Annotated in this window: 54 protein-coding genes and 3 tRNA genes; 24 read left to right on the forward strand and 33 right to left on the reverse strand. The window is 74.1% G+C overall.

Features of this window, described 5'->3' with window-relative positions; translation table 11 throughout:
- Positions 1–139: 139 nt before the first annotated feature.
- The 4 genes from AWH51_RS12830 to AWH51_RS12845 all read left to right on the forward strand — a co-directional run bounded on the left by AWH51_RS12830 (position 140) and on the right by AWH51_RS12845 (position 2,325).
- The gene (locus tag AWH51_RS12830; RefSeq protein WP_063072460.1) at positions 140–1,057 is read left to right on the forward strand and encodes a cation diffusion facilitator family transporter; all 918 of its coding nucleotides are present in this window, start codon (positions 140–142) and stop codon (positions 1,055–1,057) included.
- A 174-nt stretch (positions 1,058–1,231) separates the two neighbouring features.
- Positions 1,232–1,465: a hypothetical protein gene (locus tag AWH51_RS12835; RefSeq protein ID WP_063072461.1), complete on the forward strand. Its 234-nt coding sequence runs from the start codon at positions 1,232–1,234 to the stop codon at positions 1,463–1,465.
- 141 nt (positions 1,466–1,606) lie between these two features.
- Positions 1,607–1,867, forward strand: a complete 261-nt coding sequence (locus AWH51_RS12840; protein ID WP_063072462.1) for a hypothetical protein — start codon at positions 1,607–1,609, stop codon at positions 1,865–1,867.
- Positions 1,868–2,076: 209 nt separating this feature from the next.
- On the forward strand, positions 2,077–2,325 hold the full coding sequence (locus AWH51_RS12845; protein WP_063072463.1) for a hypothetical protein: 249 nt from the start codon (positions 2,077–2,079) through the stop codon (positions 2,323–2,325).
- A gap of 25 nt (positions 2,326–2,350) precedes the next feature.
- Here the strand turns inward: AWH51_RS12845 and tadA are convergent, their stop codons facing one another.
- Entirely contained in the window at positions 2,351–2,791 is a 441-nt protein-coding gene (tadA, locus tag AWH51_RS12850) for a tRNA adenosine(34) deaminase TadA (protein WP_175345528.1), read from the reverse strand.
- 68 nt (positions 2,792–2,859) lie between these two features.
- Between tadA and upp the strand changes: the two genes are divergently transcribed.
- From upp to AWH51_RS12865, 3 genes are all read left to right on the forward strand, one after another.
- The gene (upp, locus tag AWH51_RS12855; protein WP_041464689.1) at positions 2,860–3,498 is read left to right on the forward strand and encodes a uracil phosphoribosyltransferase; all 639 of its coding nucleotides are present in this window, start codon (positions 2,860–2,862) and stop codon (positions 3,496–3,498) included.
- A 390-nt stretch (positions 3,499–3,888) separates the two neighbouring features.
- The gene (locus tag AWH51_RS12860; RefSeq protein WP_063072465.1) at positions 3,889–4,680 is read left to right on the forward strand and encodes a winged helix family transcriptional regulator; all 792 of its coding nucleotides are present in this window, start codon (positions 3,889–3,891) and stop codon (positions 4,678–4,680) included.
- Positions 4,681–5,001: 321 nt separating this feature from the next.
- Positions 5,002–5,445: a MarR family winged helix-turn-helix transcriptional regulator gene (locus AWH51_RS12865; protein WP_254654579.1), complete on the forward strand. Its 444-nt coding sequence runs from the start codon at positions 5,002–5,004 to the stop codon at positions 5,443–5,445.
- On the opposite strand, the gene AWH51_RS12870 is transcribed toward AWH51_RS12865, so the two are convergent.
- The gene (locus AWH51_RS12870) at positions 5,442–6,836 is read right to left on the reverse strand and encodes a glycosyltransferase family A protein (RefSeq protein ID WP_063072466.1); all 1,395 of its coding nucleotides are present in this window, start codon (positions 6,834–6,836) and stop codon (positions 5,442–5,444) included. The genes AWH51_RS12865 and AWH51_RS12870 overlap by 4 nt on opposite strands.
- A 146-nt stretch (positions 6,837–6,982) precedes the next feature.
- Between AWH51_RS12870 and AWH51_RS12875 the strand changes: the two genes are divergently transcribed.
- Positions 6,983–8,509, forward strand: a complete 1,527-nt coding sequence (locus AWH51_RS12875; RefSeq protein ID WP_063072467.1) for a cryptochrome/photolyase family protein — start codon at positions 6,983–6,985, stop codon at positions 8,507–8,509.
- A 54-nt stretch (positions 8,510–8,563) separates the two neighbouring features.
- On the opposite strand, the gene AWH51_RS12880 is transcribed toward AWH51_RS12875, so the two are convergent.
- Positions 8,564–9,646 carry a YihY/virulence factor BrkB family protein gene (locus tag AWH51_RS12880; RefSeq protein WP_063072468.1) on the reverse strand — a complete coding sequence of 361 codons (1,083 nt, stop codon included), beginning with the start codon at positions 9,644–9,646 and terminating at the stop codon, positions 8,564–8,566.
- Between the two features lie 229 nt (positions 9,647–9,875).
- Between AWH51_RS12880 and panD the strand changes: the two genes are divergently transcribed.
- A complete protein-coding gene (gene panD, locus AWH51_RS12885; RefSeq protein WP_063072469.1) occupies positions 9,876–10,292 on the forward strand; it encodes an aspartate 1-decarboxylase in 417 nt (138 codons plus the stop codon).
- A 303-nt stretch (positions 10,293–10,595) separates the two neighbouring features.
- On the opposite strand, the gene AWH51_RS12890 is transcribed toward panD, so the two are convergent.
- The 4 genes from AWH51_RS12890 to AWH51_RS12905 form a co-directional block, all read right to left on the reverse strand.
- A complete protein-coding gene (locus AWH51_RS12890) occupies positions 10,596–11,369 on the reverse strand; it encodes a lysophospholipid acyltransferase family protein (protein WP_063072470.1) in 774 nt (257 codons plus the stop codon).
- 97 nt (positions 11,370–11,466) lie between these two features.
- Positions 11,467–12,501, reverse strand: a complete 1,035-nt coding sequence (locus AWH51_RS12895; RefSeq protein ID WP_063072506.1) for an aldo/keto reductase — start codon at positions 12,499–12,501, stop codon at positions 11,467–11,469.
- Between the two features lie 24 nt (positions 12,502–12,525).
- The gene (locus AWH51_RS12900) at positions 12,526–13,044 is read right to left on the reverse strand and encodes a hypothetical protein (protein WP_063072471.1); all 519 of its coding nucleotides are present in this window, start codon (positions 13,042–13,044) and stop codon (positions 12,526–12,528) included.
- A 125-nt stretch (positions 13,045–13,169) separates the two neighbouring features.
- Entirely contained in the window at positions 13,170–14,033 is an 864-nt protein-coding gene (locus AWH51_RS12905) for a hypothetical protein (protein ID WP_063072472.1), read from the reverse strand.
- A 126-nt stretch (positions 14,034–14,159) separates the two neighbouring features.
- On the opposite strand from AWH51_RS12905, the gene AWH51_RS12910 reads away from it, so the two are divergent.
- On the forward strand, positions 14,160–14,348 hold the full coding sequence (locus tag AWH51_RS12910; RefSeq protein WP_063072473.1) for a response regulator transcription factor: 189 nt from the start codon (positions 14,160–14,162) through the stop codon (positions 14,346–14,348).
- Between the two features lie 100 nt (positions 14,349–14,448).
- On the opposite strand, the gene AWH51_RS12915 is transcribed toward AWH51_RS12910, so the two are convergent.
- Positions 14,449–14,521: transfer RNA gene (locus AWH51_RS12915), tRNA-Arg, on the reverse strand.
- 188 nt (positions 14,522–14,709) lie between these two features.
- Between AWH51_RS12915 and AWH51_RS12920 the strand changes: the two genes are divergently transcribed.
- Positions 14,710–16,053, forward strand: coding sequence for an alpha-amylase family protein (locus tag AWH51_RS12920; RefSeq protein WP_063072474.1), 1,344 nt, complete (start codon positions 14,710–14,712; stop codon positions 16,051–16,053).
- A gap of 126 nt (positions 16,054–16,179) precedes the next feature.
- Here AWH51_RS12920 and AWH51_RS12925 read toward each other — a convergent pair whose 3' ends face one another.
- From AWH51_RS12925 to pheA, 11 genes are all read right to left on the reverse strand, one after another.
- Positions 16,180–16,539 (reverse strand): hypothetical protein, encoded by a 360-nt coding sequence (locus AWH51_RS12925; RefSeq protein WP_063072475.1) that lies wholly within the window; start codon positions 16,537–16,539, stop codon positions 16,180–16,182.
- Between the two features lie 91 nt (positions 16,540–16,630).
- The gene (locus AWH51_RS12930; RefSeq protein ID WP_063072507.1) at positions 16,631–17,707 is read right to left on the reverse strand and encodes a Gfo/Idh/MocA family protein; all 1,077 of its coding nucleotides are present in this window, start codon (positions 17,705–17,707) and stop codon (positions 16,631–16,633) included.
- Between the two features lie 17 nt (positions 17,708–17,724).
- On the reverse strand, positions 17,725–18,423 hold the full coding sequence (locus tag AWH51_RS12935; RefSeq protein WP_063072476.1) for a ThuA domain-containing protein: 699 nt from the start codon (positions 18,421–18,423) through the stop codon (positions 17,725–17,727).
- A gap of 167 nt (positions 18,424–18,590) precedes the next feature.
- Positions 18,591–19,676: a LacI family DNA-binding transcriptional regulator gene (locus AWH51_RS12940; RefSeq protein WP_063072477.1), complete on the reverse strand. Its 1,086-nt coding sequence runs from the start codon at positions 19,674–19,676 to the stop codon at positions 18,591–18,593.
- Positions 19,677–19,740: 64 nt separating this feature from the next.
- On the reverse strand, positions 19,741–20,286 hold the full coding sequence (locus AWH51_RS12945) for a hypothetical protein (RefSeq protein WP_063072478.1): 546 nt from the start codon (positions 20,284–20,286) through the stop codon (positions 19,741–19,743).
- A gap of 79 nt (positions 20,287–20,365) precedes the next feature.
- Positions 20,366–20,457 (reverse strand) — tRNA-Ser (locus AWH51_RS12950).
- 97 nt (positions 20,458–20,554) lie between these two features.
- Positions 20,555–21,817 carry an LCP family protein gene (locus AWH51_RS12955; protein ID WP_063072479.1) on the reverse strand — a complete coding sequence of 421 codons (1,263 nt, stop codon included), beginning with the start codon at positions 21,815–21,817 and terminating at the stop codon, positions 20,555–20,557.
- A gap of 16 nt (positions 21,818–21,833) precedes the next feature.
- Positions 21,834–21,918, reverse strand: a tRNA-Ser gene (locus AWH51_RS12960).
- Between the two features lie 170 nt (positions 21,919–22,088).
- Positions 22,089–22,910: an HAD family hydrolase gene (locus AWH51_RS12965; RefSeq protein WP_063072480.1), complete on the reverse strand. Its 822-nt coding sequence runs from the start codon at positions 22,908–22,910 to the stop codon at positions 22,089–22,091.
- On the reverse strand, positions 22,907–24,187 hold the full coding sequence (serS, locus tag AWH51_RS12970) for a serine--tRNA ligase (protein ID WP_063072481.1): 1,281 nt from the start codon (positions 24,185–24,187) through the stop codon (positions 22,907–22,909). The genes AWH51_RS12965 and serS overlap by 4 nt, the downstream gene beginning before the upstream one ends.
- A 49-nt stretch (positions 24,188–24,236) precedes the next feature.
- Positions 24,237–25,193 (reverse strand): prephenate dehydratase, encoded by a 957-nt coding sequence (gene pheA, locus AWH51_RS12975; protein ID WP_063072482.1) that lies wholly within the window; start codon positions 25,191–25,193, stop codon positions 24,237–24,239.
- Between the two features lie 49 nt (positions 25,194–25,242).
- Between pheA and pgm the strand changes: the two genes are divergently transcribed.
- Together pgm and AWH51_RS12985 are read left to right on the forward strand one after the other, a co-directional pair.
- The gene (pgm, locus tag AWH51_RS12980; RefSeq protein WP_063072483.1) at positions 25,243–26,883 is read left to right on the forward strand and encodes a phosphoglucomutase (alpha-D-glucose-1,6-bisphosphate-dependent); all 1,641 of its coding nucleotides are present in this window, start codon (positions 25,243–25,245) and stop codon (positions 26,881–26,883) included.
- 80 nt (positions 26,884–26,963) lie between these two features.
- On the forward strand, positions 26,964–27,461 hold the full coding sequence (locus AWH51_RS12985) for a DUF2809 domain-containing protein (protein ID WP_063072484.1): 498 nt from the start codon (positions 26,964–26,966) through the stop codon (positions 27,459–27,461).
- Here AWH51_RS12985 and AWH51_RS12990 read toward each other — a convergent pair.
- Both AWH51_RS12990 and AWH51_RS16090 read right to left on the reverse strand, forming a co-directional pair.
- Positions 27,458–28,348 carry an amidase domain-containing protein gene (locus AWH51_RS12990; protein WP_063072485.1) on the reverse strand — a complete coding sequence of 297 codons (891 nt, stop codon included), beginning with the start codon at positions 28,346–28,348 and terminating at the stop codon, positions 27,458–27,460. The two genes, AWH51_RS12985 and AWH51_RS12990, sit on opposite strands and share 4 nt — an antisense overlap.
- A 277-nt stretch (positions 28,349–28,625) precedes the next feature.
- The gene (locus AWH51_RS16090) at positions 28,626–29,048 is read right to left on the reverse strand and encodes a hypothetical protein (RefSeq protein WP_131798140.1); all 423 of its coding nucleotides are present in this window, start codon (positions 29,046–29,048) and stop codon (positions 28,626–28,628) included.
- Between the two features lie 10 nt (positions 29,049–29,058).
- On the opposite strand from AWH51_RS16090, the gene AWH51_RS16585 reads away from it, so the two are divergent.
- A complete protein-coding gene (locus AWH51_RS16585; protein ID WP_302621246.1) occupies positions 29,059–29,187 on the forward strand; it encodes a hypothetical protein in 129 nt (42 codons plus the stop codon).
- Positions 29,188–29,250: 63 nt separating this feature from the next.
- Positions 29,251–29,535: a GNAT family N-acetyltransferase gene (locus AWH51_RS13000; RefSeq protein WP_063072487.1), complete on the forward strand. Its 285-nt coding sequence runs from the start codon at positions 29,251–29,253 to the stop codon at positions 29,533–29,535.
- 277 nt (positions 29,536–29,812) lie between these two features.
- On the opposite strand, the gene AWH51_RS13005 is transcribed toward AWH51_RS13000, so the two are convergent.
- Positions 29,813–30,862, reverse strand: coding sequence for a lipoate--protein ligase family protein (locus tag AWH51_RS13005; RefSeq protein ID WP_063072488.1), 1,050 nt, complete (start codon positions 30,860–30,862; stop codon positions 29,813–29,815).
- Between the two features lie 77 nt (positions 30,863–30,939).
- On the opposite strand from AWH51_RS13005, the gene AWH51_RS13010 reads away from it, so the two are divergent.
- The 3 genes from AWH51_RS13010 (at position 30,940) to AWH51_RS13020 (ending at position 34,790) form a co-directional block, all read left to right on the forward strand.
- On the forward strand, positions 30,940–31,620 hold the full coding sequence (locus AWH51_RS13010; RefSeq protein ID WP_063072489.1) for a Pr6Pr family membrane protein: 681 nt from the start codon (positions 30,940–30,942) through the stop codon (positions 31,618–31,620).
- A 63-nt stretch (positions 31,621–31,683) separates the two neighbouring features.
- Positions 31,684–32,316, forward strand: a complete 633-nt coding sequence (locus AWH51_RS13015) for an alpha-ketoglutarate-dependent dioxygenase AlkB (RefSeq protein ID WP_063072490.1) — start codon at positions 31,684–31,686, stop codon at positions 32,314–32,316.
- Positions 32,317–32,612: 296 nt separating this feature from the next.
- Positions 32,613–34,790 (forward strand): phosphocholine-specific phospholipase C, encoded by a 2,178-nt coding sequence (locus AWH51_RS13020; protein ID WP_063072491.1) that lies wholly within the window; start codon positions 32,613–32,615, stop codon positions 34,788–34,790.
- A 65-nt stretch (positions 34,791–34,855) separates the two neighbouring features.
- On the opposite strand, the gene AWH51_RS13025 is transcribed toward AWH51_RS13020, so the two are convergent.
- Positions 34,856–35,584, reverse strand: a complete 729-nt coding sequence (locus AWH51_RS13025) for a helix-turn-helix domain-containing protein (protein ID WP_063072492.1) — start codon at positions 35,582–35,584, stop codon at positions 34,856–34,858.
- 211 nt (positions 35,585–35,795) lie between these two features.
- On the opposite strand from AWH51_RS13025, the gene AWH51_RS13030 reads away from it, so the two are divergent.
- From AWH51_RS13030 to AWH51_RS13040, 3 genes are all read left to right on the forward strand, one after another.
- Entirely contained in the window at positions 35,796–37,805 is a 2,010-nt protein-coding gene (locus AWH51_RS13030) for a S53 family peptidase (RefSeq protein WP_254654580.1), read from the forward strand.
- Positions 37,802–40,594: a hypothetical protein gene (locus tag AWH51_RS13035; protein ID WP_063072493.1), complete on the forward strand. Its 2,793-nt coding sequence runs from the start codon at positions 37,802–37,804 to the stop codon at positions 40,592–40,594. Before AWH51_RS13030 ends, AWH51_RS13035 begins: the two co-directional genes overlap by 4 nt.
- Before the next feature lie 342 nt (positions 40,595–40,936).
- Positions 40,937–41,743 carry a hypothetical protein gene (locus tag AWH51_RS13040; RefSeq protein ID WP_063072494.1) on the forward strand — a complete coding sequence of 269 codons (807 nt, stop codon included), beginning with the start codon at positions 40,937–40,939 and terminating at the stop codon, positions 41,741–41,743.
- Positions 41,744–41,908: 165 nt separating this feature from the next.
- Here the strand turns inward: AWH51_RS13040 and AWH51_RS13045 are convergent, their stop codons facing one another.
- A complete protein-coding gene (locus tag AWH51_RS13045) occupies positions 41,909–42,610 on the reverse strand; it encodes a TetR/AcrR family transcriptional regulator (RefSeq protein WP_081235121.1) in 702 nt (233 codons plus the stop codon).
- 348 nt (positions 42,611–42,958) lie between these two features.
- Here AWH51_RS13045 and AWH51_RS13050 point away from each other — a divergent pair, with 348 nt between their 5' ends.
- Positions 42,959–43,570, forward strand: coding sequence for a hypothetical protein (locus tag AWH51_RS13050; protein WP_063072496.1), 612 nt, complete (start codon positions 42,959–42,961; stop codon positions 43,568–43,570).
- Positions 43,571–43,664: 94 nt separating this feature from the next.
- Here AWH51_RS13050 and AWH51_RS13055 read toward each other — a convergent pair whose 3' ends face one another.
- The 8 genes from AWH51_RS13055 to AWH51_RS13085 all read right to left on the reverse strand — a co-directional run bounded on the left by AWH51_RS13055 (position 43,665) and on the right by AWH51_RS13085 (position 52,524).
- On the reverse strand, positions 43,665–44,159 hold the full coding sequence (locus AWH51_RS13055) for a GNAT family N-acetyltransferase (RefSeq protein WP_063072497.1): 495 nt from the start codon (positions 44,157–44,159) through the stop codon (positions 43,665–43,667).
- Positions 44,156–45,052, reverse strand: coding sequence for an alpha/beta fold hydrolase (locus AWH51_RS13060; RefSeq protein ID WP_063072498.1), 897 nt, complete (start codon positions 45,050–45,052; stop codon positions 44,156–44,158). The genes AWH51_RS13055 and AWH51_RS13060 overlap by 4 nt, the downstream gene beginning before the upstream one ends.
- Positions 45,053–45,090: 38 nt before the next feature.
- The gene (locus AWH51_RS13065) at positions 45,091–45,936 is read right to left on the reverse strand and encodes a transglutaminase family protein (protein WP_063072499.1); all 846 of its coding nucleotides are present in this window, start codon (positions 45,934–45,936) and stop codon (positions 45,091–45,093) included.
- A complete protein-coding gene (locus tag AWH51_RS13070) occupies positions 45,933–46,862 on the reverse strand; it encodes an alpha-E domain-containing protein (protein ID WP_063072509.1) in 930 nt (309 codons plus the stop codon). The genes AWH51_RS13065 and AWH51_RS13070 overlap by 4 nt, the downstream gene beginning before the upstream one ends.
- A 5-nt stretch (positions 46,863–46,867) precedes the next feature.
- Positions 46,868–48,601: a circularly permuted type 2 ATP-grasp protein gene (locus AWH51_RS13075; protein WP_063072500.1), complete on the reverse strand. Its 1,734-nt coding sequence runs from the start codon at positions 48,599–48,601 to the stop codon at positions 46,868–46,870.
- 84 nt (positions 48,602–48,685) lie between these two features.
- Positions 48,686–48,859, reverse strand: coding sequence for a hypothetical protein (locus AWH51_RS16335; RefSeq protein ID WP_175345527.1), 174 nt, complete (start codon positions 48,857–48,859; stop codon positions 48,686–48,688).
- A 117-nt stretch (positions 48,860–48,976) separates the two neighbouring features.
- A complete protein-coding gene (locus AWH51_RS13080) occupies positions 48,977–50,302 on the reverse strand; it encodes a nucleotide disphospho-sugar-binding domain-containing protein (protein WP_063072501.1) in 1,326 nt (441 codons plus the stop codon).
- Positions 50,299–52,524 (reverse strand): glycosyltransferase, encoded by a 2,226-nt coding sequence (locus AWH51_RS13085; RefSeq protein WP_063072502.1) that lies wholly within the window; start codon positions 52,522–52,524, stop codon positions 50,299–50,301. Before AWH51_RS13085 ends, AWH51_RS13080 begins: the two co-directional genes overlap by 4 nt.
- 167 nt (positions 52,525–52,691) lie before the next feature.
- Here AWH51_RS13085 and AWH51_RS13090 point away from each other — a divergent pair, with 167 nt between their 5' ends.
- A complete protein-coding gene (locus tag AWH51_RS13090; RefSeq protein WP_063072503.1) occupies positions 52,692–53,786 on the forward strand; it encodes a Gfo/Idh/MocA family oxidoreductase in 1,095 nt (364 codons plus the stop codon).
- Between the two features lie 35 nt (positions 53,787–53,821).
- Positions 53,822–54,616 carry an SDR family NAD(P)-dependent oxidoreductase gene (locus tag AWH51_RS13095; RefSeq protein ID WP_063072504.1) on the forward strand — a complete coding sequence of 265 codons (795 nt, stop codon included), beginning with the start codon at positions 53,822–53,824 and terminating at the stop codon, positions 54,614–54,616.
- A 39-nt stretch (positions 54,617–54,655) separates the two neighbouring features.
- Here AWH51_RS13095 and AWH51_RS13100 read toward each other — a convergent pair whose 3' ends face one another.
- Entirely contained in the window at positions 54,656–55,858 is a 1,203-nt protein-coding gene (locus tag AWH51_RS13100) for a kynureninase (RefSeq protein ID WP_063072510.1), read from the reverse strand.
- Positions 55,859–55,910: the final 52 nt, after the last annotated feature.

Genomic DNA, 55,910 nt, shown 5'->3' on the forward strand with positions numbered 1-55,910 from the left:
TCGGGCATGCCCCGATCCTAGGGACCGGGCGTCGCCCGATCGGGTGGTCGACCGCCCCCGCCGCGTGGCTAGGCTGAGGCGACCGGGGCACGCGCGCCCGGGCGGCCCGAGCCGCCTCGCCGGTCGAGGAGGTCCCGCCTTGAGCGAATCGCACGGCAGCAAGGCGATCCTCGCCGCCCTCGCGGCCAACGTCGGCATCGCGATCACGAAGTTCATCGCGGCGTTCTTCTCCGGATCCTCGTCGATGCTCGCGGAGGGCGTCCACTCGCTCGCCGACTCCGGCAACCAGATCCTGTTGCTCATCGGCGGCAAGCGCGCCAAGCGCGTCGCGGACGAGGAGCACCCGTTCGGCTACGGGCGCGTGCGCTACGTCTACGCGTTCATCGTCTCGATCATCCTGTTCTCGGTCGGCGGCGTGTACTCGCTGTACGAGGGCATCCACAAGATCGAGCACCCGGAGCCGCTCGACGTGCCGTGGCTGCCGATCGTGGTGCTCGTCATCGCGATCGCCCTGGAGTCGTTCTCGCTGCGCACCGCGATCAAGGAGTCGAACCCGCTGCGCGGGAACCAGACGTGGGTGCAGTTCGTGCGCCGCGCCAAGAGCCCCGAGCTCCCCGTGCTGCTGCTCGAGGACACGGCCGCGCTCTCCGGCCTCGTGTTCGCGCTCCTCGGCGTCGTCGCGTCGATCGTCACCGGGAACGGCATCTACGACGGCATCGGCACCCTCCTCATCGGCGTGCTGCTCGTGGCGGTCGCCGTGGTCCTCGGCGTCGAGATGAGCAGCCTGCTCGTCGGCGAGGGCGCGTCGAAGCCGGACCTCGCGGCCATCCGCGCCGCCATCACGGCCGGACACGAGGCCGAGTCGATCATCCACATGAAGACGCTCTACCTCGGCCCGGACGAGCTGCTCGTCGCGGCGAAGATCGCGATGCCGGCCACCAGCTCGCTGGGCGACGTGGCCGCCGGGATCGACGCGATCGAGCGCCGCGTGCGCGAGGCCGTCCCGGTCGCCCGGGTCATCTACCTCGAGCCCGACGTGCGGGTCGCGACGCGCTGATCCGCCGCTCCCGCGCCCGGCAGGCAACACGATCCCTGATGTGCAGAGCCCGCCCCTCGCGCCCTCGGGCGCCGGCCACCATGGCGGCCGGCGGGTCAGGGGACCCGCGGGTCGCGAGCGCTCGGGCCCGACGCACGAGGCGCGACGGATCCCCGGAGACCGAGGAGAACGACCATGACACGTGCCATCACGACCGCCGCCACCGCCGCCCTCGCCCTGGCGCTCGGCCTCGCCGCGACCAGCGCCGCCCACGCGGACACGCGCTACGCGCCGACCATCACCGGTGATCCGGCCCAGTCGCAGTCGATCGCCTGGGGTTCCGGGGACACCCCGCCTCCGCTCCCAGGGCACCACCACCGCCCCGCCGCGACGCACACCACCCCCGGGCAGGCGCACCGCCACGGATGACACGGGCTCCGGCCGGTGCACAACCCGGTCCCCATCCGACCCCGCGCTGCGACCATGTCGCCCGGACGGTCGTCGCGATGCGTCCACGGCAGATGCTCGAGCGCAGCGCTCCGATCACGCCGCCACCGGAGGAGACCAGCGATGACGCACGCCACGAAGGCCGCAGCAGCGGCCGCCCTCGCCCTGGGGCTGGTCCTCACGGCGACCACCGCCGCCCAGGCCGAGGCCGCACACTCGCCGACGACCACCACCGCCACGGCTCGGATCGCCGCGTTCGGCGGCGACTACCTGCCCACGCGAGCCCACCGGTTCCGCGGCATCCCGCCGCGCCACGGCTCCCACCTCAATGACGACCCGACGCACGCCGGGCTGGCTCCCATCTGCCGCCACTGCGCCAGCTGAAGCCGTGGACGGGGCCGCATGTCCGCCCGACGCGGGGCCCGCGCGATGCCCGCCACGACATCTCGCGACCACGCGGCCGCGAGATGTGCACAGGCCGCACGACGCACGCCCCTCGCTGCGACCATGACGGCCGGACCGGCATCGCGCCCTGTCCGCAACCGATGCCGAGCACACCGCTCCGATCACGCCGCCACACGAGGAGACCCCCGATGACCCACGCCACGAAGACCGCGGCAGCGGCAGCCCTCGCCCTGGGGCTGGTCCTCACGGCGACCACGGCCGCCCAGGCCGAGGCCGCTCACGCACCGACGACCACCACCGCGCGGACCGCCTCGGCGGCCACCGGCGGGGACGTCGCGACGCTGCTGGGATTCGACTACGGGGGATACGGTTATCACTCGCACCGCAACATCAAGCCCCACCCGAAGTCGCCTGCCCCCGAGTGCCCGCGCTGCTGATCCCGGGCCGGCTCCGGACGCCGGATCAGGCGTCGGTGCGGCGCTCCGCGAAGAAGCCGTCCAGCAGGCGCGCGCACTCCTCGGCCGCGACGCCGGCGAACACCTCCGCACGATGCGGCAGGCGACGGTCGCGGAGCACGTCGTAGAGGGATCCCGCCGCGCCGGCCTTCTCGTCCCACGCGCCGAAGACGACGCGGGGCACGCGGGCCGCGAGGATCGCCCCGGCGCACATCACGCACGGCTCGAGCGTGACGACCAGAGTCGTGCCCACGAGATGCCGATCGCCGGTCGTCGCGGCGGCCTCGCGCAGCGCCTCCACCTCGGCGTGCGCCGTGGGATCCTGGCGCGCCTCGCGGAGGTTGCGGCCGCGTCCGACGACGGCGCCGGACGCATCCACCACGACCGCGCCCACGGGCACGTCCCCGGTGGCCGCGCAGGCCCGGGCCTCGTCGAGCGCCACGGCCATCCAGCGGTCGAAGTCGCCGGGCACGTGGAGGTCCAATCGCGTTCCCCCTTGCTGATTGAATGGAGCCTATGCGAGTCCACGTAGCCGACCACCCGCTCATCACGCACAAGCTGACGGCGCTGCGGGACCGCACCACACCCTCCCCCGTGTTCCGGAGCCTCGCCGACGAGCTCGTCACCCTCCTCGCGTACGAGGCCACCCGCGACGTGCGCGTCGAGACCATCACGGTGCAGACCCCGGTCGCACCCGCCGAGGGCCTCACGCTCAGCGACCCGAAGCCGCTCGTGGTCCCCATCCTCCGCGCGGGCCTCGGCATGCTCGACGGCCTGATGCGCCTCATGCCGAGCGCCGAGGTCGGCTTCCTCGGCATGGTCCGCAACGAGGAGACGCTGCAGCCGGACATCTACGCCGAGCGCCTCCCCACCGACCTCTCGAACCGCCAGTGCTTCGTCGTCGACCCGATGCTCGCCACGGGTGGCTCCCTCATCGCGGCGATCGAGTACCTCTTCGACCGCGGCGCCGTCGACGTCACGTGCATCTGCCTCATCGCCGCTCCCGAGGGACTGAAGGCCGTCGAGGAGGCCACCGCGGGCCGCGAGGTCACCATCGTGCTGGGCGCGCTCGACGAGAAGCTCGACGAGGTCGGCTACATCATCCCCGGGCTCGGCGACGCGGGCGACCGCCTGTACGGCACCGCCGCGCACTGACCCGCATCACGCGTGCGACGGCGCCCGCCCCCTCGGGGACGGGCGCCGTCGCGCGTCCACGCACGATTCCTGCGCGTCCCGCACGATTCCGGCCACCGCTGTTGACACGGGCGCACGGATCCGTGCATGCTCTCCCCATGACTCTGAACGCGCACGTCCTGACCTCCTCCGAGGCCTCGGGAGTCGCCGGCATGATGATGCCCGGCCGTGTCGCGATGTCCTGTCGAATGTCGGCCTGACCCGCCCCCTTCGCCTGAGCGGTCCTGCGACGAGTCCGTCGCCGACCCTCCCCGCCGTCACCGGCGCATCCGCCCCCTGAGGCGTCTCGCACTCCCCGAGGTCCCGCGCACCCCTGCTGCGCCGCACCCGCATCATCACAAGGACACCGCCATGTCGCTCGCGACCATCGACCCCGCCCGCACCCTCCTCCGCTCCGCTCCCACCGCACCCGTCCTCCGGGCGGCCGCCCCGCTGGCGCCGTCCGTCCGGCGTCCGCAGCCGGCGCCGGCTCCCGCGGCTCCCACCGCCGTGCCGACGGCCGCCCCCGCCGCCCGTCCGGCCCGCCTCCGCGCCGTGCCCGAGGGCACCGAGGCCCGCGGCTTCGCCCTCTACGTCGGCCTCGACGAACTGAAGGCGGCATCCGCGGGCACCGACCTCGGCACCGTCGTCGCCGCGCTCAAGCGCCTCGCCGCGGAGCTGGCCCCCGGCATCGAGACGCACGCCGCTGTCGCCCTCGCCCCCGAGGGTGCCGGAGGCCGCGACCTCGACGTGGTGCGCCTCGCCCTGCAGGATCCCGCGGCCGTCGCCCAGCACCGGGAGCAGCCGGACGAGGAGGAGCGCGCCACGAGCGGCGTGGTCGTCGACCTCTCCCGCAAGCGCGTCGTCCTGGACGAGGAGGTCGCGCCCCTCACCTACAAGGAGTTCGAGCTGCTGCAGTACCTCGTCCTCCGCGAGGGCCGCACCATCGAGCGGTCGGAGCTCATCGCGTCGCTGTGGTCGACCGGCGACGAGGACGACGTGCCGAACGAGCGCACCATCGACGTCCACATCCGCCGCCTCCGCTCGAAGCTCGGCCGCTACGAGGAGATCGTCCGCACCGTGCGCGGCGCGGGGTACCGTTTCGACCGCCACGCGGACGTCGCCGTGCACCACACGAGCACCGCGTCGCCCGACCTCTTCTGACGCGGAGCCGCCCCGCCCAGGCCCTCCTTGCGGAGCTGTCGGCGGACTCCCAGCGCGCAGGGCCCCCATCGGGTAGCGCAGCGTTACGGGATCGTTATACAGTCTTCTCGTCCCCACCGTTTGCTGTGGCGGTGGAGACGGAATGTGATCGCAGGACACTCCTGGTGCAAGGGAGAGGGCCGGCCCCATGCCTCTGGGGTCGGCCCTCAGTCATGTCCGGGGCGAGTCGCCGCCGGGCATCACGCCATCTCGCCCTCACTAGACTTCCGATCGAGAGCGCTCCCCGGTCGTCACGCGGGCGCGCACCGACGAGGAGGCCTGGTGGGCGAGACCGCGGACGCCGTGCGGGCCTGGGAGTCGCTCTTCCGCGCCCAGGTCAGCGTGATGCGCCGCCTCTCGGCCGAGTTCCCCAGCCGCGACCTCTCGTTCAACGAGTACGACGTGCTCTTCAACATCTCGCGCCAGCCGGAGGGCCGCCTGCGGCTGCGCGACCTCAACCAGCACGTGCTCCTCACGCAGCCGAGCGTCAGCCGCCTCATCGACCGGCTCGTGTCGCGCGGCCTCGTCGTCAAGTGCGGCGACGAGAGCGACGGGCGCGCCACCATCGTGCGGCTCACGGACGCCGGGGACGCCGCGTTCCGGGCGGTCGCGCGCGTGCACATGGAGTCGATCGCCGCGACGGTCGGCGGAGCGCTCAGCGCCGACGAGCTCGAGACGCTGCGGACCCTCACCGACAAGCTCCGCGGCGGCGTCGCCGAGTTCTAGCGCGCCGACCGGCCGCGGCCGACCGCGTCGTCGGACCGCGCGAAGGGGCCGCCCCGGGCGACGAGGAGGCGCAGGAGCGCCATCGCCGTGTCGACGGACGTGACGACCACCGCGGCCCAGCCGACCAGGGTCGTCGCGGCGTCCCCCGCGGGCCCGTCCATCGCGGCGAGAGCCAGGACGACCACGACGAGCGCGGCGACCACGATCGCGGCGACGGCGTCGACGGCACCCCACGGCGTCGCGACGGAGCCGGGCGTCGGCCGCCGTCCGCCGCGCGGCGTCAGGCGGCGGAGCCCGTCCCGGATCCGGGAGACGCCGTACGCGGACTCGCCCAGCTCCAGCGGGACGTAGGTGGCACCGAACACGACGTCCGCGAGGGTCCGCTCGCGGATCTTGCGGAGGGTCCGGATGTGCAGGGGCAGCCGCACGAGGAGGGGCAGCGCCCACCACCAGGCCGGCTGCAGGGTGCCCTCGAGCGACGCCGCGGCCAGGTAGAGCAGCGCCAGGCCGTAGGACAGGACGCGCAGGACGGGCCCGACGCCGATGCGGAGCACGGCGAGGCGCGCCCGGCGGCGATCCCCCGCATCGATGCCGGCGGCGGAGCGCGTGAGGCGTCCGACGCTCGCGCTCCACCTGTCGCGCCGGACCCGGAGCGTGGCCCAGCTCACGGCCGTGTCCACGCGGGCCGTCGCCCCGGGCACCAGGATCGTGCGGTCCGCGCCCGCGAGGAGCGCGGTGACGATGCCGTCGGCCGAGGGGCGCGGATCCGTCGCGGCCGCGTCGCCGGCGGGGAGCCGCAGGAGCGTGGCGGGCGCGAGCGGCACGGGACCCGCGAGGCCGAGGTCGGTGCCCGTCTCGACCGCGCCCATCGCCCAGTGGCGCTGCAGGAGCCGGAGGCCGGCCGCGAGGGGGCCGCCGCGCCCGGTCGGACGCGGATCGAGTCGGGCGGATGCGGTCGTCGCCCGCGGCTCGCGGTCGAGGGCGGCGGCGAGGAGCTCGAGCACGCGCGGATCCAGCTCGGCGTCGGGCGACACGAGGAGGACGGACGCGTCATCGCCGACGAGCCGCAGGGCGAAGTCGTAGGCGGAGCGGAGGGAGTCCTCGCGCGGGCCGCGATCGATCACCGTCACGGTCGTGCTCGACGGTCCCGGGCCCGGGACCCGGTGCGCGTGGCGCCCGTTGAACGTGCGCGCCACCGCGAACGTGTCGTCCCGGCTGCCCGCGACCACGACGAAGACGCGCTCGGGCGGGACGCTCTGGGCGAGGATCGAGGCGAGCGAGCGCGCGATGGTGGCGCCGGCGTCGCCTGCGACCATGACCGCCGAGACCGGCGCGGTGCGGCCGATCCGGGGCTGTGCGGGCGGGGGCAGGGCGGTGCTGTCGTTGTCCATGGGCCTCTCCACGACGATGGATCCGTGTCGGCGGTCGGACCCGGACGGACGCGCACTGCCGTGTGCAATGTTACGTGCCGCCCGGCCCGGTCCGCGCAGCGACGTCGCCCGGGTCGCGCGCCGCGACACCGTCCTAGGCTCGACGCATGAGCGACGACGACGCCCCCGACCGCGGATCCGACGCCCGGGAGGACGCCGCCGGAGCCCCCGGACCGACCGTCGTGTGGCTGCGCGACGACCTGCGCGTGGCCGACAACCCCGCGCTCCACGCGGCCGTCGAGCGCGGCGAGCCGATCGTGGTGCTGTACGTGCTCGACGAGGAGAGCGACGGGATCCGCCCGCTCGGCGGTGCCGCCCGCTGGTGGCTGCACATGAGCCTGTCGCGCCTCGGGGAGTCGCTGCGGGAGCTCGGATCGCCGCTCGTGCTGCGGCGCGGCGCGGCCTCGGGGATCCTCGACGACCTCGTGGAGGAGCTCGGCGCGGGTGCGGTGCTGTGGAACCGGCGCTACGGCGGAGCGGAGATCGCCCTCGACACGGCGATCAAGAAGCGCCTCGGCGACCGCGGGCTCGACGTGCGCAGCTTCCAGGGGTCGCTGCTCGTGGAGCCGTGGACGATCGCGAACAAGCAGGGCGAGCCGTTCCGCGTCTACTCGCCGTTCTGGAAGACCGTGCAGGAGCGGGAGGAGCCGCGGAGGCCGTTCCCCGCGCCACACGAGCTCGACGCGCCGCGGAAGGCGCCCCGCTCGGACGGCCTCGACGACTGGGAGTTGCTGCCCACGAAGCCGGACTGGGCCGCCGGCCTCCGGGAGGCGTGCGACCCGGGCGAGGCCGCCGGTCTCCAGCGCCTCGAGGACTTCGTGCACCACGAGCTGGAGGACTACGCCGCCCAGCGCGACGAGCCCGCCGCGATGACGACCTCGCGGCTCTCCGCGTACCTGCGCTGGGGCGAGGTGAGCCCGTTCCAGGTGTGGCACCGGATCCAGCTGACGCGCGGGAAGAAGGTCGGCGGCGACGAGGTCAACGCGACCAAGTTCCTCTCCGAGCTCGGCTGGCGGGAGTTCAGCTACCACCTGCTGTACCACCAGCCCGACCTCGCGACCCGGAACTTCACGCCGCGCTTCGACGCGTTCCCGTGGGCCGAGCCGAGCGACGACACCCTCGGCGCGTGGCAGCGCGGCGAGACGGGCGTGCCGCTGGTGGACGCCGGCATGCGCGCGCTCTGGAAGGACGGGCACCTGCACAACCGGGTGCGGATGGTCGTCGCCTCGTTCCTCATCAAGAACCTGCTGATCGACTGGCGCCACGGCGAGCAGTGGTTCTGGGACACGCTCGTCGACGCGGACTCCGCGAACAACGCGGCGAGCTGGCAGTGGGTGGCGGGATCCGGTGCGGACGCCGCGCCCTACTTCCGCGTGTTCAACCCGGTGCTGCAGGGGCAGAAGTTCGACCCGTCGGGCGAGTACATCCGCTCCTACGTGCCGGAGCTGGCGCACGCGCCGCGCGACGTCGTGCACGAGCCGTGGAAGGCGATGGGCGACCTGGTCGCGAGCGCGGAGGACGACGCCGACGCGAGCGTCGAGGGCGGGCTCGCGGCCTACCCGTCGCCCATCGTCGACCTGAAGGAGTCGCGGCGCCGCGCGCTGGCGGCCTACGACGAGGTCAAGGACCGCTGACGCCACGGGCCCGCGCGGCGATCGTTCCACGCGGGCCCGGCCGGGCGCATCCGCTCAGGCGTCGTCACCCTCGCGGTGCCCGAGGCGCTCCTCGCGCTCGTGCCGCTCGCGGATCCCGCGGCCCCGCTTCACGTCCTCGCGCTCGGCTGCCGCCTTCTTGTCGCTGACCTTCGTGTCGCGCGGCGGCAGCTGGATGGTCTCCTCGGCCGCGATCCCGGCCTGGAGCTGGCGGCCCCGCTCGAGCTCCGCGTCGAACTCGGCGCCGAACAGCAGCGCGAGGTTCGCGATCCAGAGCCAGAGCAGGAAGACGACGACACCGGCGAGCGCGCCGTAGTTCTTCGCGTAGCTGGAGAAGTTCGTGACGTAGAACGCGAAGCCGACGCTCGCGAGCACCAGGACGACGAGCGCGATGGCCGCGCCCATGCTCATCCAGCGGAACCTCGGCTGCTTCGCGTTCGGGGTGGCGTAGTAGAGGATCGCGATGAGCAGCACGATCGCGAACGCGAGCACCGGCCACTTGGCGATGGACCACACGATCTGCACGGTCGGGCCGAGGCCGAGCGCCGCGCCGATGGCCTCGGTGACGGGGCCGGAGATCGCGATGATGAGGGCGCACACCAGCAGGATCACGATGCCGATGACCGTGACGGCGAGCTGGGTGGGCTTGAGCGTGAGGAACGGTCGGCCCTCGGGGATCTCATAGATGCGGTTCATCGCCCGGCTGAACGCGCCGACGTAGCCGGAGGCCGACCAGACGGCGAGCACGATGCCGGAGACGAGGGCGAAGCCGGCGGCCGGCGAGTCGACGAAGCCCTGGATGATGGGCGCGAGCAGCTCCACCGCGCTCGGCGCGATGGGCTGGATCACGTCGGTGACGGCGTCGACGGTCTGCTGCCCCTGCCCGAACACCCCGAGCAGCGAGATGATCGCGATGAGCGCCGGGAACAGCGAGAGCACCGCGTAGTAGGTCAGCGACGCCGCGATGTCGGTGCACTGGTCGGATCCGAACTCGCGCATGGTCTTGCGGAGCACGTACTTCCAGGACGGCTTCTCGATCTCCGTCGGGGAGTCGGGCTTGCGCGCGTCCTCCTCGTCGGGCCGGTCGTCGATCGTGCCGGCGGTGTCGTGTCGTGCCACTGGTGCCTCCGTGTGGTGTGCGGGTCGGGTCCCCTGTCCCAGAGTGGCCCGCCGGGACGGGAGCGCATAGCCCGCCGGGGTCTCGTACACTCACCCGGGGGAGTCGCGCTCCGGGATCCGGCACCCGCCGGAACATCCGCCGGACGCCGCGCGTTGCCCCTCGTGATCGCCTCGTGCGATCACCGTGCTCCGCCTCCGCGCGCACGGAACCGCCCGCCGAGGAGCACGCATGCTGCGCACCATGATGACCGCGAAGATCCACCGCGCCACGGTGACGCACGCCGACCTCCACTACGTGGGCTCCGTCACGGTCGACCGCGACCTGCTCGACGCCGCCGACATCCTCGTGGGCGAGCGCGTCAGCATCGTCGACGTCACCAACGGCGCCCGCCTCGACACGTACACGATCGCCGGCGAGCGCGGGAGCGGCGTGCTCGGCATCAACGGCGCGGCCGCGCACCTCGTGGACGTGGGCGACGTCGTGATCCTCATCGCGTACGGCCAGATGGACACCGTCGAGGCGCGCGCCCTCGAGCCGCGCGTGGTGCACGTGGACGCGGCGAACCGCATCCGGCTGGTGGACGCGGACCCCACCGCGCCTCCCGCGCCGGACCTCGAGCGGTCCCCGCTGGCCGAGCCGGTGTGACCCGGGCCGATCGATCGGGTCACGCACTGTATCGGGTCCCCCAAACGACGGACACAGGTCGTGACCCCCAGTCCGGGGCACATTCCCGCATACCCGGGGGTGATCCCAGGATGCCGGGCTACCGTGTAGGCATCCGGTACGGCTCTTCGGGTGAGCGGTACCGCACCAGCCGGTTCGTCTGCGGGTAACAGACGTCCTCGTGCGCAGACCGGCCCGGGCCTCGAAGGTCCGGGCCGGTCTCATCTCTCCCGCCGGGATGGACGCATGCGCGTCCCCGGGCCCTCAGCCGTGCCGCCGCTCCGCTCAGCGCCCTTCGGCGCGCCGTCGCCGCCGCTCGTCGCGCTCCGCGTCGGCCGCCGCCGCCTCCTCGGGTGTCGGCGCCGCCCCGCCCCGGTGCCGCGGCTGCCACCAGGCGCCGCGCCCGTCGACGGGATACGCGTCCTGCAGCGCGTCGACCAGCGACTGGAGCTCGACGCGGAGGGCGTCGGTGACCTGGCGCGGATCCGCGTCGGGCGCCACGGCGATCGGCTCCCCCACGCGCACGTGGACGGGGACGCCGACGCGGTCGCGCAGCCGGATGCGCCGGTTCTTGGTCAGCAGCCGGTGCCCGCCCCAGACGGCGACGGGGATCACCGGCACGCCGGCCTCCGCGGCGAGGCGCGCGGCCCCGGTCTTCAGCTCCCGCACGCGGAAGGACGCGCTGACCCCCGCCTCGGGGAAGACGCCGACGAGCTCGCCCGAGCGCAGGGCCCGGACGGCGTCCGCGTAGGCGGCGGCGCCCGCGCCCATGTCGACGCTGATGTGGCGCATCCGCCGCAGGACCCAGCCGACCCCGGGCTGGTCGAACGCGCCCTTCTTCGCCAGGAAGCGGATCCGCCGGCGGTGGTGCAGCCAGGTCGCCCACTCGACGAGGGCGAACTCGAGGTAGCCGAAGTGGGTCATCGCGATGACGGCGCCGCCGGTGTCCGGGATGCTCTCGCGGCCCTCGGCGACCAGGCGGAGACGGAGGGATCCGAAGAGCGCGCGGCCCAGGATCACAGCGGTCCCGTAGACGGGCTCGCGGGGGAGGCGGCTCATGCGTCGACCCTACGGGGACGGGATCGACGGATGCCGGGCGCCGACGGTCGGCGGATCGTCCGTCGGCGCCCGACGCGCGCCCGATCGGCGCCCGCCGTCAGCGGCGGCGCTTGGCGGGATCCAGCCAGTAGTTGGAGAAGCCGGTGTCGGCCGGGTTCACGTTCTGCCCGGGCGGGACGATCTCGTCGATGCGGTCCAGCGTCGCCGCGTCGAGCTCCAGGTTCGCCGCGTCGAGCTGCGACTCGAGCTGCTCCAGGGTGCGCGGGCCGATGATCGCGCTGGAGACCGCCGGGTGCCGCAGCACGAACGCGAGCGCGAGGTGCACGAGCGGCACGCCGAGCTCGTCGGCGAGGGCGCCCAGCTGGTCGGCGGCGGCGAACTTCGGGTCGGACGGGTCGTAGCGCGACGGGTCGCGGTCGTTGCGGTGCGTCTTCGGGATGTCCTGGCCCTTCCGGTACTTGCCGGAGAGCCAGCCGCCGGCGAGCGGCGACCAGACGAGCGTGCCCATGCCGTGGCGCTGGGTGGTGGGGAGGAGGTCCGCCTCGATGCCGCGGGTGAGGAGCGAGTACGGCGGCTGCTCCGTGACGAAGCGCGCGGTGCCGCGCTCGCGCGCGACCCACTGGGCCTCCACGACCTGGCTGGGCTGGAACGTGGAGGAGCCGATGTAGCGCACCTTGCCCTGCGTGACGAGGTCGGTGAGGGCGCCGAGGGTCTCCTCGATGTCCGTGTGCTCGTCCGGCCGGTGCATCTGGTACAGGTCGATGTGGTCCGTGCCGAGGCGGCGCAGGGAGTCCTCGACAGCGCGCATGATCCAGCGGCGCGAGCCGCCGCGGAAGTTCGCCTCGGGCTTCATGCCGTTGAAGAACTTGGTGGCGAGGATGAGGTCGTCGCGGCGGCCGGACTGCGCGATGGCCTTGCCGACGACCTCCTCCGACTCGCCGTACGCGTAGATGTCGGCGGTGTCGATGAAGGTGATGCCGGCGTCGATGGCGCGGTGGATCACGCGGATGGACTTCTCGTGGTCGGTCTCGCCCCAGGCGCCGAACATCATGGTGCCGAGGCAGAGGCGCGAGACCTCCACGCCGGTGCGTCCGAGGTGGGTGGTGGGCTGCTCCGTGGACTGCTCTGTCATGAGCGCCACGCTACGCGCGAGGCGTCAGGGGCGGCCGTCCGGGGCGGGGGCGACATCGGACTCCGTGGAGGCGCCGGGCTCGACCGTGGCCTCGGCCTCGTCGTCCATGGTCTCCAACGTGATGTCGGCCTCGGGGGCCTCCTGCCCGTCGGCGTCGAGCGGCACGATGTAGTCGCCGAGGCGACGGCGGGCCGCCTCCTCGCGCTGCACGCGGATCCGCTCGAGCTTCTCCTCGCGGAGGCGCAGGCGCTCGGTGTCGACCTCGACGCGGCGGACGGTGACGCCGCGCGTGGGGCCGGCGGCCTTGGCCGGCGTGGTCTTGCGGCTGGGCTCGCGCTTGGCGGCCTCGCTCGCGGGCTTGCGCGACGGGGCGGTGCCCGACTTCGCGGCCGCCGAGGCGGGCTTGGTCGAGACGGCCGGCGGCTTGCCGGAGCCCGGGCAGCGCTCGTGGTTGCGACCGTGGTCGAGGATGTTGCCCGTGGCCATGCCGACGGGGTTCGCCTTGCCGCAGACCGAGCACTTCGTCGCGGGGGTTGCTGCCACGTTCGATACCGCTTTCCATCACCGCGCCGTCGCCGGACCGAGGATGCCGGTCGGCCGGACGGCGCCTGTCAACGGTACCCGACACGGGAGGTGCGGGGATACCGCAGCACCCCGACCCGTGCGCGTCAGGCCGGGACGCAGGTGGTGCGCATCCGCACGACGACCGCGCCGTCGGCCTCCTCGGCCTCCAGGTCGACCGTGACGGAGGCGAGCGCGGCGAGGCCGTCGAGGTGCGTGCCGCCGCACGGGATGCGCGCGGTGCCGTCCGGCAGCTCGCACACCCAGGAGCGGCGGGAGGTGAGCAGGTCGCCCTCGCGCTCGATCCGCGCGGGTGCGCCGGACGCGACCCAGGCCGCGAGCGTGGCGTCGACCCGCTCCCGCACCTCGTCGAGGTGCTCGACGAGCGCGGCCGTCGGGAACCCCTTCTTCCGCAGCGACTTCCCGAGGCGGTAGGTGTCGACCGACGACCACCGGCCGATGCGGGACGTGTCGATCGCGAGCGCGTCGAAGCCGGGCGCGCCCAGCGCGTCCGTCGGGACCTCCTTGGTCCAGGCGTCGGCGAGCGCGCGGTCGAGGGCGAGGGAGGCGAGGTGGCAGCCCGTGTGGCCGGCGCTGAGCGCCCGGCGGTGCTCGGGATCCACCGCGACCTCGGCCGCGTCGCCCTCCCGGACGTCGGCGTCGCCCGGGACGAGGTGCACCGCGACGAAGGACCAGCCGTCGGCGCCCTTCTTGACGGGCACCTCGGCGCCGACGTGCAGCGTCGCATCGCCCGCGGGATCCGTGGATGCCGCGCCCACGACGCAGTCGAGCACCTCGATCCCGGCGCCCCGCACGCGGAGCACGGCGCGGTCGGCGGGCTGGTCGGGCCAGGCGGAGTCGACCGGGTGGCACGCGGTCGCGTCGAGCACGACGGCGAGCGTGCCGTCAGCGCGGCGGTCGACGCGGAGGACGGTGCCCGTGGAGGAGGTGGATCCCGCCGGGTACGTCACGCGCGTCGGCGGCGGGCGCGGCGGCGCTGTCGGAGGTGGAGGTCATGGGGCTCCCGGGTCGGTGTCCCCCGATCCTCGCAGAGCCCGCGACCACGGACACGCCCGTGCGCGGCACTCCGAGGTGCCGTGCACAGCACCCTCATGGAGCGCGGCCTCTCGAACGCCGAGATCGCGGGCCGGCTGTTCCTCGCGCCGACGACGGTGAAGACGCACGTGAGCCCCACGCTGGACGAGCTCCACGTGCGCGACCGCCAGCACGCCACGATCCGGGCGTACGAGAACCGCGTGGTGGAGCCGCTCGGGTCGACCCGCTGAGCTGCGGGACCGGGGCGAGGCACCCGGGAGACGAGAACGGCCCGCACGAGGCGGGCCGTTCCATTCTGTCTCAACCAGAGATGCGCACCCGGAGGTGCTGTGCGCCCGGAGGGATTCGAACCCCCAACCTTCTGATCCGTAGTCAGATGCTCTATCCGTTGAGCTACGGGCGCAGTCGTACGGCGATGATCCCCGCGAGCGGCGATCAGGCCGGGAGACAGACTACATGCTCGCGGGCCGCCCCGCGAATCGGGCGGCCCGACGCGGTCCGCGGCGAGCCGATGTCCGGCCCCGGCCCTCCGGCGGTCGCCCCGGCGCCCGCTGATTAGGCTGGATCGACCCGAACCGCGAGGAGCGACCCTTGGCATCCTGGACCGATCACGTCGTGTGGTGGCACGTCTACCCGCTCGGCTTCACGGGCGCGCCGCAGACCCGCGACGACCTCGCCGACGGCGTCGACGCCGCACCCGCGCACCGCCTCGAGCGCCTCCGAGCCTGGCTCCCCTACCTCGTCGACCTCGGCGCCAACGGCCTGCTGCTCGGTCCGGTGTTCGACTCCGAGACGCACGGATACGACACGCGCGATCACCTGCGGGTCGACACGCGCCTCGGCGACGACGCCGACCTCGACGCGCTGCTCGCCGACGCCTCGGAGCGCGGCGTGCGCGTGCTCCTCGACGGCGTCTTCAACCACGTGGGCCGCAGCCACCCGCGCTTCGTGCAGGCGCTGGCCGACGGGCCCGGATCCGAGGCGGCGTCCTGGTTCCGCTGGGACGAGGCCGGCGAGCCCGTCGGCTTCGAGGGCCACGGCGCCCTCGTCACGCTCGACCACGGCTCCGAGGCCGTGCGCGCGCACGTCGCCGAGGTGATGGTCCACTGGCTCGACCGCGGCATCGCCGGCTGGCGGCTCGACGCCGCGTACGCCGTGCCCGCCTCGTTCTGGGCGGCGGTGCTGCCGCGCGTGCGCGAACGCCACCCGGACGCCTGGTTCGTCGGCGAGATGATCCACGGCGACTACGCCGGGTACGCCGCCGAGTCGACCATCGACTCCATCACGGCCTACGAGCTCTGGAAGTCCATCCGCAGCTCCATCGCCGAGCGGAACCTCTTCGAGCTCGACTGGACCCTGACGCGGCACTCCGAGCTGCTGCCGTCCTTCACGCCGCAGACCTTCGTCGGCAACCACGACGTCACGCGCATCGCCTCGGCGGTGGATCCGCGCCACCTGGGCCACGCGATCGCCCTCCTGCTCCTCCTCCCCGGCATCCCGTCGATCTACGCGGGCGACGAGCGCGGACTGACGGGCGTGAAGGAGGACCGCGCGGGCGGCGACGACGCCGTGCGACCCGCGTACCCGGCGGCACCCGACGAGCTGCCGGCCGATGCGGACGATCCGGACGCCGCCCGGATCCGCAGCCTGCACCAGCGGCTCGTCGGCCTCCGTCGCCGGCACGCCTGGCTCGTGGACGCGGGCCTCCGGACCTCCGACCTGACCAACACCGCGCTCACCGTCACGCTGCGGCCGTCGCTCTCCGGCGCGGCGGGCGGCGTCGCTCCGGGAGCACCCGACGCCCTGCGCCTCGTGCTCAACCTCGGCGACGAGCCGATCGCCGTCCCGGGCGGGACCGCCGCGGTCGAGGCGGGCGAGGTGGACGGCGACGGCCGCGTGCCCCCGCACGCGTGGGCGGTGCTGGCGGGCGCCTGACGCGCCGGGACGTCCCGGGCACGCGACGCCGCCCCCTCGCAGGCGGGGGCCGGTCCGGCCAGCTCAGCGGACCGGCCGGACAGCCGAACCGGCCAGACGGCCGGACCGCTCAGACAGCCGGACCGCTCAGACGGCCCGGTGCGGCCAGCCGTAGACCTCGGCGAGGAGGGCGGCCCGCGCGGCGTAGGCCGCGGCCTCCTCGACGGCCTCGGCGTCCGGATCCTCGTCCGCCGCCGCGAAGTGCCCGTCGGCGATCTCGGGCTCGTCGTCGTCGTCGAACGGGCGGTGCGTGAGCGGCCACTCCACGGCCGTCAGCGGAGGCCACGCCTCCGGGGACGTGGCGTCGGTCGCCGGCGACTCCTCGGACGCGCCGCCGGTGCCGACGGTGGGGTGCAGCGCCTCGTCGACCTCGTGCTCGTCCACGGCGCGCAGACCCTGTCCATCGCCGTACGGCGCGAAGAGGAACTGCGAGAAGTGGCGGGTCACGGCGTCAGGCTAGTAGCCCCGGGCTCCCAGGAACGGTCCGATCCGAGGGTTGTGGAAGGCTGCCCACTACCTGTTCGCGCACGACCCCGGATCAGGCCCCCGAGCGCCCCGGCTGGCCCAGCGGGACGGCCTCCGGACGCTCCACGGTGCTGCGGATCTCGCCCGTCGCGGCGGGGTCGAGGATCGCGTCCATGACCTCCAGCACGTGGAACGCGAGCTCCCCCGACGCCCGATGCGGGACGCCCCGACGGATGGCGTCGGCCATCTCCGCGAGGCCGCATCCCCGGCCCGCGTCGACGAAGCCCGCGCTCGGCTCGACGTCCGTCCACTCCCGGTCCGCGGACGTGGCGACCTGCACCCTCCCGGAGAAGTGGTTCGGGTCCGGCACCGAGAGCGTGCCGGCGGTGCCGTACACCTCGATGTTCGGGATCCGCGTGGCCCAGATGTCGAAGCTCATGGTGACCGTGGAGACGGCACCCGACGCGTGCGTGAGCACGGCGCTCACGTGGGTGTCGACGGTGACGGGGATCGCGCGCGCCTCCGGGTCGGACGCGGCGGACCGCACCCGGTCGGAGCGGAGCGACGCGCCCTGCACGCGGACGACGGGCCCGAGCAGCGTCACGAGCGCCGTGAGGTAGTACGGCCCCATGTCGAAGAGCGGCCCGGCGCCCGGCTGGTAGTAGAAGGCGGGGGCAGGGTGCCAGAGCTCGTGGCCGGGCGCGCCCCAGAAGGCGTTGGCGGCGACGGGCTTCCCGATGGTGCCGGCGTCGAGCACCTGGCGGGCCGTCTGGATCCCGGTGCCGAGCACGGTGTCGGGGGCGGATCCGACGCGCAGGCCCTTCTCCGCGGCGAGCCGCAGGATCGGCTCGGCCTCGGCGGGGCTCAGCGCGAGCGGCTTCTCGCCGTAGACGTGCTTGCCCGCCTCGAGCACGCGGAGGTCGACCTCGGCGTGCGCGGCGGGGATCGTGAGGTTGAGCACGGCCTGGATCCGCGGGTCGGCGATGAGGTCGTCGACGCTCAACGCGTCCACGCCCTGCGCCTCGGCGACCGTGCGCGCCCGCTCGAGGTCGAGGTCGGCGACGGCGACCAGGCGCACGCCCGGCAGGGATTCGAACGCCGCGAAGTACTGCTCGCTGATCTTCCCGACGCCGATGATCCCGAGGGTCATCGCGTCGTCGTCGTGGTTCAGCGTGCCGCCCACAGGAGGCCCCTCTCGATGATGGTGCGGACGTTCGGGTCCTCGACGACCTCGATGCGGTGGCCGGGCGCCGAGACGAAGATGCGGCCCTCGCCCCACTGGCGGGTCCAGATCGCGGGTGCGGTCACCGGCCGGTGCCACGGATCCCACGGCCGCACGGTCTGCGTGGTGGTCGCGAGCACGTCGTTGTACTCGTCGCTCAGCACCCAGTACTGCTCGGTCACGAGATCGAAGTCGGCGATCCCCTGGGTGATCTCGTGCGTGCGCCCCAGCTCGGTCATCTCGACCGTGTACGGGATGTAGTTGTCGGACTGCTCGCCCGTGCGCTCGGCCGGGTCCTTGCCCGCGTGATGGGCGAACTGGCCGCCGATCATGTGCAGGTAGTCGGCGGTGTTCCGGTACGAGTCGGCGATGCCGCCGTGCCAGCCGGCCATGCCGGTGCCCGCGATGACGGCGGCGCGGAGGCCGGCCATCTCCTCGGGCTCGATCGTGGTCATGGTGTTGGCCTGCACGATGAGGTCGGTCGCGGCCATGACATCGGCGTCGGCGTAGACGGCCGAGCCCTCCTCGACGCGGACCTCGAAGCCGCTCTCCTCGAGGAACGGGATGAACAGGCCCGTGGTCTCCACGGGCATGTGGCCGTCCCAGCCGCCGCGGACGACGAGCGCCTTCCGGGCGACGGTCACGAGCGGGCCGTCCCGGTCGGGCGACCCGGATGCGGGCGGACGGACGTGCGGGGGATCTGCATCTGCGACTCCTTCGTCGGGCGCGGCCGGGCGACTGCCGGCGCCCCTCGAACGCTACGCACCGGCGGTCAGGGCCGGCAAGCAGCGCGCGGGGGATCCGAAACGTTTCACTCGCGGGGCGACACCGCGGCGCCCGCGATCGCGCTCCCGCCCGCGGGCGCCGCGGTGCTGGCGCGCACCACGAGCGCGGTCGCGAGGTCGAGCCGGGTGGGCTCGTCGCTCCGGCCCTCGCGGATCCGCAGCACCATGCGCGCCGCCGCCTCCGCCATCTCGCGCACCGGCTGGCGCACCGTGCTGAGCGCGGGCGAGACGATGCGGGCGAACGGGAGGTCGTCGTAGCCGAGCACGGAGAGGTCGTCGGGGATCCGGATCCCGCGCTCCCGCGCCGCCTCGTACAGCCCGAGCGCCTGCTCGTCGTTGCCCGCGAAGATCGCGGTGGGACGGTCGGCGGCGTCGAGCAGCTCGCCGCCCGCGCGGTGCCCGGCGGTGCGCCCGAAGTCGCCCTCGACCTCCACGAGCGAGACCCCGGATCCGGCCGCCTCGAGCGCGCTGCGGAAGCCGGACATGCGGGCGCGGGAGTAGAGCCGGTGCGGCGGGCCGCTGATCGCGCCGATCCGCCGGTGCCCGAGCCCCAGCAGGTGCTCCCCCGCGGCGTGGCCGCCCTCCCAGTTGGTGGATCCGACGGCCGGCACGTCCGCGGCCGGCGACCCCGCGGGATCCACCACCACGAACGGGATGCCGCGGCTCCGCAGCTGCCGCTTCTGCGCGGGCGCGAGGTCGGAGAACACGAGAACGAGACCCATCGGGCGGCGCTGCATCACTCCCGCCATCCAGTCGCCGTCGAGGGCGGTGTCGCGCCCGTGCTCCGTGACGATGACGCTCAGCGCGTGCTCGCGCGCGACGGCGGAGACGCCGCGCAGCAGGTCGACCGAGAAGCCCGTGTCGACGACCTCGAGCACGATCTCGATCAGCGCGCCGTGCGGCCGCTCGGCCCCGCGGCGGCTGTAGCCGTGCCGCTCCATGAGCTCCTCGACGCGCGCCCGGGTCGCGGGCGAGATCCCCTTGCGCCCGTTGAGCACCTTGCTGACCGTGCCGATGGACACGTTCGCCTCGCGCGCGATGAGGCCGAGGGTGGTGCCGGAGCCGTGATCGGGGTCCGGCGCCCGCGTCGCATCGGGAAACGTGTCGCTCATGGGGGTGATGCTAGGCCGACCGGCCCTCGACGACGAGGCCGCGACCGGCCGGGTCCTCGCGAGGCTAGGCGGTGAGGCCCGGCACCGGCACGGCCGGGTCCTCGGCCGACGGGCGCTTCGGCGGGACGTTCGCCGGATGCACCTCGACATCGGCCAGCACCTCGATGCCGACGACCCGGGGAGCGAACCGATCGCCGTCCACCACGATCCAGTTGCCGACGAGCAGGAACGCGTCGTCGCCCGCGGTGAGCGGACCCGTGACCTGGAACGCGCCGTAGGCGGGCTCGTCGAACGTCACGCGGACCGCGGTCCCGTGGGCGAGGCCCGACACCGACGAGGGCAGGGCCGGCGCGCTCGCGCTCGCGTCCTCGGCCCTCACGGAGATGCCCTGGATCTCGCCCGCGGCGCCGAGCGCGGTGTCCGCGACGGACATCTGACCGTTCGCCCCGGTGCGCACCTCGCCGTCGACGACGTAGAGGCCGTACCGAGGCGAGCGGATGACGACGCGGACGAGGTCCCCGGGAGACAGCGCGGAGAGCGCGTCGCGGATGGCCTGCACGTCGCGCCGAGAACGGCCCGTCGTCAGCTGGTCGAGCGTCTGGCGGTCCATCCGAGGATGGTATCGGTTCCGGATGCGCCCGACCCCCGGGGCGCATGGCGCACGAGGCCGAGACGGGGAGGGAGAGAAGTGGCGGAGACGGTGGGATTTGAACCCACGGTACCCATACGGGTACTCCACCTTAGCAGGGTGGTGCACTAGGCCGAACTATGCGACGTCTCCAGACGTACCCGTCCACTGTACCGGACGCGGGGCCGTGCTCACATCCCGCGTCCCGGGCGGTCGGCGGGATCCGTCGACCTCCGCGCGCGCGTCGGGGTCACCTGGACGCCTTCGAGCACGTGACCGTGCCTGCGTCGGTGCCCGTGATCGCCTCGGGCAGCACGGTGGGGCCGGAGGGCGCGGGCGCGGATCCGCCGCCTGCAGCGGGCGCGCTCGCCGACGGGGCCGGTGCCGGTGTCGATGCCGCGGGCTGCTCCGCGACCGCGCCGAGCCCCGTGTTGCCCGCCTTGACCTGGAACGGCGCGTCCGTCCTGAGGAGCTGCATGAGCTCGTCGCCGTCCGTCTTCAGCGGCTGGACCTTGCCGGCGTAGACGCCCGTGCCCGAGGTCGTGCCCGGGTACTGCACGAAGTGCACCTGGTCGAGCGGGATGTCCTTGAGGGCCAGCGCCATGGACGCCATCGTCTGGTAGTCGAGCGACGTGGAGCGCTGCATGTTGTCGACCGCCGCCTTGGCGAGGCCGTAGACGCGCGTGGGATCCGAGAGCGTGCTGGACTGCCGCATCGTGCGCACGAGCGACGACAGGAACACCTGCTGGTTGCTGATGCGGGCGAGGTCGCTCTGGTCGCCCACCGCGTGGCGCGTGCGGAGGAACTGGAGCGCCTCCTTGCCCTTCAGCGGGGTCACGCCGGCCGGGAGGTCGAGGTCGGTCCGCTTGTCCTTGAGCGGGCTCGCCAAGCAGACGGGCACGCCGCCCACGGCGTTGGACATCTCGATGACGCCGTTGAACTCGATGAGCGCCGCGTACGGGATGTCGAGACCCGTGAACTGCGCGACGGTCTTTGCGACGCACGGCAGGCCGCCGTCGGAGAGCGCGGAGTTGAGGGGCGCGGCGGACAGGGGCGAGGTGGTGCCGGATCCGTCGCTGCGCTGGCATGCGGGGATGGGCACGATCAGGTCGCGCGGGAGGCTGACGACGGTGGCCTGCGAGTGGTCCGCGGAGACGTGCAGCACCATGTTCACGTCGTTGAGCGCGCCGTCGGTCTTGCCGTAGCCGTCGCCCTGGCCCTGGCGGGTGTCGGATCCGGCGAGCAGCATGTTGAAGCCGCCGTCGAGGGCGCCGACGCCCACCGTGGTCTGCTCGGTGCCGTCGCTGATGTCGACGGTGTTGGCCTGCACGGACTTGTCGAGCTCCCAGAGGGCGATGGTGGCGACCGAGAGTCCGCTCGCGACCAGCACCACGAGCGTCATGGCCGTGCCGATCAGCAGCGTCCGCGCCGCCGAGGACTTGCGCAGCCGGCCGTGGCGGGCGATGACCGGCGGCGTCTCGGATCGACGGGGGCGCAGGGGCGCGTCGCTCATGCGGGTCCTCTCCGGGCGGAGGGCGTGGGATTCGAACCCACGAGACATCTCTGCCCACCAGTTTTCAAGACTGGCTCCATCGGCCGCTCGGACAGCCCTCCCGATGCGCGCCCTCCCGCGGGGCGGATGGGGCGATCGTGAAGGATCCTACCGGTGGCCGGTCGGCCCGCGGGGTGCGGCCGGGTGACCGCGCGGGATGCGTCACTCTCGCACGTCGCGGATCCGAGCGGGCTGAATCCTCCCCAGGTGGGGAATCTCGCGGCGACCGGAGTCAGAGACGGGCGAGGACCACCGCCGCGCCGTTCTCGGCGATGGGGCCGGTGACCTCGGTGGCCACCGCGATGACCTCGGCGGGCGCCTGGCCCATCGCGACCCCGCGGCCGTGCGCTCCCGCCCACTCCAGCATCTCGATGTCGTTCCGGCCGTCGCCCATCGCGAGGACGTGCGTGCGCGCGATGCCGTGCAGCTCGCGCACGCGCTCCATGGCCGTGGCCTTGTTCACGCCGTCGGGCGCGATGTCGAGCCAGGCGGTCCAGCCGATCGAGTAGCTCACGCGGTGCAGGCCCATGCGCTCGACGACGCCCTGGAAGTCCTCCACGTCGTGCCCGGGCGAGATGACGACGACGCGCGTCGCGGGCACGTGGAGCAGCTCCTCGAACTCGACGTGACGGCCGTTGGCCTCGAGCACGCCGGCCGGGAAGTCGCCGCCGGAGTAGAGGTACACGCCCTCCTCGTCCTCGACGGCGTAGCGGCCGCTCGCGAGGTGGGGGCGGATCCGCTGCAGCACGTCGGCGGGGTCGAACGTCTCGACGAAGCGTCGGCTGTACCCGGTGGGGACGTCGGCGTCGCGCTCGAGGGTGATCGCGCCGTTGGAGCAGACCATGTACTCCGGCCGGATGCCGAGCCGGTCGACGATCGGCAGGGTGTCGGCGACCGAGCGGCCGGTGGAGGGCATGACGACGTGGCCGACCTCCTCCACGCGCCGCACCTCGCGGATGACCTGCTCGTCGAGCGAGCCGTCCTCGCCGAGGAGCGTGCCGTCGATGTCGAGGGCGATGAGGAGGCGGTCGGCGTCGGCCACGCGCGGGGTCATCGCGCCGCCTTCGCCGTGGCGGGCTCCAGCGTCTCGAGGCCGCCGAGGTACGGGCGCAGCGCCTCGGGCACGCGCACCGAGCCATCCGCCTGCTGGTGCGTCTCGAGGATCGCGACGATCCAGCGCGTGGTGGCGAGCGTGCCGTTGAGCGTGGCGACGGGTGAGGTGCGCCCGTCCTCGCCGCGGAAGCGCGTGCCGAGTCGTCGGGCCTGGAAGGTGGTGCAGTTCGAGGTGGAGGTGAGCTCGCGGTAGGCGTCCTGCGTGGGGATCCACGCCTCGACGTCGTACTTGCGGGCGGCGCTCGACCCGAGGTCGCCCGCCGCCGTGTCGATGACGCGGTAGGCGAGGCCCAGGTCCTGCATCATGCGCTCCTGCAGGGCGAGCAGGCGCTCGTGCTCGGCCTCGGCGTCGGACGGGTCGACGTAGCTGAACATCTCGAGCTTCTGGAACTGGTGCACGCGGATGATGCCGCGGGTGTCCTTGCCGTAGGAGCCCGCCTCCTTGCGGTAGCAGGTGGACCAGCCGGCGTAGCGTATGGGGCCCGCGGCGAGGTCGAGGATCTCGTCGGCGTGGTACCCGGCGAGCGCCACCTCGCTCGTGCCCGTGAGGTAGAGGTCGTCGTCGTCGAGGTGGTAGACCTCGTCGGCGTGGGCGCCGAGGTAGCCGGTGCCGGCCATGATCTCGGGCTTCACGAGCGTGGGCGTGATGAGCGGCACGAGGCCGGCCTCGAGCGCGCGCGCCAGGCCGAAGTTCATCAGCGCGATCTCGAGCCGCGCGCCGATCCCCTTCAGGAAGTGGAAGCGGGCGCCGGAGACCTTGGCGCCGCGTCCCATGTCGATGGCGTCGAGGATCTCGCCGATCTCCAGGTGGTCGCGCGGGTCGAAGTCGAACGACGGCTTCTCGCCGACCTCGCGCACGAGCGCCCAGTCGTCCTCGCCGCCGGCGGGCACGCCCTCGATGACGATGTTCGGGATCCGCCGCATGGCCTCGTCGAGGGCGGCCTCGGCCTCCTGCGCGCGCTCCTGCGCCGCCGTGACGCGCGCCTTCAGCTCCTGCACCTCGGCGATGAGGCGCGGCTTGTCGGCCTTGTCGGCCTTCGCGACGAGCTTGCCGTGCACGTTCTGCTCGGCGCGCAGGGCCTCGAACTCCGTGATCGCCCGGCGCCGCTCGGAGTCGGCGGCGACCGCCTGGTCGACCACCTCCACGGAGGCTCCGCGCAGCTCCTGCGAGGCGATGACGAGGTCGGGATGGTCGCGGAGGGTCTGCGGATCGATCACCCCGTCACTCTAACGAAGCGGCCCGGGCGCGTCGGGGCGCGTCGACCGGTCAGGCGCCCGCGCCCGGCTCGGCCGAGAGGATGCCCCGCAGCCAGTCGCGCGCCTCGAGGAACACGTCGTCCTCGTACCGGGCGCGGTACCTGCTCCGCGCGCCGTCGGCCCGCGGATACGAGCCCAGGAACGTGACCCGCGGGCTGAAGCGGCGGATCCCGAGCAGGGCGTCGGCCACGCGCTCGTCGTGCACGTGCCCCTCCGCGTCGATGACGAAGCGGTAGCGCCCGAGCTCGTCGCCGATGGGCCGCGACTGGATGAGCGTGAGGTTCACGCCGCGGGTCGCGAACTGCTCGAGGAGGTCGAGCAGGGATCCGGCGCGGTCGTCGGGCAGCTCGACGATGAGGCTCGTCTTGTCGGCGCCCGTGCGCGGCGGCAGCGTGGTGGCGCGGCCGACGAGCACGAAGCGCGTGACCGCATTCGGATTGTCGCCGACGCCGCGGGCGACCGCCTCGAGCGGCCGGCCCTCCGTGATCCGCGGCGGCGCGATAGCCGCGTCCGCGGTGCCGCCGTCCAGCAGGGACAGGGCCGCCGCGACGTTCGAGGTCGCCGGCACGTGCCCGTGCCTCGGCAGCTCGCGCTCGAGGAAGCGGCGGCACTGGCCGTAGGCGACCGGATGGGCGGCCACGGTGCGCACGTCGGCGAGCGCCGTGCCCGGCCGCACCACGAGGTCGAAGGACACCGGCACGAGGTGCTCGCTGAGGATCCGGAGGCCCGGGACGTTCGCGAGCGCGTCCTGCGTGGCCGTCACCCCGCCCTCCACGGAGTTCTCGATGGCGATCATGGCGGCGACCGAGGTGCCGGACACCACGTCGGCGAGGGCCTCGGAGGCGTTGTTGACCGCGCGCCAGGTGCGGCCGCGGGCGGCCTCGACCTGCATGAGCGCGGCCTCCGTGAAGGTGCCGGACGGGCCGAGGTAGCTGTAGGTCTCGTCGGGTCGCGGGGTCTCGGCCATGCCTGCACCCTAGATGGGAATGGGCGGGCCCCGGTGCCAGGATGGGAGCATGCATGACCGCGCAGGCACAGTCGCCCTCCCGTCCGACCTCGTCGACCTCGACGAGCTGATCCGGGCGTACCACGACCTCCACCCCGACGTGGAGGACCCGGAGCAGAAGGTGGCGTTCGGCACGAGCGGCCACCGCGGCAGCTCCCTGAAGACCGCGTTCAACGAGGACCACATCCTCGCGATCACGCAGGCGATCGTGGAGTACCGGGCCGAGCAGGGCATCACCGGGCCGCTGTTCATTGGCCGCGACACCCACGGGCTCTCGAAGCCCGCCGAGGACACCGCGCTCGAGGTGCTCGTCGCCAACGGCGTGCGCGTGCTCGCCGACTCCCGCGACTCCTGGTGCCCGACCCCCGCCCTCTCGCACGCGATCCTCCGCTGGAACCGCGACGACGCACACGGCGACGACGACGTGGCCGACGGCATCGTCGTGACCCCCAGCCACAACCCGCCGGCCGACGGCGGCTTCAAGTACAACCCGCCGCACGGCGGCCCGGCGGACTCCGACGCCACCGGCTGGATCGCGTCGCGCGCCAACGCGATCATCGCGGGCGGGCTCGTGGACGTGAAGCGCGTCCCGCTCGAGGAGGCCCGCGGCCGCATCGAGGGCTACGACTTCCTCGGCCACTACGTGGACGACCTCGGCTCCATCATCGACATGGAGGCCATCCGGAAGGCGGGCGTGCGCATCGGCGCGGATCCCCTCGGCGGCGCGTCCGTCGAGTACTGGGCCGCCATCGGCGAGCGCCACGGCCTCGACCTCGAGGTCGTGAACCCGGAGGTGGATCCCGCCTGGGCCTTCATGACGCTCGACTGGGACGGCAAGATCCGCATGGACCCGTCCTCCTCCTCCGCCATGGCGAGCGTGCTCGCGCGCAAGGACGACTTCGACATCCTCACGGGCAACGACGCCGACGCCGACCGGCACGGCATCGTCACGCCGGACGCCGGGCTCATGAACCCGAACCACTACCTCGCGGTCGCCATCGACTACCTGTACGCGCACCGTCCCGAGTGGCGCGCGGATGCCGCGATCGGCAAGACGCTCGTCTCCTCCAGCGTGATCGACCGGGTGGCCGAGTCGCTCGGCCGCCGCCTCTGGGAGGTGCCGGTCGGCTTCAAGTGGTTCGTGCCCGGCCTCATCGACGGATCCGTCGGCTTCGGCGGCGAGGAGTCCGCGGGCGCGAGCTTCCTCCGCATGGACGGGACCGTCTGGACCACGGACAAGGACGGGATCCTGCTGGCGCTCCTCGCCGCCGAGATCGTGGCGGTCACCGGCAAGACGCCGAGCGTGCTCTACCGCAAGCTGACGGAGCGCTTCGGCGACCCGGTCTACGAGCGCGTCGACGCCGCGGCCACGAAGGCGCAGAAGGCGACCCTGGGCAAGCTCGACGGCGACGCCATCACGGCCACCGAGGTCGCGGGCGACCCGATCACCGCGAAGCTGAGCACCGCGCCCGGCAACGGCGCCGCGGTCGGCGGCGTCAAGGTCGTCACCGGGAACGCGTGGTTCGCGGCGCGCCCGAGCGGCACCGAGGACGTCTACAAGATCTACGCCGAGTCGTTCGTGGGCCTCGACCACCTGCACGCGGTGCAGGCGGAGGCCAAGCGGATCGTCGACGCGGCGCTCGGCGCCTAGCGGCTCGACGCGGGATCGACCGGGCGATGCGCAGCCGCCGCGATGGGAGGCTTCGCATCCACGATGCCTACGCTGGGGGAATGCGCCATTCCGGGGATGTGGATGCGTTCGTCTGGGACGAGCCGTCGATGCGCCCCGGCGACGGTGCGGCCGGCGCGACCCCGGTCGTCGACCGGCACATGCGGCTCCCCGACGGCCACGCGCGCCGGCGGGTCGTGGCGCTCGCGGGGCTGCTCGCCGTCGTGGTCGCCGGCATGGTCGTCACCCACAGCGACGGCCGCGGGCTGTGGCCCGACATCTTCTACGCGGCGGCCTTCCACCTCGCGCTCATCGCGGCGCTCCCCCGCGTGGACACGGTCGTGCACGGCGCCGCCGTGCTCGTGTGGTGCACCGGGATCGAGCTCCTGCAGATCACCGGGTGGCCCGCGCTGTGGGCGCTGCACGTGCCCCTCTGCCGACTGCTGCTCGGCACCGGGTACGACCCCGTCGACCTCGGGGCCTACGCGCTCGGCGTGCTGCTGGTGCTCGCGGTCGACCGCCTGCTGCGCATCGGCCGCGGGCTCGACGACCCGACCTAGGCCACGCTCCAGAAGTGCACCTGGGCGCCGGGGTGCTCGGTGGTGATGGCGGCGTCGAGGTCGCGGTAGTCGTTGTCGAGGTTGTGGCCGACCATCTTCACGATGTTCCCGCCGGCCTTGGGCTCGATGGCCGAGACGATCTGGGTGTGATCGGGCGAGGAGTTGCGGTTCCAGTCGAAGATGACGATGTCGCCGACCTTCAGCTTGTCGCGGTCCGCGAGCTCGAGGCGCGTGATGCCGAGCGTGGACGCGTTCGAGGTGAGCCACTTGTCGAAGGTGGGCACGTGGATCCACGGGTAGGTCCAGTCGGACCCGCCGCCGCGGTTGTGCCACTCCGTCGTCATCTCCCAGCCGCGCTGGATGAGCGTCTGGCTCACGAAGTTCACGCAGTCGCCGCCGGACGGGTTGAAGTTGCCGTACTCCTTGAGGTTGTAGGAGTCCCAGTGCGCGAGCGCGTACTGGAGCTGCTTGTCGACCGGGGTCTGCGCGGCGTACGCGGCGGTCGCCGTCGTGAGCGCGGCGTCGCCCGCCATGACCTGGATCTCGGCGGACCGGTCCTCGTAGTCGGCGGAGCGGGGCGCCACGACCGTGACGGATCCGTCGCCCGCCACCTTGAGGTCGGTGCCCGCTGTGCCCGCGAACATGACGGCGGTCGCGGCGGAGAGGCCGGCGCCGGCGAGCGTGACGGTCTGGCCGCCCGAGACGGAGAGCGTGGCCGGTTCGACGGAGGAGACGGCGGGCGCGGATCCCGACGCGGCGGGCTGGCCGTCGGCGCCGAGAACGGCGCGCGGTTCGGGCTCCTGGCGGGTGCAGGCGGCGAGGGCGGCGGTCACGGGGACCGCGAGCGCGGCGGCGAGGATGCTGCGGCGGCGGATGTCGGCGGTCACGAGCTGCTCCGGGAGGTAGAAGGGGTGCGCCGGGATGCCGGGCGCGACCAGGGTACCCCGCGACCCCGTGCGTCCCCCGGACGGCGCGACGAGGGCCGCCCGAGAGGGAGCACGCGCGGCCCCGGGCGCGAGGACGCCCGAGTGGCCAGTCGATCGACTTGTGGAGAATCGGATGCCTTCCACTCCCCGAGAACCATCCTCATGGAAGCGGCGACCGACGCCGCGTGCACCGCCACGAAGGACATCCACCGAGGAGGCACCGATGACACGCATCACCTCAGCACCATCTCGCACCAGGAACGACCGCGGACGGATCGGACGCGCGCACCAGCACGTCGCCGCGCTCGCCATCGCCATCACCACGGCACTCGCCGTGGTGATCGGCTGCTCCATGCCGGCCCAGGCAGCCGAGAGCCACCCCCGCCAGCGCGGCCGCGACCGCGCACGTCACGGCTGCCGAGGCCCGAGCGGGAGCGGCCATCACCGCCACCGCGGCCGCGGTCACGACGAGCGGCGGCACGAGCACCACGCTCACCCCGACCGACCCGGGCGTGAAGGACCCGCACGCGCTCGGCGCGAGCGCGAAGTCGGCCGGCTGGGACAGGCACGGACCGTGGGTCGACATCAGCAAGGACGCGTGGCCGATCATCACCGCCAGCGGGGGCGCCGGCGCCACGGTCAGGTTCTGCGCGATCGCCAAGATCGGCCCCTTGCTCTGCTTCCTCGGCGTGATCGCGATCGCCGCCGTCACCGAGTGGGTGAAGCACCACCCGCCGTGCCCCGGCGACCAGAAGTTCACGTTCTACTTCGGCGACACGCCCAGCTACTGCCACGACTGATCCACCCCCTGCGATGCGCGTCCCTCCCCCGGAGGGGCGCGCATCCGCGCATAGGGTGGGGTGATGAGCGTCGACGTGACCCACGACCCCGACGGCTCGCGCTACACGCTGTGGCTCGACGGCGAGCGCGCGGGCTTCGCGGACTACCTGATCCAGGGCGACCGCATCGTCTTCACCCACACCGAGATCGACCCCGCGAAGCGGCGGGGCGGCCTCGGGGGCGAGCTGGTGCGGGCCGCCCTCGACGACGTGCGCGGCGGATCACGCACGGTCGTGGCCGCGTGCCCCTTCGTGGCGGAGTGGATCGACGAGCACCCCGACTACCGGGAGCTCCTCGAGCGCGGCTGAGGCGGGTCCGCCGGGCCCGGGCCGGGCTGCCCGCGGGGCGCGTCGCCGCGCCCCGCGAGACCGCTCCGCGATGGGATCGAGCCGTCACGGAGCCGCCCGCGGCAGTCGAGCGCAGCCGCTCGAGGCGGTTCGGTCGTGCCGCTGCCGACGCTCGGCCCCGAGGGGCCGGAAGGCCGACAGCAGGACACTAGGCGTCCCTCGTCCGGGGGAGCGCATCGCGTCGCCGAGCGGACATCCGCGGTTCGCGGGGTGGACAGCGGGCAGCGCGCGACGCCGGTCAGGGGACGCGCGTCAGCCACTCCGGCGTGGAGAACTTCTCCTCCACCAGCTGGCGGGTCTTCGCCCACTCCTCGGGCGTCACCTCGCCGGGCTTGCCGCCGTAGAGGCCGGTGAAGGTGGTCTTCATCCGGTCGATGATGTCGGCGCGGCTCATGCCCGTCTGGCTGCGGAGCGGGTCCACGCGCTTGGCGGCGCTCGTGATGCCCTTGTCGCTGATCTTCTCGCGGCCGATGCGGAGCACCTGCACCATCTTCTCGCCGTCCATGTCATAGCTCATGGTGACGTGGTGGAGCACGGCGCCGGCGCCGAGCCTCTTCTGGGCGGCGCCGCCGATCTTGCCGGTGGGGCTCGTGATGTCGTTGAGCGGCTGGTACGACGCGTCGATCCCGAGGGAGCGGAGCGCGGTGATGACCCACTCGTCGAGGTAGGCGTAGGAGTCCGCGAAGGTCATGCCCTGCACGAGGTCGACGGGCGCGTAGATCGAGTACGTGATGACGGCGCCCGCCTCCATGTACATCGCGCCGCCGCCGGAGACGCGGCGCACGACGTCGAAGCCGTGGGCCGCGGCCTGCTCGGCGTCGACCTCGTTGCGGAGCGACTGGAAGCTGCCGATGACGACGGCCGGCTGATCCCACTCCCAGATGCGGAGCGTCGGGTTCCGGCGACCGGCGCCGACCTCCTCGGCGAGCACCTGGTCGAGCGCCATCTGCTCGACAGGCCGGTAGGCGCGGTCGTGGATGACCTCCCACTCGTAGTCGCCCCAGTTCGTGGCGCGGGCCAGCGACCGGCGGATCGCGACGGCGACGGCCTCGGGCGAGAAGCCGAGCAGCACGGCCTGCGGCGGGAGCGCCCGACGGATGGCGGCGGCGATCGCGGCCGCGTCGCTGTCCTCCGGGAGGCCGTCGACGGCCCGGTCGATGGCCTCGAGCGCGTCGTCGGGCTCGAGGAAGAAGTCGCCCGCGAGGCGGAAGTCCGAGATGCGGCCGTCGGTCACGTCGAGGTCGACCACGACGAGCTTGCCGCCGGGGACCTTGTACTCACCATGCATCCCGCCAGCCTAGGCCGCGGCGGACCCGGCGCTCGGCCCGGGACCGCCGCGGGCACGCCGATGTGGGACGGTGGGACGTGCGCATCACCTGGGCGGTCGTCCGCCTCCTCACCGCCCTCGCCGTGCTCGTCGCCGTCGTCAGCCAGTACGTCGTGAGCTCGGCCTACTGGCGGAGCGTCGGCGTCGAGGGGATCGGGGGGAAGACGCTCGACTTCCTCCTCTACTTCACGATCGAGTCGAACCTGCTCGCGGGCGTCGTGATGGCGGTGGGCGCCGTGCGGCTGCTGCGTCGCGCGCCCCTGCCCGGTCGCGGCTGGACCGCGCTCCGGCTCGTCGCGACGACGTGCATGGTGACCACCGGGGTCGTCTACAACCTGCTGCTGCGCGGGCTGCCCACGATCCCCGGCGCCTCGCTGCCGTGGTCGAACGAGGTGCTGCACGTGGTGGTGCCCGCGCTGGTGCTGCTCGACTGGCTGCTCGCGCCGGATCGGCGGCCGCTCGGCTACGGCGCGGTCGGCCGGGTCGTGGTCTTCCCGCTCGTCTGGGTCGGCGTCACGCTCGCCCGGGGGCCGTTCACCGGCAACGAGGTGACGGGCGCGGCGACGTACTACCCGTACCCGTTCCTGGATCCCGCCACGGGCGCGGGCGGCTACGGCACCGTGGCCGTCTGGGTCGTCGTGATCGCGGCGTTCATCTGCGGGCTGGCGCTGCTGCTGATCGCCGCCGGCCGCCGCTCCTCCCCCGCCCGGCCGGCCTGAAGCGCCCCCGCCGGGCTCGGCCGATTCGAACATGCGTTCGAAAAACCGGGCTATGCTCGCGCCATGAGCATCGCGTTCCAGGCCTCCCTCTTCGACGACCTCCGGGCGGAGCCGGCCATCGGCGCGCTGGGCACGGAGGTGGAGCGGCTCGACCTCGGGCAGGGCGCCTGGCTCGACATCCGGCCCGGCTGGGTCACCGACTCGGACGCGCTGTTCGAGCGCCTCGTGGAGGACGTCGAGTGGACGGCCGACACGCGGCTGATGCACGGCCGCATCGTCGAGGTGCCGCGCCTGCTGTCGTGGTTCGGCCCGCGGGCCACGCTGCCCGCGCCCGTGCTGGTCGAGGCGCGCGACGCCCTCAACGACCACTACGGCCGCCCGCCTGGGCAGGTGCTCGAGACCGCCGGGCTCTGCTTCTACCGCACGGGCGACGACAGCGTCGCCTGGCACGGCGACCGGGTGGGGCGCGCCATCGACCGCGACACCATGGTCGCCATCGTGTCGGTCGGCGCGGCGCGCACGCTGTCGCTGCGGCCCAAGGGCGGCGGTGAGGTGCGGCGGTTCCCGCTCGGGCACGGCGACCTCGTCGTCATGGGCGGCAGCGCGCAGCGCACGCACGAGCACGCCATCCTCAAGACGGCCAAGGCCGTGGGGCCGCGCATCAGCATCCAGTTCCGGCCGGTCTGGCCCGTCTAGGGGCACGCCGCCCGACGGCGCCGCGGATCCCGAGACGGGACGCGGCCGCATCGGGAACGCTCCCGCTGTTCAGGAGGTCTTCCGCCGGAAGTCGCGTCGAGCGACCCGCTGTTCCCCTCGGACGGGGAGGATCGCGCCTGGCATCGACGCTCTCGGGCGCGACCCGCCGGGATCCCCCGCGTCGAGCCGAGCACGCGCCCCGCGGAACGCCGCGACGGCGTGCGCCCTCCGCGTCGCCGCTCCGCGGGATCCCCGCCCGCATCGCCCGGCACGATCCAGGAAGAGAGACAGCCACCGTGAGCACCTCCAAGCCCGAAGAGCACGCCCCGGACGTCGACCTCGAGGCCGGCGTCGACGCCGCTCCCCCGCTCGACCCCTCGCGCCCGTACCGCGGCGCCGTCCGCCCGGGCGTCAGCCGCCGAACCGTCCTCATGGGCGGCGCCGCCGCGATCATGGCGGGCGTCGCCGCGGGATCCGTCGCCGGATCCGGCACCGCGAGCGCCACCGCCGCGGCCGCCGCCACCCGTCGCGGGCTCACGCACAGCATCCGCGACGTCGAGCACGTGGTGATCCTCATGCAGGAGAACCGCTCGTTCGACCACTACTTCGGCACGCTCCCGGGCGTCCGCGGCTTCGGCGACAAGCAGGCCGTCGAGCTCCCGGGCGGCGGCACCGTCTTCGCGCAGCCCGACGCGACCCGCCCCGACGGTGGCCGGATGCTGCCCTTCCCGCTCGACTCGTCGCGCTACAACGCGCAGGGCGCCGGCGGCCTCGACCACTCCTGGAAGGGCGGGCACGCGGCCTGGAACAAGGGCGCGTGGGACAACTGGGTCGTCGCCAAGAGCGAGCAGACCATGGGCTACTTCACGAAGGACGACCTCCCCTTCCACCACGCCCTGGCGTCCGCCTTCACGATCGCGGACCACTACCACTGCTCCCTCATCGGACCGACGACGCCGAACCGCCTCTTCCAGTGGACCGGCACGATCGACCCCCGCGGCACGGCCGGCGGCCCCGCCATCGACAACCCGGACGACTACGCGCCGGTCTTCAGCTGGACGACGTACCCCGAGCGCCTGCAGCAGGCCGGGATCAGCTGGAAGACGTACGCGAACGACGAGGTCGGCGACGAGGGCACGCACCCCTACGTGGGCGACTACGGCGACAACCCGCTGTGGCTCTTCCACCGGTACCACGAGGCGCTCGCGTCGTCGGATCCGGCCACGCGCGCGCTCGCGGAGGCCGGCGGCCTGCACGACGGGTGGAAGCCCGACTCCGGCAAGGGCCTCGACGTCACGCACCTCCTCAGCGAGTTCGGGCGCGACGCCGCCGCCGGCACGCTGCCCGCCGTGTCGTACGTGGTCGCGCCCTACGGCTGGAGCGAGCATCCGAAGGCGAGCCCGGACTACGGCGCGCACTACACGAACGCGGTGATCCAGGCGCTCATGAGCAACCCGGACACCTGGGCGCGCACCGTCCTCCTCATCAACTACGACGAGAACGACGGCTACTTCGACCACCAGCTGCCGCCGCTCGCCGAGCCAGGCACGGCCGACGAGTACGTGGACGGGCTGCCCATCGGCTACGGCACGCGCGTGCCGCTGACGGTCGTGTCGCCGTGGAGCCGCGGCGGCTGGGTCGACTCGCAGGTGTTCGACCACACCTCGGTGATCCGCTTCCTCGAGACGTGGACGGGCGTGCACGAGCCCAACATCTCCGACTGGCGGCGCACGATCTCCGGCGACCTCACCTCGTGCTTCGACTTCGCGCACCCCGACTTCTCGATCCCGTCGGCCGCCGAGGTGCTGCCCCTGAGCGCCACGCAGGCGCTCGTCGCCGCCGCCGACGCCGACATGGCGAAGCCGCCGGTGCAGGAGCCCGCCGTGGGCGCGCAGCGGATGCCCGTGCAGGAGGACGGCACCATGCGCCACCGCCCGCTCCCCTACCGGCAGGACGCGGACGTGGCGGTGGACCGGGCGAGCGGCCGGGTCACGATGACGATGCGCAACGGCGGACGGCAGGGCGTCTCCCACCAGGTGTTCCCGAACATCGCGCTGCCGTTCGCGTCGACGCCGTTCACGGTCGCGCCGCGCGGGACGGCGGCGTACACGTGGGACGCATCGGCGCACGCGGGGGCCTACGACTTCAGCCTCTACGGGCCCGACCGGTTCCTGCGCCGCTTCGCCGGCACCGTGGTCGCGGCCGGGAAGGACGACGTGCCCGTGCCCCGGGTCTCGGTCGAGACGATCCCCGGCGGCAAGCCCGTGCTGCGGCTCACGCTCGCGAACGACGGGACGCCCTCGGTGCACTACACGCTGACGGCGAACGACTTCCTCACGCGCGAGCGCCACGAGACCGTGAAGCCGGGCCGGAGCACGACCGTGAACTGGCCGGTGGACGAGTGGGGCTACTACGACGTGGTGGTCACCGCGGGCGACGGCTTCCGGTACCGGTACGCGGGTCGCGTGGAGTAGCGCGGCGACGCACGACGACGCCGGCCGGCCCCGAGGGACCGGCCGGCGTCGTCGTGCGGGCCGCGTCAGGCGCGGGCGCGGTCCTCGTCCACCGTGGCGGCCGGGCGTCCGACGGCGCTCGCGGGGCCGAGGTGCGCCACGGACGGATCCGGGCGGCCCTCCTCCACCCGCTCCGGGTCGAGCGGTCGGGCGGCGCGCACCACGGCGTCGGCGTCGGCGAACCCCAGGTGGGTGAGCAGCGGGACCCAGAGGGCGCGCAGCCGATCCACCTGGTCGCCCGCCGCCGGACGCGGCGACCGGTACGAGAGCACGCCGAACGTGGCGCTGAGCAGCACGTCGACGGTGTGGTCGAGATCCGGGACGGGGAGATCCCGGGCGGCGAGCTCCGCCTCCAGGTGCTCCCGCGTGAAGCGCCACACGTCGAAGCGCCGCTCCACCGCGAGGCCGAGGCGCGGCATGTCCTGCAGGAGGCGGACGGCGCCGGCGGCGACCGGGCAGACCTCCACGGTGCGGCCGGCGGTGAGGAGGAAGACGACGAGGTCGGACAGCGCACCCGAGCCGTCGAGCGCGGCCTCGATGCGGAGCCAGCGGTCCTCCTGATCCTCGACCACGGCGCCCGCGAGGCTCTCCTTGGACGCGAAGAGGTGGTAGCCGATGGCCGACTTGGGCTTCCCCATGGCCTCGGCGACGCGGGAGAACGACGTGCCCTCGTAGCCGTGGGCCGCGAACAGGCCTCCCGCCGCCTCGACGATCTCGCGTCGGGCCCGGGACACCGCCTGCTGCCGTCGATTCATGTCACGCTCCCGTCTGCCCCGGCTCGGGTGGGAGGGAGTCTACGCAGCCGGAGCCGCGGGACGCCGACGCCCCTGTGAACGGGTGCCGCCGGGATCGGCGGCGAGGGCCTCCGGACGCCGCCCTCCACAGGTGGTGAGAACGGTTCTCACGGAGGGATAGCATCCGCACGCGCCCTCGCGCAGACCCCCTTGAATCGAAGCTGGATCCCGCATGCCCTCTCGTCCCTCGTCCCTCCCACCCGTCGAGGCCCGCGGGCCCGCCGAACGCCCGCCCACCGCGGGCCGGATCCTGGCCCTCGCCCGCCGCCGCCCGCTGCCCGCGCGCGCCCGGTCCGTCGCCCTCGGCACGGGCATCGTCGCCCTGGCGGCCGTCGCCGCGCTCGTCGCGACCGCGCTCGCGGGCACCGGATCCGCGTCCGCCGCGTCCGATCCGGCCGCCGAGCGCGCCGCCTCCGGACTCCGCGCGCTCGAGGGCTCCGCGCCCTCGTGGTCCGCCGCCGTCCCCGCCGTCCGACTGGGCGACGCGCCCGCGGACGCGACGGCCGCCTTCACGGTGCTGCTGGATCCGGCCCGACCCGACGCCGCGCCGGCCGTCGCCGCGTGGCTGCGCGACCGCGGCCTCGACGTGGGCGACGCGCGCGGCGAGGTCTCCGCGCTGCCCGTCTCCGGCACGCTCGCGCTCGCGTCGCGGGCCTTCGACACCGGGTTCGCCCGGTTCCGCGTCGGCGGCCGGGAGGTCGTCGCACCGGAGCGGACCCTCACCGTCCCCGCGGCCCTCGACGCCGTGCGCGGCGTCGCCGGCACCGTGCAGGGCGACGTGCTGATGCCGTCCGACGCGGAGTCGGACGCCGCGCTCGCGGCCGACACCGCGGAGGCGCCCGCCGCCGCGACCCCGATCCCCGCGCCGATCCCCGGCCAGGCGTCCGGCGGGTCCCCCGCCTCCTCCGCCGACGACGGCACGTGCGCCGCGTGGTGGGGCCAGCGCCTCACCGACGCGTGGCCCGCATCCGTCGCCGTGGCCCACCGCTCCAACTCGCTGTGCGGCTACGGCCCGGCGCAGCTCCGGCGCGTCGACGACGTGCCCGCCGAGGACCGGGGCGCCGGCGCGACCATCGCGATCGTCGCGGCCTACGACGACCCCGACACGAAGGCCGACACCGACACCTACTCCCGCGCGGTCGGCGAGCCGGTCTTCACGGCCGGCCAGTACCGCGACCACCCGTCCGCCTCGCCGCGCACCGGCATCTGCGGCGGACCCACGGCGTGGACCGACGAGCAGCACCTCGACGTGCAGGCCGTCCACGCGATGGCGCCCGACGCGGCCGTCTCCTACTGGGGCGCCGACGACTGCACGAGCACGAGCCTCTACACGCGGATCCTCGACGCGGCGGAGGACGGGCCCGACGTGATCAGCCTGTCCTTCGGCGCGATGGAGGGCCTCGACACGGCCGACGACCGCGAGCTCCTCAACCGCGTGCTCGTGGAGGCGGCGTCGCGCGACGTGTCGGTCTTCGCGTCCACCGGCAACGACGGCGACTACAGCGGCGTCGGCGACCACGGCGGGAACGCCACCGTGGCGTCGCCCGCGTCCAGCCCCTACGTCACGGCGGTCGGCGCGACCAGCACCGGCCTCGCCCAGGACGGCTCGATCGCCGTCGAGGCGGGCTGGGAGACCGAGACCCGCTTCGCGCGCAACGGCGCCCTGATCCCGCCGGGCTTCGCGTTCGGCGCGGGCGGCGGCCAGTCCGCGGTGTACGCGCGACCCACCTGGCAGGCCGACCGGCTCGCGGTGGCGGGCACCGGCAGGCTGCTGCCGGACGTGGCCTCGCTCGGCGACCCGGACACGGGCTTCATCACCTACGGCCCGCATCAGGGCCGCACCGAGTACGCGGCGCACGGCGGCACGAGCCTCGCGACGCCGATGGTCGCCTCCATGGTCGCGATCTCCAAGGCCGTCACCGGCCGGCGCTTCGGCCTCGCGAGCCCCGCGCTCTACGCGCTGATGGGCACGGGCGCGCTGCGCGACGTGCAGCCCGCGTCCGCCGCCACGTGGTCCCCGAAGGGGCCGTCGGCGGGAGCGCTGTGGCCCGAGACGCTCTTCCTGTGGGACACCGGGAGGCAGGGGCTCCGCTCCGCGCCCGGCTGGGACGACGTGACCGGGGCCGGCGTGCCCGCGGGCCGCGCGTTCATCGACGGCCTCGGCGCGGAGGCGGGACGATGAGCCGGGCTGCGGTCCGGGCCTCGCTCCCGACGACGCGGCGGCTCGGCGCGCGCGGATCCCTCGGGATCCTCGGCGCGACCGGCGCCACCGCCCTCGCGGCGCTCCTCGCCCTCGGCGGGCTCGCGCCCCTGGCGGCGCACGCGGCCGACCTCGTGCTCGCGCGCGCCTCGGGCGTGGAGGTCATCGACATCGACGGCGACACGCTCACGGCGCCGACACCGCTCGCCGAGTGGTCGGCGGGCCAGGCGGTGACGCGGGAGGCCGCATCCACCGGCGACGTGATGAAGCTCAACACGACGCAGACGACCGGGCTCCGCTCCACGGCCGGCCCCACGGGCGCGTCCAGCAGCATCGCGAGCGGCCGGTTCCAGCTCCGCGACCGGCCGGCGATCGTCTTCTCCGGCCTCACCGTGTCGTGCACGCCCGGCGGCACGCCCGCCGTGCACCTCGACCGGCTGACGATCGGCGGCGCGGACGTGACCGCCGAGGCGGACGCGACGCCCGGCTGGTCGCGCGACCTGCCGGCGTCGGTCTACGGCGCGACCCGCGTCATCGTGGGATCCACCGCGAAGGGCGACGACGGGTCCGCGACCACGCTCGGCATCGACGTGGAGGCGGAGGGCGGGGCCTCGGAGATCTGGCGCGTGCGCGCCGGATCCGTGACGTGCCAGGCGGCCGCCGCCGTGCCCGTCCCGACGCCGTCGGCCTCGCCGACGCCCGCGCCCGCTCCGGCTCCCGACCCGGACCCGACGCCCGCGCCCGGGCCGACCCCGGCGCCGGATCCCGCCCCCGCACCCGCCCCCGGCCGCGTCGCGACGGGCGTCACCGTCACCGCCCCCGACGGCACGCGCGTGATCGACGGGCAGCCGCGCGTCGAGGGCGTCGACCGCAGGTCCACCGCCGACGCGCTCGCCGCGACGGACGGATCCGCCGAGCACGCCTCCTCCACGCGCGTCGAGACCGGCGCGGACGGCACCACCACGATCGGCGTCGGCTCGTTCGAGCAGCTGCCGGGCGCCCCCGGCGACCCGCTCGCCCAGTACCGCTGGACGGCGTTCCGGGTCTACGGGCTCACCGTCACGGTCACGCCCACGGGCGAGGTCGCGACGGAGTTCACGGATCCCGGCAGCGCGGTCTTCGTGGACGGCCGCTGGATCGACACCACCACCGACCTCTACACGGGCGTCGACGAGAAGGGCGCGCCCCGCGTCACCGTCGCGTTCGGCGAGCACGAGACGGCGGCCGACGGCACCGTCACGGTCACCGGCGTGCACTACCGCGACCTCACGGGCGCCCACCCGGACGTCCGCCTCGGCACGGTCGTCGTGCCGCCCGCGGCCGGGCAGGTCGTCGGCGCGTACGGCGTCGGCGTCACGGCGGCCGACGGCACGGCGCTCGTCGCGCCGCAGCCGGCCGCGACCGTTGCCGCGCCGCACGCCACGGCTGCCGCCGTGACCGGCACGGGGACGGATCCCGACACCACGTCGGCCGTCGCCGTCGACCTCGGCACGGGCTCCGCCGCGGGCACCGCCACGGTCGACGTGGGCGGGTTCCGGCAGGTGCCGGGCGCCGCGACGGATCCGCTCGCCGACTACCGCTGGCCGGCCCTCCGGGTCGCCGGCCTCCACGCGGCCGTCTCGGCCGCCGGCGCGATGACCGTGTCGTTCGCGGATCCGGGCAGCGCGGTCTTCGTGAACGGCGTGTGGATCGACACCACCACCGACCTCTACACGGGCGTCGACGAGCACGGCACACCGCGCGTCGAGGTGCGGTTCGGCGAGCGGTCGGTCGCGAAGGACGGCACGGTGACCCTCACCGCGCTGCACTACCGCGACCTCACCGGGCGCTTCCCCGAGGTGCGCCTGGGCGTCGTGACGATGGCGGCGGGCAGCGGGTCGACGCCCGTGCCGGATCCGTCGCCGACGCCCGTCACGATCGTGCCGGACACGGCGCCGGCCGGCTGGTCGGCGTACGGGATCCGGGCGACCGGGCCGAGCGCCGTGGCGGCGACGCCGGTGGCGCGGCCGGACGACGCGGCCGCCGCGGCCCCGGCCGCGCTCAGCGCCTCGGAGGCGACCGCGACCGACCCGGGCGCCACCGCCGGGGACGGCGCCGCGGGGCAGATCCGCGCGACGGGCATCCACCTCGCCTCGAGCGGCGGATCCGGCAGCGCCTCCCTCGACGACGTCGCGCTCTACCCGGGCAGCCGCACGGCGGTCGCGATCCGGGGCCTGCGGGTGCAGGTCGACGGCGGCACCGTGCGCGTCTCGAGCGACGGCGGCAGCATCGCCGGCGCCTCGCTCGCGGCCGGCGACATCGCCCCGGGCACGCGGTTCGCGCTGCCCGACGGCGGATCCGCGGTGCTCGCGGAGGACGTGACCACGGGCGCGTCCCGCACGGTCACGGGTCTCCACCTGGTCGACGCGTCCGGCCTCGTCGCGGACGTGTCCGCGGCCGTGGTCACGACGGCCGCGGTGGCCGACGCCGGCGGCTCGGGGTCGGACCCGGGCGCCGGCAGCGGCTCCGGGACGGGCACGACGCCCGGATCCGGCACCGCCACCGCGGGCACCGCCTCCCCCGGCGCCCTGTCGGCGGACGGCTCCAGCCCGGTCGGCACCTCCGGCGCGAGCTCGGCCGCGAGCCTCCGCGGCTCGCTGCCGCGCACCGGGTCCTCGCCCGCGGCGACGCTCGCCCTCGCGGCGCTGCTGCTGGTCGTCGGATCCGCGGGCGCGCTCGAGGCCCGACGCCGCCGCCGCGCGCCGACGACGAGCCGCCCGACGCGCGCCTGATCGGGTCCGGCCGGACACGCGCTCCGGCCGGACGCCGCGCGCTCCACCCCCGCTCCGCCCTCCCTCCGCCCTCCCTCCGCCCACGCGGAGCGGAGGGCGGAGCCGTGTCCGCACCCGCCGCACGCTGTCGCCGCAGGCCCCGTCCCGCACCGTCGCCGACGATGGAGGAAATGCCTCCGCACATGCGCGGAGAAAGCGTAAGAAATCAGCGGTTATGTACATGGAAATGTGTTAGGAGAAAAAACGGGAATATCTTTCCGACCGGATTCCACTCCGGTCGGCGAGACGAGAGCACGCTGCCCGGCGGGGTCCTCCCACCCACCCGCACATCCGGAGGCAGCGATGTCCAGCACCACCGTCCACCCGTCCACCGGGATGAACCCGTCATCCCCCCACCACCGCCCGCGGCCGATCCGCCGTGGCGTCCTGCTCACTCTCCTCGCGGTCGCGGTCGTCTCCGTGTACTCGACGGGGATCGTGCCGACCGGGATCGTCCCGGCCGATGCCGCGACGCTCGCGTCGTCGGCCACGCACCCCGTCATCGCGCCGGCGATCCCCGCAGCCGTCCGCGCCGGGACCGTCGACCAGGACGTCCGATCCGGGCGCATCACGGTCGACCAGCTCGCCGACGCCGCCGAGGTCAACTCGGGATCCGCGGCCGCGCTGCCCGCCGCCTCCCTGCCCGCCGAGCACGCGCGGCTCGTGACGGAGATCCGCGCGCAGGTCGCCCAGATCCGCCTCGAGCGCCCCGACGCCCAGCCGACGTCGATCGAGCTCGGCGCCGACGCCGCCGGGAGGCTCACGATGGCCGCGGGTGGGCATGGCACCGCCACCCTCGACCCCGCGCACCCCGGCGCGGCCCCCGCCGCGAACCCGCTGGTCGCCTCGGACAGCTGGCGCTCCTTCTGGCACGCCGTCTCGCACCCGCACATCAAGTTCCACATCTCGGCGATCGTCATGAAGACCGCCGTCTCCACCATCGGCGCGCTGACCGCGGGCTCCCTCTGCGCCATCACCGGACCGATCGGATGCGCCTTCGTCGGCGGCTTCATGACCGGGCTCGTCGCGTTCATCCTGGGCACGCGCTGCGGAAACGACGGGATGTGGGTCGTGTTCCCCGACACCCAGTACGACAGCTACTGCGGGTGACGATCCGACGCTGATCCGCGCGCGGCCGCTCGCCGGCCGCGGCACGCCGGCCACGCGGGCCGTCGGAGTCCCCTCCCGGCGGCCCGCGTCGTGCCACATGCGTCACCCGCGCAGCAGCAGCACGTCCGTGGGCGGCTTCGGCCATCGGCCCGCCGGGCGCATCCGTCAGCGCATCGCGACGCGCCGGTCGGCTGATTCGTCGACCAGCTCCCGCTCCACATCGGCCATGATCTCGGGCAGGCGGGCCGAGGTCTGCACCCGACGCACGAGCGCCTCCGCACGAGGGACGCCAGCACCGTTCAGCAGCGACGCCCACAGGGCGCACAGCCGCGAGTCGAGGGGCTCGTGGGGCTGCTTCGCGACGTGGCAGAGCACGAGGCCGCGGGTCGAGTCGAGGAGGAGCTCAGCGAACGATTCGACCTCATCCTCGGAGCCCGGCGACGACGGCAGGTCGGCCGCGAGGCAGTCGCAGACGTACCGGATGCGCTCCACCCCCGTGCGGCCCTCCGCCGGTGCCCCATCCTCGACGTCGAACGCGGGCAGGTCGAGCAGCAGCCGCAGGGCGCCCGCCCGCTCCGGGTGCGACTCGATCCCCCGCATGCGCGAGAGCAGCAGGGAGATGAGGCGCTCCGTCCCCATGGGCAGCCCCGCGCGCTCCAGGGCATCGTCGATCGTCCGCCACCGCATGTCGTCGTCGGTCAGGACGGCCGCGGCCAGCGCGGCCTTCGAGGAGAAGAGGTGGTAGCCGATGGCCGACTTCGGACGATCGATGGCGCGCGCGATGCGTGAGAACGTCGTCCCCGCATAGCCGAATCGCGCGAAGAGGGCCCCCGCCGCCTCCACGATCTCGTGTCGCGACCGCAACATGTCCGCTCGTCGACTGTCCAACTAGCCACCCTCATCCGTACCGGATACGCCCATTCCCATCCGGGAGGGCCGACTTGGACGGTAACAGCGCGCCCATGAGGCGGAGGGGATCCCGGTCAGGCTGGCACTCGCCTGTGCACAACTCCCAGACGATCGTCTGGCAGCACCTAGCGTGCACGTCACACACCGCAACACGACGCACCTCCCGACGGCATGGGCCGCGCCGTCCCCGGACCGGATTCCCTGCACACGCCACGCACCCTCACTCGAACGGAGCTCATCGTGTCGAACGGCCCCGCATCAGGTCCTCGCGATCACATCCGGCGCACCCGCGCCAGCGGCGTGGCCATGGCCGCGACGATGGCTGTCGTCGGCGCCATCCTCGTCGCCCCGGCATCCGCCGAGGCCTCCACCCGACCGTCCTCGATCGAGGTCATCGCCGCCTCGCTGAAGGCCGGCACGATCATCTCCGACATCACGACGCGGAAGGTCACGGTGGATCAGCTCGTCGACGCCGACCTCACCGCCTGGGCGGGCGGTGGATCCTCGGTCACCACCCCGACCCGCGACGAGGTGACGAAGCGGATGACCGCGGAGGTCACGTCGCTCGAGGTCTCGGGCGGCCTCCCGGCGACCCCGGACGTCGACATCACGGCATCCGAGCGGGGGCGCGTCTCGGCGTCGGCCAGCACGGTCGGCTCCTCCCTCTTCTCCTTCCGGCGCTTCGTCAAGCACTGGACGACCATCACCCTCGACGGGCGGATCGCGAAGCTGATCGTCGGAGGCGAGGGCGGCATCGCCGCGGCCTTCATCTGCGCGACCCCCGGAGTCGGCACGCTGATGTGCGGGTTCGCCACCGCCATCATCGGCGTCCTCGTGGGCATCTACGTGTACTACCCGATCTGCAGGGGGAAGAACATCTACATCAAGCTCCCGGACGTGCACAACAGCCACTGCTAGAGCAGCCCCATCGCGGATCCGGTCGGGACGGTGCGCTGAGCATTCGGCGGCCGTGGCGACCGGACACGCACCACCGTCACCCGCGCCACCCGCGTCACCAGCGCAGCAGCAGCACGTCCGATCCGCCCTCGCGCCCGACGACCACGAAGCCGAGCGACTCGTACAGGGCGCGGGCGCGGTCGTTCCCGTCCTCCACGCTGAGGCTCACGGCCGGGGCGCCGGATGCGCGGACCGCGTCGACGAGCGCCACGAGCATCCGCCGCCCGAGGCCCCGGCCGCGCGCGGACGGGACGAGCGCCATGCCGAGCTCGGGGACGTCCGTCGCGACGAAGCCGTAACCGCGGTCGTCGTCGGCGAAGAGGCGCGCCCAGGCGGCGCCGACGGGTTCGCCGTGCCCCTCCGCGACCACGCCCACGTCGCCCGGGCGCGGCCAGCCGGCCACGTAGTGCGCGAGCTCCGGGGCGGCCATCATCCGCTCGCGCGTCATGGAGCCGTCGTCGCGCCAGTCCATCGACGCGAGCAGCATGTCTTCGAGGAACGGGAGGTCGTCGGCGCGGGCCGGGCGGAGGGTCGCGTCGCCGGCGGTCATGCGGGCTCCGCCTCCGCGTCCACGTCCGCGTGGGGCGCCACCCGCGACTCCAGCCAGCTCCGCAGGTCGGTGACCACCTCGTCGCGGTTCGTCTCGTTGTAGATCTCGTGCCGCGCGCCCGGGTAGACGATGAGCAGCACGTCGCTGAGGCGCGAGCGCCGGCTGTAGTCGCGCGCGAGGAGCTGCATGCCGCGGCGTCCGCCGAGCGAGTCCTCCTCGCCGCCCTGGATGAGCACGGGCAGGTCGGTCGCGAGCCTCCGGGGCGGGCGGCCCATGATCTGCACGGAGTCGCGCATCCGGTACGGCTTCAGCGCGTTCACGTCGAAGTTGCGGTCGTCGGCGCCGAACGCGCGCTGCGCCTCCGGGTCCCGCGACAGCCATTCGAAGCCCGACGCCGCCGGGTGCCGCCAGCGCTTGTTCAGGTCGCCCGTGTTGATCACGCCGGGCATCGCGAGGGACGCCCCGCTCAGCACGAGCCCCGCGTAGAGCCCGGACGCGCGCGCGACGATGCGCTGCGCGAGGAGCGCGCCCCAGCTGTGGCCGAGGAGCACGAGCGGGAGGTCGGGGTGCTCGCGCCGGAGCTGCTCGCTCACCAGCTGGATCCCGTCGAGCGCGGCCAGGTGCCGCCGGGGCCCCAGCACGCCGATGCCGAGGTGCCCGAGCCCGGTGGCACCGTGCCCGCGGTGGTCGTCGGCCGCGACCGTGTACCCGGCGGCGTTGAGCTCCCGCGCCAGCCGGATGTAGCGCAGCGCGTGCTCGCCGACGCCGTGCGCGATGTGCACGACGGCCCGCGGGCGCTCCGCCTCCCACACGTAGTAGTGGAGGGTCACGCCCTCCGCGTCCACGATGGTGCGGTGGTCGGCTCCGCCGGTGGGGCGCTCGTCGTCGGGCATGGATCCAGACTAGGTGCGGCCACGCTCGACCGGCCGGATCAGGACTCGCGCGTGATCTCCACCCGCACGAACAGCTTCGACCGGAACGGCCCCGCGTAGATGCCGCGGAGCGGCGCGACGTCGCGGTAGTCGCGACCGCGGCCGACGAGCACGTGCCGGTCGCAGATGTCGATGAGGTTGGTGGGATCCCAGCCCCGCCACTCGCCGCAGTACCACTCGACCCACGCGTGCGACTCGCCCGTGACGGTCTCGCCGACGGCCGCGTTCGGCTTCGGGTGCAGGTAGCCGCTGACGTAGCGCGCGGGGATCCCGACGTGCCGGAGCGCCCCGATGACGATGTGCGTGATGTCCTGGCAGACGCCGCGCCCCTGCTCCCACGCCTCGCGCGCGGTCGACTGCACGCTCGTCACGCCCGCCATGTACTCGACCCTCTCGCCGATCGCGCGCGCGATCTCGGCCGCCGCCTCGCAGGGCGTGCCCGCGCCGCCGGCGATCTCCTCCGCGAGCGCGACGACCTCCTCGTGCGGCGCCGTGCGCGCGGTCTGCGCGACCTGCTCCACGTGCTCGGTGGCCCGCTCGACCTCGACCGCGAGGTCGTCCCAGCCCAGCTGGTGCGGCTCGTGCGCGCGCGGCCGGACCTCGACGAGGCTCGTCGCCGTGAGCTCGAGCGAGCGGTGCGGGCTCAGGATCTCGAACGACGACACGCGCGTGCCGAAGTAGTCGACGTAGGTGTGGTGCCCCGGCTTCGGCTGGATGTCGAGGTTCGAGTACAGGACGAACTGGTTCTCGCTCGAGACGGGCAGCATCCGCGCCTCGTTGTACGACGCGGTCACCTCGCCCTCGTAGTGGAAGCCGGTCCGGTGGGTGATGCGCAGGCGGTTCACGAGTTCTCTCCGACCCAGCTGGGTGCCGCGTTGGTGGGGAAGTAGCGCTGGCGGACGGCCTCGCTGGTGGCGCTGGTGGCCTCCTGCACGGCGTCCATGAAGCGCGGGAGGTCCTCGAGGATCTCCTGGATGGGCCGGTACTCCAGCTCGCTCCGGATCTGCCCGAGCAGCCGCTGCGCCTGGTCGGACACCCCGAGGCGGTCGGTGCGCGGCTCGATGTCGTGCAGGCACTGCTCGGCGCGGCGGATCGAGTGCGTGATCGACCGCGGGAACAGCCGGTCGAGCAGCAGGAACTCGGCCGCGTTGCGCGCGCTCGGCACCCCGCGGTAGGTGCGGAGGTACGCCTCGTACGCGCCGCAGGAGCGGAGGATCGTGGTCCACGACGGGCCGCTCGCCTCGGTGAGCGCGCGGGTGGCGAGGAGGCGGGCCGTCATGTCGGCGCGCTCGATGGAGCGGCCGAGCGTGAAGAACTGCCAGGCCTCGTCGCGGCTCGTGCCCGACTCGACGAGCCCGACCGCGAGCGCCGAGCGCTCGCGCACCCAGCCGAAGAACTCGTGCACCCGGTCGTTCGCGATCTTCCGCGGCATCCGGGCGCGCGTCGTGTTGAGGCACTCCCACAGCTCGCTGGAGACGATCTCGCGGGCCCGCCGCGCGTTCTCCCGCGCGGCGCCGAGCGAGTACGCGATGGACGCGGGCTGCGTGCGGTCGACCGCGAGGAGCGCGAGCACGTCGTCGCGGCCGAGCACGTCGTCGGAGGGGACGTCGCTGCCCATCACGCTGAGGAGGGAGCGGCAGGCGGTGTCCTCGTCGATCCACGGGTCCTCGAGCAGGAGCTGGAGGTGCACGTCGAGGATGCGGGCCGTGCCGTCGGACCGCTCGATGTAGCGGCCGATCCAGAACAGCGACTCGGCGATGCGCGACAGCATGGGCATCAGCGGTCCCCCTCGGCGGTGGTGGCGGGTGCGGTGTATGCGCAAGCGGCGGCAGCGGATGCGGCGGGCGCGGCGGCGGCGGGCGCGGCGGCGGCCTGCTGCTGCTGCTCGTGCTGGTCGCGGTTGCGCGGGGCGTCGTGCGGCGACTGGTCGGGCGCCTTGTCGCCGTCGACGATCGGGATCGACGTGGTGACCGCGGCCTGGTCGGCGACGAGCGTCTGCACGCTGCGCTCGCGCGTGGCCGTGGGGAAGCCGGAGTCGCCGACGACCCAGGTGTCCTTGGATCCGCCGCCCTGGCTGCTGTTGACCACGAGCTGGCCCTCGGGGAGCGCCACGCGCGTGAGCCCGCCCGGCAGCACCCAGATGTCGCGGCCGTCGTTCACGGCGAAGGGCCGGAGGTCGGCGTGCCGCGGGCGCATCCCGTCCTCCACGAGCGTCGGGATGGTGGACAGCTGCACGACGGGCTGCGCGATCCAGCCGCGCGGGTCCTTCAGCAGCCGCGCTCGCAGCTCGGCGAGCTCGCCCGCGCTGGCGGCGGGGCCGACCACGAGGCCCTTGCCGCCGGATCCGTCGACGGGCTTCACGACGAGCTCGGGCAGCCGGTCGAGCACCTCCTCGAGCGACTCCGGGTCCTCGAGGCGCCAGGTGTCGACGTTCGGGATGATCGCGTCCTCGGCCAGGTAGTAGCGGATGAGGTCGGGCAGGTACGTGTAGACGAGCTTGTCGTCGGCGACGCCGTTGCCGACCGCGTTCGCGATGGTGACGTTGCCGAGGCGCGCGGCGAGCATGAGGCCGGGCGAGCCGAGCATCGAGTCGGCGCGGAACTGCAGCGGATCCAGGAACTCGTCGTCGACGCGGCGGTAGATGACGTCGACGCGCATGGGGCCGCCCGTGGTGCGCATCCAGACGCGGCCACCGGAGCAGAACAGGTCGCGGCCCTCGACGAGCTCGACGCCCATGAGGCGCGCCAGAAGCGTGTGCTCGAAGTAGGCGCTGTTGTAGACGCCGGGCGTGAGGACGACCACGTTCGGGTCCTCGACGCCGTCCGGCGCGCTCGCGCGGAGCGCCTGCAGGAGCTTGTTCGGGTAGTCGCCGACCGGGCGCACGCGCATCGAGACGAAGAGCTCGGGCAGCGTCTGCGCCATGACGCGGCGGTTGGAGATGACGTAGCTGACGCCGGACGGGACGCGCACGTTGTCCTCGAGCACGCGCATCTCGCCCGCCTCGTCGCGCACCAGGTCGATGCCGGAGACCTGGATGCGGACGCCGTTGGCCGGGTCGATGCCCGCGGCCTGGCGGTGGAAGTGGCTGGACGAGCTGATGAGCCGGGCCGGGATCACGCCGTCGCGGATCGCGCGCTGCGGCCCGTAGACGTCGGCGAGGAACGCCTCGAGCGCCCGGACCCGCTGGGCGACGCCCTTCTCGAGCCGGCTCCACTCGGCCTGCTCGATGACGCGCGGCACGGCGTCGAGCGGGAACGGCCGCTCCTCGCCCGCGAAGTCGAAGGTGACGCCCTGCGCGAGGTAGCTGGTGGCGAGCGCGTCGGTGCGGTCCTTCAGCTCCTCCTTGGTCATGCGGGAGAGGGCCGCGTGGATCTCGCGGTAGGCCGCCCGCGCGACGGCGGGCTCCCCGGCGATCGGCGGATCCCGGAACATCTCGTCGAACGGCATCGCACCGCCTGTGGCCCGGCGTGCGGCCGCGAGCGTGCCGTATCCCTCGAACAGATCACCCATGGCCGCAGACTAACGGGGGCGTGTGTCGGGGGTGTTTCCGCGCGCGGGATGCGGGTCCGGGGCGCGCGGCCGGGGCGTGCCGGGTCAGGCGTCGGTGCGCTTGAGGACGTGCACCGGGATCGCGATGGAGGCCGCGACGAGCAGGATGCCGGAGAAGAAGCTCAGCAGCTCGAAGCCCTCGATGGAGAACGCGAACGCGAACAGCGCCATGCCGCCCAGGAAGAGGGCGAACGCGATGATGAAAGCGACGATGTTCACGAGGGCACCTGGATCCGTTGACGAGACTGGGGGCGACCGACCCGCGCGAGGCGCGATGTGCGGTCACCGTCGAGTCTACGAGATCGCGGGGCGCGCGTCGCCCGGCAGGTCGACGCGTCAGCGCGCGGCGTGCTCCGGGCGGATCCCGCCGGCCAGCGCCTGGAACGCGCGCTGCGGACCGGGCGAGCGGGTGAGCGAGGAGGCGACGGCGTCGAGCATCGCCCGCTGCGCGCCCGACGGGTTCAGCAGCGCCTTGGCCGCCTGCCGCAGCTCCGTGACGGTCGCGACGTTCGGGGCGAGCGCGATCCCGAGCCCGGCCTCCTCGAGCGCCGCGGCGCCCGCGAACTGGTCGGTCGAGAGCGGCAGCACGAGCATCGGGACGCCCGCGGTCGCCGCCTCGGTGACGGAGTTGTTGCCGCCGTGCGTGACGGCGAGGTCGGCATGGCCGAGCAGCGTCACCTGCGGGAGGAACGGGCGCACGAGCCAGTCGGACGGGATGTCGCCGAGCGCGGCCCGGTCGGTGGATCCGGTCGCGAGCGCCACGCGCACGTCGAGGTCGCGCAGGGCCGCCGCGATGCGCGCGAGCACGTCGTCGCGCACGGAGAGGAAGCTGCCGAGCGAGACGTAGACGATGGGGTCGCCGCCGGCGTCGATCCAGTCCTGCACCTCGGCCTCGGGCGCCTCGCGGCGGACGGCCGAGCCGATGAAGGCGTGCGGCGGCAGCAGCTCGGAGCGGTCGGGGTCGTGCAGCTCCTCGGGGTAGTTGAGGAGGAGCACGTCGCCGGCCTCCGCGAAGGCGTCGCGGCTCGGGCGCATCGACGGCGCGAGGATCGCGAGGGCGTCGTTCCACTGCGCGGTGAAGCGGTCGCGCACGCGCACGCAGAGCGCGTGCAGCTCGTCGAGGTCCTCCTCCTCGGGCTCGAACGCGGCGGGCCACGCGGGCGGGAAGCCGTAGACCTCGTCGCCGACGGGCAGCGCGCTCGGGTGGCCGAGCACGACGTCCGCGTGGCGGGTGCCGGAGGCCAGGAGCGCGAGGCGGGCGCTGAAGGCGAGGTGGTCGACGATCACGTGGTCGGGGCGCACCTCGTCGAGGATGCGCTGCACGGCGCGCGCGGTCTCGACCGGCTCCCACAGCAGGTCGTCGCTCCGGGCCTCGGCCTGGAAGCGGAGGGTCTCGACCATGCCGCGGCGCGTGGCGGCGAAGAAGCCGCGGAGGGCGTCGTCCTCGCCGGTCGGCTGCTCCTCGGCCTTGATGGTGCCGGGGTTGGATCCGCGGCCGAGGCGGAGGTCGACCCGCTCGAAGCCGGAGGCCTCGACGATGCCGGCGGTGGCGGATCCGGTGGCCACGACCACGCGCTCGCCCGCCTGCTGCCAGGCCGACGCGAGCGTGATGAGCGGGAAGAGGTGGGACGCGTAGTCCGGGCTGATGACGAGCAGGGTCATGAGGCGCTGAGCTCCCAGAGGGTTCGGTCGTCGGCTGCGGCGACGTCGCGGTAGACGCGGGACAGGGTGCCCGCCATGGCCTGGATGGTGAAGGTGCGGGCGACCATGTCGCGCGCGCGGTCGGCGGCGTCGTCGGCGTCGGGGCCGGCCGCGATGTCGAGCGCGCGGGCGATCCCGGTGGCGAGCTCCCCCGGATCCGTCGTGTCGACGAGCAGGCCGGTCACGCCGTCCTCCACGTAGGTCGCCGGGCCGCCCGACGCGGGCGCGACGACCGGCAGGCCCATCGACATCGCCTCGAGGAGCGCGACGCCGAACTCCTCCTTGATGCTCGCGCACGCGTAGGCGCCGCCCGGCGCCGTGAGCCCGGGGCGGCCGTAGCGCACGGCGGCGAGCCAGCGGGTGACGGTGTCGTTGCCGCGGTGGCCGGCGAGGAGGAGGCCGTGGCGGGCGGCGTCCGCGGGGCCGCCCGCGCCGGGCACGGCGTCGAGCATCCGCGCGAGCTGGTCGCGCTCCTCAGTCGTCGGCGCGTCGAGGTCGCCGCCCACGATCAGGAGGTTCGCGCGGGAGCGAAGCGCGGGATCCGCCGCCCAGACGTGCGCGAGCGAGGCCATGCCCTTGACGCGGGCGAGGCGGCCGACGCTGATCACGAGCGGCAGGCCGCGGCGCTCGGCGGGGAGCCCGGCGAGCAGGGCGTCGAGCTCGACGAACGCGCGGGCGGGGGCGCCGTCCGCGTCCGCGCCGAGCATGGCGTCGTCCCGGGAGCGCTCGATGGCGGCGACGTCGATGCCCTCGGCGACGACGCTGTGGCGCTCGGGGTGCGCGTCCACGTCGATGCCGACGAGCCGGCGCATGTCGCGCTTGAGCTCCGGGCGCGGGAAGAGGACGGTGTGCGCGGCGTCGGCGGCCAGCCGCTGCACGAGGCGCACGCGGAACCAGTAGTGCTCGCGCGCGTCGACGGCGCCGAAGCCGTCGCGGGTGAGGGCGCCGGAGCGGTCGAGCGCGTCGACGACGCCGTGCGGATCCGGCGCCACCGTGAAGACCACCGGGATGCCGAGCTCGCGCGCGACCGTGGAAGCGGCGAGGGTGCCGACGTCGGCCATGCGGAGGTGCACGGCGTCGACGCGGCCGGCGGCGCGGAGCACGCGGCGGATCCCGCGCTCGGCCTCGACCCGGTGCGGCCACGCCTCGGGCAGCGAGCGCGGGCCCCCGAGCATCGGGATGTGCGCGAAGACGTGGCCGTCGTCGCCGGCGGAGACGCGGGCGAGGGAGGCGAGCGCCTGATCGGGGGTGCCGCGGGAGAGGGTGAGTACGCGGTCGACCGGCCGGTCGGCGACGGTGGTGGCGGCGACGTCGTGGCTGCCGGTCGACGCGCCCGCGGGATCCACGAGCGCGTCGCCCAGCCGCACGAGCAGCGTCGCGATGCCGCCGTTGTCGCCCGCGCCCACGTGCGTGAGCCCCGCGTCGATGTCGGCGTGCAGGAAGAGCTGGACGACCGTGAGGCCGGGCCGCTCGGGCGCGGCCGGGTGGTCGCCGTGCTGGCGCGCGATGTCGAGGACGGCCAGGCGCGCGACCGCGGCCACCTGGTCGTCGCCGCGCGCGATGTCGGAGACGATCCCGAGGGTCGCCTCGCCCGCGGGGCGGTCGCCGAGCGCGGCCACGGCGGCGGCCCGGGTGAGCGGGCCCTCGCGCGGGTCCTGGGCGGTGCGGAGCAGCACGCGCTCGGGGATCCGGCCGTGCACCAGCCCGACTGTCTCGACCAGCCGCGAGCGCGCGCCGTCGCCGCGCACGCCGAGCAGCGCGTTCTCGAGCGCGAGGGAGAGGTGGTCGGGGGTCGAGCCGGCCCACTGCTGCAGGGTCCGCTGCGCGAGCATGCCGGGGAAGCCGCCCTCGACGACCATCGCGACGAGCCCGGAGACCGCGTCGAAGCGCGGCAGGCGCGTGCCGAACGCCCAGGCGGCGTGCTCGCGGATCCACCGCACGTCGTGGTCGAGGAGCGCGACGAGCGCGAGGTCGGCGGCGTCGTCGAACACCTGCGCGAGCGCGTGGATGGCGGCGACGGCGGTGAGCTGGTCGGCGGGATCCGCGGCGGCGCGTGCGAGGAGGCGCACCGCGCGTCCGCCGCCGTCGCGGCTGGCGGCCACCGTGAGCTCGTCGGCCTCCTGCATCACGTCGAGGATGCGCGCGGCCTGCGCGACCTGGTCGAGGCTCGTCTGGATCCCCATGCTGGTGTCCCCTCCCGGGTCGCGTGCTCCTGCGACGGAGCCGAGAACCGTCTCACACGGGAGCGTCCGCCCCCGGGACAGCCTCCCGGCCCTCGCGAGTATTCCGCAGTCGGCTGCGAGAACTCCAGCGCGGCCGTCGCGCGCGACCCCGCGCGTACGCTGACGGCATGCCCCACCCCGCGCCGACGGCCCCGCAGATCCGCTTCGGCATCGTGGGGAGCGGCTGGCGCAGCGCCTTCTTCCTGCGCATCGCCAGGGCCCTCCCGGAGCGCTTCGCCGTGACCGGGCTCGTGACGCGCAGCGCCGACACCGGGCGCGCGCTCGAGGAGGAGTGGGGGATCCGCACCTTCCGCACCGCGGCCGAGCTGCTGGCAGCGGAGGCGCCGTCGTTCGTGGTCGTGTCCGTGCCGCGGACGGCCGCGCCGGACGTGATCGCCGACCTCGTCGACCGCGGCGTGGCCGTGCTCACCGAGACGCCGCCCGGCGAGACCGTGGAGGACCTCGAACGGCTCGACGCGCTGGTGCGGCAGGGCGCGCGGATCGAGGTGGCCGAGCAGTACCCGCTCTCACCGCTGCTCGCCGCGCAGCTCGCCATCGCCGCCGGCGGTCGGCTCGGGCGGATCAGCCAGGCCCAGGTCGCGCAGTGCCACGACTACCACGGCGTGCGCGTGATGCGCCGGGCCCTCGGCATCGGCTTCGAGGACGCGACGATCACCGCGTCCCGCTTCTCCTCGCCGCTCGTGGCCGGGCCCGACCGCGACGGCGATCCCGTGCGCGAGGAGGTCGTGACGGCCGAGCAGACCACCGCGCGCTTCGACTTCGGCGACCGCCTCGGCGTCTACGACTTCGCCGACCGGCAGTACTTCTCCTGGATCCGCCGCAACCGGCTCCTCGTCCGCGGCGAGCGCGGCGAGATCGTCGACGAGCACGTGAGCTGGCTGCTCGACGCGACGACGCCGACGTGGGCCGACATCACGCGCGTCGAGACGGGACAGGGCGGGAACCTCGAGGGGCACCACCTGCGCGGCCTGCTGCTCGGATCCGAGTGGGTCTACCGGAACCCGTTCGCGCCCGGCCGGCTCGCGGACGACGAGATCGCGATCGCGCAGTGCCTCGTCGAGATGCACGCGCACGCGGCCGGCGGTCCGTCGACGAACTCGCTCGCGGAGGCGTCGCAGGACCACCACCTCGCGCTGCTGATGCACGATGCCGCGACCACCGGGAAGGCCGTCCGGAGCACGCGGCGCGCCTGGGCCGACTGACCCCTCCCTCTCCCACTCCCACGGAAGGCACTCGCATGCGCATCGACCTCACCGGATCCACCGCCCTCGTCACGGGCTCCACGCAGGGCATCGGCTTCGCGATCGCGGAGGGGCTCGCCGACGCGGGCGCCCGCGTGATCGTCAACGGCCGCGACGAGGAGCGCACGGCCGCCGCCCGCGACCGGCTGCTCGCCGCGCATCCGGGCGCCGCCGTCGAGGCGCTCGCGGCCGACGTCGCCACCGAGGACGGCGCCGCCCGCGCGGTCGAGGCCTTCCCCGAGGTCGACGTGCTCGTCAACAACCTCGGGATCTTCGGCTCGGCCGACCCGTTCGCCATCACCGACGACGAGTGGCGCCGCTACTTCGAGGTCAACGTGCTCGCGTCCGTGCGCCTCACCCGCGCGTACCTGCCCGGCATGATGGCGCGCGGCTGGGGCCGGGTGCAGTACATCGCGAGCGACTCGGCCGTCGTCACGCCGGCCGAGATGATCCACTACGGCGTCTCGAAGACCGCGCTCCTCGGGGTCTCGCGTGGCTTCGCCAAGGCCGCGGCCGGATCCGGCGTCACCGTCAACTGCGTCATGGCCGGCCCCACGCACACCGGCGGCGTCGAGGCGTTCGCGCGCGAGCTCGTGGGCGACGACCTGCCGTGGGACGAGGCGCAGCGGGAGTTCATGCGGGAGCACCGGCCGCAGTCGCTCATCCAGCGGCTGATCGAGCCGGAGGAGATCGCGAACATGTGCGTGTACCTGGCGTCGCGGCAGGCGTCGGCGACGACCGGCGGCGCGCTGCGGGTCGACGGCGGGTACGTGGACGCGATCCTGCCGTAGCCGGCCGGGCGCGCCGGGCGACGCCGTGGCCGTGCCGGGTCAGCCGGCCAGGTGCCGCCGGATCGCCTCCACGCCGACCTCGACCTCGCGGAACGACGTGGTCAACGGGCTGAGCCCGAGGCGGAGGCCGGACGGCGCGCGGAAGTCGGGGATCACGCCCTCCTCCCACAGCGCGCCCACGATGTCGCGGAACCGCGGGTGGTCGACGCTCACGTGGCTGCCGCGGCGCTCCTCCTCGCGCGGGCTCGCGACGCGCGCGCCGAGCGGCACGAGGTCGCGGTCGACGAGGGCGAGCGCGAAGCCGGTGAGGGCGAGGGACTTCGCGCGGATCGCGGGCATGCCCGCCTCCTCGATGAGCGCGATCATGTCCTGCATCGCCAGCATCCCGACGATGGGCGGCGTGCCGCTGAGGAAGCGGCGGATCCCGTCGGCCGGCACGTACTCCGGCCCCATCGCGAAGACGTCCTGCGCGCCCATCCAGCCCTGGATCGGCTGCCGCAGCTCCCGCTGCAGGTCGCTCCGCACGTAGCCGTGCGCGGGCGCGCCCGGCCCGCCGTCGAGGTACTTGTAGCTGCAGCCGACCGCGAGGTCGACGCCCCACGCGTCGAGCTCGGTGGGGATCACGCCGACGGAGTGGCAGGTGTCCCAGAGCACGAGCGCGCCGGCGTCGTGCACGATGCGGGTGATCCGCGGCACGTCCGCGAGGAACCCGGAGCGGTACGCGACCTGGCTGAGCACGACGAGCGCGGTGCGCTCCCCCACGGCCTCCGCGACGAGCGCGGGGCTCACCCCGGCGTCGGGCGCGACGTCGATCCACCGGATCGTCATGCCGCACTCCTCGGCGACGCCCTCGAGCACGAAGCGGTCGGTCGGGAAGTTGTCGGTGTCGATCACGAGCTCGTCGCGGCCGGGACGCGCGCGGACGGCGGCGCGCACGAGCTTGTAGAGGATCACCGTGGTCGAGTCGCCGACGAACGTCTGGCCGGGCGCGGCCCCGTACGCGACGCGGCCGAGGTCGTCGCCGATGCGCGTGGGCATGGCGAGCCAGTCCTCGTCCCAGCCGCGGATGAGGCGGCCGCCCCACTGGTCGCGGACGAAGGACGCGACGCGGTCGACGCTCGCGATGGTCGGCCGCCCGAGCGAGTTGCCGTCGAGGTAGGCGACCACGTCGTCGGCCTGCACGAACAGGTCGCGGAACCGGGCGAGCGGGTCGCGCGCGTCGAGGTCGGCGGCGGTCGGGATCGGCGCGGTGTCGGGCGCGGGCGCGTCGGCAGGCGCGGTGCCGGGCGCGGCG

The organism is Clavibacter tessellarius (assembly GCF_001618005.1).
GTDB classification, from domain to species: Bacteria; Actinomycetota; Actinomycetes; order Actinomycetales; family Microbacteriaceae; genus Clavibacter; species Clavibacter tessellarius_A.

Excerpts from the sequence above, each read along its gene's own strand:
- AWH51_RS13080 (WP_063072501.1), bottom strand. The coding sequence starts at position 50,302 with ATGACCCTGCTCGTCATCAGCCCGGACTACGCGTCCCACCTCTTCCCG.
- AWH51_RS13050 (WP_063072496.1), top strand. The coding sequence starts at position 42,959 with ATGGCCGCGACGATGGCTGTCGTCGGCGCCATCCTCGTCGCCCCGGCA.
- AWH51_RS13035 (WP_063072493.1), top strand. The coding sequence starts at position 37,802 with ATGAGCCGGGCTGCGGTCCGGGCCTCGCTCCCGACGACGCGGCGGCTC.
- AWH51_RS13015 (WP_063072490.1), top strand. The coding sequence starts at position 31,684 with ATGAGCATCGCGTTCCAGGCCTCCCTCTTCGACGACCTCCGGGCGGAG.
- AWH51_RS12895 (WP_063072506.1), bottom strand. The coding sequence starts at position 12,501 with ATGACAGAGCAGTCCACGGAGCAGCCCACCACCCACCTCGGACGCACC.
- AWH51_RS12840 (WP_063072462.1), top strand. The coding sequence starts at position 1,607 with ATGACGCACGCCACGAAGGCCGCAGCAGCGGCCGCCCTCGCCCTGGGG.
- AWH51_RS12965 (WP_063072480.1), bottom strand. The coding sequence starts at position 22,910 with ATGACCCCGCGCGTGGCCGACGCCGACCGCCTCCTCATCGCCCTCGAC.
- AWH51_RS13090 (WP_063072503.1), top strand. The coding sequence starts at position 52,692 with ATGCCCCACCCCGCGCCGACGGCCCCGCAGATCCGCTTCGGCATCGTG.
- AWH51_RS12930 (WP_063072507.1), bottom strand. The coding sequence starts at position 17,707 with ATGACCCTCGGGATCATCGGCGTCGGGAAGATCAGCGAGCAGTACTTC.
- AWH51_RS13060 (WP_063072498.1), bottom strand. The coding sequence starts at position 45,052 with ATGCCCGACGACGAGCGCCCCACCGGCGGAGCCGACCACCGCACCATC.
- AWH51_RS12835 (WP_063072461.1), top strand. The coding sequence starts at position 1,232 with ATGACACGTGCCATCACGACCGCCGCCACCGCCGCCCTCGCCCTGGCG.
- AWH51_RS13000 (WP_063072487.1), top strand. The coding sequence starts at position 29,251 with ATGAGCGTCGACGTGACCCACGACCCCGACGGCTCGCGCTACACGCTG.
- AWH51_RS12845 (WP_063072463.1), top strand. The coding sequence starts at position 2,077 with ATGACCCACGCCACGAAGACCGCGGCAGCGGCAGCCCTCGCCCTGGGG.
- AWH51_RS12945 (WP_063072478.1), bottom strand. The coding sequence starts at position 20,286 with ATGGACCGCCAGACGCTCGACCAGCTGACGACGGGCCGTTCTCGGCGC.
- AWH51_RS13030 (WP_254654580.1), top strand. The coding sequence starts at position 35,796 with ATGCCCTCTCGTCCCTCGTCCCTCCCACCCGTCGAGGCCCGCGGGCCC.
- pheA (WP_063072482.1), bottom strand. The coding sequence starts at position 25,193 with ATGGCCGAGACCCCGCGACCCGACGAGACCTACAGCTACCTCGGCCCG.
- panD (WP_063072469.1), top strand. The coding sequence starts at position 9,876 with ATGCTGCGCACCATGATGACCGCGAAGATCCACCGCGCCACGGTGACG.
- AWH51_RS13005 (WP_063072488.1), bottom strand. The coding sequence starts at position 30,862 with ATGCATGGTGAGTACAAGGTCCCCGGCGGCAAGCTCGTCGTGGTCGAC.
- AWH51_RS13085 (WP_063072502.1), bottom strand. The coding sequence starts at position 52,524 with ATGGGGATCCAGACGAGCCTCGACCAGGTCGCGCAGGCCGCGCGCATC.
- AWH51_RS13025 (WP_063072492.1), bottom strand. The coding sequence starts at position 35,584 with ATGAATCGACGGCAGCAGGCGGTGTCCCGGGCCCGACGCGAGATCGTC.
- AWH51_RS12955 (WP_063072479.1), bottom strand. The coding sequence starts at position 21,817 with ATGAGCGACGCGCCCCTGCGCCCCCGTCGATCCGAGACGCCGCCGGTC.
- AWH51_RS13075 (WP_063072500.1), bottom strand. The coding sequence starts at position 48,601 with ATGGGTGATCTGTTCGAGGGATACGGCACGCTCGCGGCCGCACGCCGG.
- AWH51_RS13045 (WP_081235121.1), bottom strand. The coding sequence starts at position 42,610 with ATGTTGCGGTCGCGACACGAGATCGTGGAGGCGGCGGGGGCCCTCTTC.
- AWH51_RS12940 (WP_063072477.1), bottom strand. The coding sequence starts at position 19,676 with ATGAGCGACACGTTTCCCGATGCGACGCGGGCGCCGGACCCCGATCAC.
- pgm (WP_063072483.1), top strand. The coding sequence starts at position 25,243 with ATGCATGACCGCGCAGGCACAGTCGCCCTCCCGTCCGACCTCGTCGAC.
- AWH51_RS13070 (WP_063072509.1), bottom strand. The coding sequence starts at position 46,862 with ATGCTGTCGCGCATCGCCGAGTCGCTGTTCTGGATCGGCCGCTACATC.
- tadA (WP_175345528.1), bottom strand. The coding sequence starts at position 2,791 with ATGGCCGTGGCGCTCGACGAGGCCCGGGCCTGCGCGGCCACCGGGGAC.
- upp (WP_041464689.1), top strand. The coding sequence starts at position 2,860 with ATGCGAGTCCACGTAGCCGACCACCCGCTCATCACGCACAAGCTGACG.
- AWH51_RS12890 (WP_063072470.1), bottom strand. The coding sequence starts at position 11,369 with ATGAGCCGCCTCCCCCGCGAGCCCGTCTACGGGACCGCTGTGATCCTG.
- AWH51_RS13055 (WP_063072497.1), bottom strand. The coding sequence starts at position 44,159 with ATGACCGCCGGCGACGCGACCCTCCGCCCGGCCCGCGCCGACGACCTC.
- AWH51_RS13040 (WP_063072494.1), top strand. The coding sequence starts at position 40,937 with ATGTCCAGCACCACCGTCCACCCGTCCACCGGGATGAACCCGTCATCC.
- AWH51_RS12875 (WP_063072467.1), top strand. The coding sequence starts at position 6,983 with ATGAGCGACGACGACGCCCCCGACCGCGGATCCGACGCCCGGGAGGAC.
- AWH51_RS12985 (WP_063072484.1), top strand. The coding sequence starts at position 26,964 with ATGCGCCATTCCGGGGATGTGGATGCGTTCGTCTGGGACGAGCCGTCG.
- AWH51_RS13095 (WP_063072504.1), top strand. The coding sequence starts at position 53,822 with ATGCGCATCGACCTCACCGGATCCACCGCCCTCGTCACGGGCTCCACG.
- AWH51_RS12870 (WP_063072466.1), bottom strand. The coding sequence starts at position 6,836 with ATGGACAACGACAGCACCGCCCTGCCCCCGCCCGCACAGCCCCGGATC.
- AWH51_RS12860 (WP_063072465.1), top strand. The coding sequence starts at position 3,889 with ATGTCGCTCGCGACCATCGACCCCGCCCGCACCCTCCTCCGCTCCGCT.